General features: G+C 67.9%; 43 protein-coding genes and 1 pseudogene (2 of these 44 cut by a window edge). 21 read left to right on the plus strand and 23 right to left on the minus strand.

The window, feature by feature from the left end; translation table 11 throughout:
• The 4 genes from RPX00_RS46930 to RPX00_RS46945 form a co-directional block, all read right to left on the minus strand.
• Window positions 1-102, minus strand: partial view of an ankyrin repeat domain-containing protein gene (locus RPX00_RS46930; protein ID WP_406635837.1) — the 5' end (the start) only. Its footprint begins 243 nt before the window's first position; 102 of the gene's 345 nt are visible here — the first part of the coding sequence; its start codon is at window positions 100-102; its stop codon lies beyond the left edge, outside the window.
• 9 nt (window positions 103-111) lie between these two features.
• Window positions 112-5,943 (minus strand): deaminase domain-containing protein, encoded by a 5,832-nt coding sequence (locus tag RPX00_RS46935; protein WP_406635839.1) that lies wholly within the window; start codon window positions 5,941-5,943, stop codon window positions 112-114.
• A 98-nt stretch (window positions 5,944-6,041) separates the two neighbouring features.
• Complete coding sequence (locus RPX00_RS46940) at window positions 6,042-12,803, minus strand: LamG domain-containing protein (protein ID WP_406635841.1); 6,762 nt, start codon at window positions 12,801-12,803, stop codon at window positions 6,042-6,044.
• 558 nt (window positions 12,804-13,361) lie between these two features.
• Window positions 13,362-15,035 carry a hypothetical protein gene (locus RPX00_RS46945; RefSeq protein WP_406635843.1) on the minus strand — a complete coding sequence of 558 codons (1,674 nt, stop codon included), beginning with the start codon at window positions 15,033-15,035 and terminating at the stop codon, window positions 13,362-13,364.
• Window positions 15,036-16,605: 1,570 nt separating this feature from the next.
• Here RPX00_RS46945 and RPX00_RS46950 point away from each other — a divergent pair.
• Together RPX00_RS46950 and RPX00_RS46955 are read left to right on the plus strand one after the other, a co-directional pair.
• A complete protein-coding gene (locus RPX00_RS46950; protein WP_406635845.1) occupies window positions 16,606-17,397 on the plus strand; it encodes an SDR family oxidoreductase in 792 nt (263 codons plus the stop codon).
• 53 nt (window positions 17,398-17,450) lie between these two features.
• Entirely contained in the window at window positions 17,451-18,317 is an 867-nt protein-coding gene (locus RPX00_RS46955) for a helix-turn-helix transcriptional regulator (RefSeq protein WP_406635847.1), read from the plus strand.
• On the opposite strand, the gene RPX00_RS46960 is transcribed toward RPX00_RS46955, so the two are convergent.
• A complete protein-coding gene (locus RPX00_RS46960) occupies window positions 18,310-19,251 on the minus strand; it encodes an aldo/keto reductase (protein ID WP_406635849.1) in 942 nt (313 codons plus the stop codon). The two genes, RPX00_RS46955 and RPX00_RS46960, sit on opposite strands and share 8 nt — an antisense overlap.
• 136 nt (window positions 19,252-19,387) lie before the next feature.
• On the opposite strand from RPX00_RS46960, the gene RPX00_RS46965 reads away from it, so the two are divergent.
• Window positions 19,388-20,275, plus strand: a complete 888-nt coding sequence (locus RPX00_RS46965; RefSeq protein WP_406635851.1) for a helix-turn-helix transcriptional regulator — start codon at window positions 19,388-19,390, stop codon at window positions 20,273-20,275.
• 7 nt (window positions 20,276-20,282) lie between these two features.
• On the opposite strand, the gene RPX00_RS46970 is transcribed toward RPX00_RS46965, so the two are convergent.
• The 4 genes and pseudogenes from RPX00_RS46970 to RPX00_RS46985 form a co-directional block, all read right to left on the minus strand.
• On the minus strand, window positions 20,283-20,717 hold the full coding sequence (locus RPX00_RS46970) for a FadR/GntR family transcriptional regulator (RefSeq protein ID WP_406635852.1): 435 nt from the start codon (window positions 20,715-20,717) through the stop codon (window positions 20,283-20,285).
• 84 nt (window positions 20,718-20,801) lie between these two features.
• Window positions 20,802-20,864: pseudogene (locus RPX00_RS46975) on the minus strand (hypothetical protein); the annotation flags it as partial.
• Between the two features lie 130 nt (window positions 20,865-20,994).
• Entirely contained in the window at window positions 20,995-22,179 is a 1,185-nt protein-coding gene (locus RPX00_RS46980; protein WP_406635854.1) for an MFS transporter, read from the minus strand.
• Window positions 22,176-23,531 (minus strand): amidase, encoded by a 1,356-nt coding sequence (locus RPX00_RS46985; protein ID WP_406635856.1) that lies wholly within the window; start codon window positions 23,529-23,531, stop codon window positions 22,176-22,178. The genes RPX00_RS46980 and RPX00_RS46985 overlap by 4 nt, the downstream gene beginning before the upstream one ends.
• 213 nt (window positions 23,532-23,744) lie before the next feature.
• Here RPX00_RS46985 and RPX00_RS46990 point away from each other — a divergent pair, with 213 nt between their 5' ends.
• On the plus strand, window positions 23,745-24,527 hold the full coding sequence (locus RPX00_RS46990) for a serine hydrolase (protein ID WP_406643330.1): 783 nt from the start codon (window positions 23,745-23,747) through the stop codon (window positions 24,525-24,527).
• 6 nt (window positions 24,528-24,533) lie between these two features.
• Here the strand turns inward: RPX00_RS46990 and RPX00_RS46995 are convergent, their stop codons facing one another.
• On the minus strand, window positions 24,534-25,556 hold the full coding sequence (locus RPX00_RS46995) for a M48 family metallopeptidase (RefSeq protein WP_406635858.1): 1,023 nt from the start codon (window positions 25,554-25,556) through the stop codon (window positions 24,534-24,536).
• A 337-nt stretch (window positions 25,557-25,893) separates the two neighbouring features.
• On the opposite strand from RPX00_RS46995, the gene RPX00_RS47000 reads away from it, so the two are divergent.
• A complete protein-coding gene (locus tag RPX00_RS47000) occupies window positions 25,894-26,106 on the plus strand; it encodes a diguanylate cyclase (RefSeq protein WP_406635860.1) in 213 nt (70 codons plus the stop codon).
• A 112-nt stretch (window positions 26,107-26,218) separates the two neighbouring features.
• Complete coding sequence (locus RPX00_RS47005) at window positions 26,219-27,076, plus strand: SAM-dependent methyltransferase (protein WP_406635862.1); 858 nt, start codon at window positions 26,219-26,221, stop codon at window positions 27,074-27,076.
• A gap of 200 nt (window positions 27,077-27,276) precedes the next feature.
• Here the strand turns inward: RPX00_RS47005 and RPX00_RS47010 are convergent, their stop codons facing one another.
• A complete protein-coding gene (locus tag RPX00_RS47010) occupies window positions 27,277-28,230 on the minus strand; it encodes a hypothetical protein (RefSeq protein ID WP_406635864.1) in 954 nt (317 codons plus the stop codon).
• Window positions 28,231-28,327: 97 nt separating this feature from the next.
• Between RPX00_RS47010 and RPX00_RS47015 the strand changes: the two genes are divergently transcribed.
• The 6 genes from RPX00_RS47015 (at window position 28,328) to RPX00_RS47040 (ending at window position 35,717) form a co-directional block, all read left to right on the plus strand.
• Window positions 28,328-29,341: a HutD family protein gene (locus tag RPX00_RS47015; protein WP_406635866.1), complete on the plus strand. Its 1,014-nt coding sequence runs from the start codon at window positions 28,328-28,330 to the stop codon at window positions 29,339-29,341.
• A gap of 20 nt (window positions 29,342-29,361) precedes the next feature.
• Window positions 29,362-30,189: an SCO6745 family protein gene (locus RPX00_RS47020; RefSeq protein WP_406635868.1), complete on the plus strand. Its 828-nt coding sequence runs from the start codon at window positions 29,362-29,364 to the stop codon at window positions 30,187-30,189.
• Window positions 30,190-30,257: 68 nt separating this feature from the next.
• Complete coding sequence (locus RPX00_RS47025; protein WP_406635870.1) at window positions 30,258-30,668, plus strand: hypothetical protein; 411 nt, start codon at window positions 30,258-30,260, stop codon at window positions 30,666-30,668.
• Window positions 30,669-30,935: 267 nt separating this feature from the next.
• On the plus strand, window positions 30,936-31,901 hold the full coding sequence (locus RPX00_RS47030; RefSeq protein ID WP_406635872.1) for an AraC family transcriptional regulator: 966 nt from the start codon (window positions 30,936-30,938) through the stop codon (window positions 31,899-31,901).
• Window positions 31,902-32,067: 166 nt separating this feature from the next.
• Window positions 32,068-32,793, plus strand: a complete 726-nt coding sequence (locus RPX00_RS47035) for a GAF and ANTAR domain-containing protein (protein WP_406635874.1) — start codon at window positions 32,068-32,070, stop codon at window positions 32,791-32,793.
• 149 nt (window positions 32,794-32,942) lie between these two features.
• A complete protein-coding gene (locus tag RPX00_RS47040; RefSeq protein WP_406635876.1) occupies window positions 32,943-35,717 on the plus strand; it encodes a BTAD domain-containing putative transcriptional regulator in 2,775 nt (924 codons plus the stop codon).
• A gap of 53 nt (window positions 35,718-35,770) precedes the next feature.
• Here the strand turns inward: RPX00_RS47040 and RPX00_RS47045 are convergent, their stop codons facing one another.
• Entirely contained in the window at window positions 35,771-36,958 is a 1,188-nt protein-coding gene (locus tag RPX00_RS47045) for a DUF6236 family protein (protein WP_406635878.1), read from the minus strand.
• Between the two features lie 50 nt (window positions 36,959-37,008).
• Here RPX00_RS47045 and RPX00_RS47050 point away from each other — a divergent pair, with 50 nt between their 5' ends.
• A complete protein-coding gene (locus RPX00_RS47050; protein ID WP_406643332.1) occupies window positions 37,009-37,485 on the plus strand; it encodes a DinB family protein in 477 nt (158 codons plus the stop codon).
• A gap of 5 nt (window positions 37,486-37,490) precedes the next feature.
• Here the strand turns inward: RPX00_RS47050 and RPX00_RS47055 are convergent, their stop codons facing one another.
• Window positions 37,491-38,810 (minus strand): PQQ-binding-like beta-propeller repeat protein, encoded by a 1,320-nt coding sequence (locus RPX00_RS47055; RefSeq protein WP_406635880.1) that lies wholly within the window; start codon window positions 38,808-38,810, stop codon window positions 37,491-37,493.
• Window positions 38,811-39,001: 191 nt separating this feature from the next.
• Between RPX00_RS47055 and RPX00_RS47060 the strand changes: the two genes are divergently transcribed.
• Both RPX00_RS47060 and RPX00_RS47065 read left to right on the plus strand, forming a co-directional pair.
• A complete protein-coding gene (locus RPX00_RS47060; RefSeq protein ID WP_406635882.1) occupies window positions 39,002-40,519 on the plus strand; it encodes a molybdopterin-dependent oxidoreductase in 1,518 nt (505 codons plus the stop codon).
• Window positions 40,520-40,583: 64 nt separating this feature from the next.
• Window positions 40,584-41,243, plus strand: coding sequence for a fasciclin domain-containing protein (locus RPX00_RS47065; protein WP_406635884.1), 660 nt, complete (start codon window positions 40,584-40,586; stop codon window positions 41,241-41,243).
• A 46-nt stretch (window positions 41,244-41,289) separates the two neighbouring features.
• Here RPX00_RS47065 and RPX00_RS47070 read toward each other — a convergent pair whose 3' ends face one another.
• From RPX00_RS47070 to RPX00_RS47095, 6 genes are read right to left on the minus strand one after another with little or no spacing between them, the layout of a single operon-like run.
• Entirely contained in the window at window positions 41,290-42,630 is a 1,341-nt protein-coding gene (locus tag RPX00_RS47070; RefSeq protein WP_406635886.1) for an MFS transporter, read from the minus strand.
• Window positions 42,620-43,024, minus strand: coding sequence for a RidA family protein (locus RPX00_RS47075; RefSeq protein WP_406635888.1), 405 nt, complete (start codon window positions 43,022-43,024; stop codon window positions 42,620-42,622). Before RPX00_RS47075 ends, RPX00_RS47070 begins: the two co-directional genes overlap by 11 nt.
• On the minus strand, window positions 43,021-43,713 hold the full coding sequence (locus tag RPX00_RS47080; protein ID WP_406635890.1) for a hypothetical protein: 693 nt from the start codon (window positions 43,711-43,713) through the stop codon (window positions 43,021-43,023). The genes RPX00_RS47075 and RPX00_RS47080 overlap by 4 nt, the downstream gene beginning before the upstream one ends.
• A complete protein-coding gene (locus RPX00_RS47085; protein WP_406635892.1) occupies window positions 43,710-44,699 on the minus strand; it encodes a membrane dipeptidase in 990 nt (329 codons plus the stop codon). The genes RPX00_RS47080 and RPX00_RS47085 overlap by 4 nt, the downstream gene beginning before the upstream one ends.
• Window positions 44,700-46,352, minus strand: a complete 1,653-nt coding sequence (locus RPX00_RS47090; RefSeq protein ID WP_406635894.1) for a hypothetical protein — start codon at window positions 46,350-46,352, stop codon at window positions 44,700-44,702.
• Window positions 46,349-47,803 carry an aldehyde dehydrogenase family protein gene (locus RPX00_RS47095; RefSeq protein WP_406635896.1) on the minus strand — a complete coding sequence of 485 codons (1,455 nt, stop codon included), beginning with the start codon at window positions 47,801-47,803 and terminating at the stop codon, window positions 46,349-46,351. The genes RPX00_RS47090 and RPX00_RS47095 overlap by 4 nt, the downstream gene beginning before the upstream one ends.
• Before the next feature lie 112 nt (window positions 47,804-47,915).
• Here RPX00_RS47095 and RPX00_RS47100 point away from each other — a divergent pair, with 112 nt between their 5' ends.
• Window positions 47,916-48,794 carry a LysR substrate-binding domain-containing protein gene (locus tag RPX00_RS47100; protein WP_406635898.1) on the plus strand — a complete coding sequence of 293 codons (879 nt, stop codon included), beginning with the start codon at window positions 47,916-47,918 and terminating at the stop codon, window positions 48,792-48,794.
• Window positions 48,794-49,705, plus strand: a complete 912-nt coding sequence (locus RPX00_RS47105; protein ID WP_406643334.1) for a sigma-70 family RNA polymerase sigma factor — start codon at window positions 48,794-48,796, stop codon at window positions 49,703-49,705. The genes RPX00_RS47100 and RPX00_RS47105 overlap by 1 nt, the downstream gene beginning before the upstream one ends.
• Window positions 49,706-50,112: 407 nt before the next feature.
• On the opposite strand, the gene RPX00_RS47110 is transcribed toward RPX00_RS47105, so the two are convergent.
• Complete coding sequence (locus RPX00_RS47110; protein WP_406635900.1) at window positions 50,113-52,305, minus strand: penicillin acylase family protein; 2,193 nt, start codon at window positions 52,303-52,305, stop codon at window positions 50,113-50,115.
• 144 nt (window positions 52,306-52,449) lie between these two features.
• Here RPX00_RS47110 and RPX00_RS47115 point away from each other — a divergent pair, with 144 nt between their 5' ends.
• A complete protein-coding gene (locus tag RPX00_RS47115; protein WP_406635902.1) occupies window positions 52,450-53,016 on the plus strand; it encodes a dihydrofolate reductase family protein in 567 nt (188 codons plus the stop codon).
• A gap of 18 nt (window positions 53,017-53,034) precedes the next feature.
• Entirely contained in the window at window positions 53,035-53,652 is a 618-nt protein-coding gene (locus tag RPX00_RS47120; RefSeq protein WP_406635904.1) for a hypothetical protein, read from the plus strand.
• A gap of 15 nt (window positions 53,653-53,667) precedes the next feature.
• Here RPX00_RS47120 and RPX00_RS47125 read toward each other — a convergent pair whose 3' ends face one another.
• Genes RPX00_RS47125 through RPX00_RS47135 form a run of 3 tightly spaced genes read right to left on the minus strand, consistent with a single transcriptional unit; the run spans window position 53,668 to window position 55,942 of the window.
• Window positions 53,668-54,303 carry a response regulator gene (locus tag RPX00_RS47125; protein WP_406635906.1) on the minus strand — a complete coding sequence of 212 codons (636 nt, stop codon included), beginning with the start codon at window positions 54,301-54,303 and terminating at the stop codon, window positions 53,668-53,670.
• Window positions 54,300-55,382 carry a sensor histidine kinase gene (locus RPX00_RS47130; RefSeq protein ID WP_406635908.1) on the minus strand — a complete coding sequence of 361 codons (1,083 nt, stop codon included), beginning with the start codon at window positions 55,380-55,382 and terminating at the stop codon, window positions 54,300-54,302. Before RPX00_RS47130 ends, RPX00_RS47125 begins: the two co-directional genes overlap by 4 nt.
• Window positions 55,383-55,417: 35 nt before the next feature.
• Window positions 55,418-55,942, minus strand: a complete 525-nt coding sequence (locus tag RPX00_RS47135; RefSeq protein WP_406635910.1) for a DUF1453 domain-containing protein — start codon at window positions 55,940-55,942, stop codon at window positions 55,418-55,420.
• A gap of 212 nt (window positions 55,943-56,154) precedes the next feature.
• Here RPX00_RS47135 and RPX00_RS47140 point away from each other — a divergent pair, with 212 nt between their 5' ends.
• Window positions 56,155-57,414, plus strand: a complete 1,260-nt coding sequence (locus RPX00_RS47140) for a cation:proton antiporter (RefSeq protein ID WP_406635912.1) — start codon at window positions 56,155-56,157, stop codon at window positions 57,412-57,414.
• 25 nt (window positions 57,415-57,439) lie between these two features.
• Window positions 57,440-57,671: the 5' portion of a GNAT family N-acetyltransferase gene (locus tag RPX00_RS47145; RefSeq protein ID WP_406635914.1), read on the plus strand. Its footprint extends 134 nt past the window's final position; the window shows 232 of its 366 coding nt (coding positions 1-232); its start codon is at window positions 57,440-57,442; its stop codon lies off the right edge, out of view.

The raw sequence follows: 57,671 nt of genomic DNA on the forward strand, positions 1-57,671 counted from the left end.
GCATTCCTCGTCGACGTCGACGCCTTTGTCCAGCAGGTTCCGCAGAGCAGGAAGGTCGCTCATCTCGACCGCAATATGCGCAGGCGTCATATATTCAACCACAACAACACCCTATCCACCACTTGTGACATCTACTTTAATTCCCGGAAATTCTTCGTTGAACTGATGGATCACTATCCTACACGACGGACAGACGGGCAACTCCGTGTACAAACTCACCGTACCGCGAACCGAGGCCGAGGGCGCACCCAATCGATTCGCAACATAGGTCAAGATTTTAAGCTCTGTATCCAGTTCCCGATCATTTGAACCGGTCGGAAAAGCCATATACCTGTGCGGGTTTCCATCCACGCCAGGCTTGGGAACCATCCCACCCCGCTCAGATTTTCCACTTACTGAGGTCAAGCTCATCGAACCCTGGCCATCGATCGAAACTTCGGCTGCAGCAATATTCGCTTCAGCTCGAACCGGCCCGGTCGACGCACCGAACTCCCTGATCGCTTTGGCCACCGCCTGCGCAAGATCCCGAGCAACTTCCGCCTTCGATCCCGCACCAACCGGACTGTTCTCCACGACGATCTTGGCCACTCCTGCTTTTTCTGCGTCGTCGTCGCATTCCTGAAAATTGTCCAGGCAATAAGTGGCGGCGATAACCTTCGCACCCTCAACGTCATTTTTATTTTCATTGAGGTGTTCAAGCGCCTTGAGACACGCCGTTCTACCCCAGCAGATGCTCGCAGTCTCATTTTCACTGATGGCCTGAAACGAGTTGTTCCACCAATCCTGAATAGAAGTCAAGTGACGAACCGAAGTAAACAAGTCATGCATATAGTCTCGATCAGATGTGCGCGGAGAATGGTTTTTTATCCACGCATTCCTGATATGCCGCTTTGCGTTAGCGGGCTGGCTCTTGAGGACGCCCTTTTTGGCAAGTTCCTCGCGTGTGTAGTGGCCGTTGATGTCATTGCCGCCCGGGGCGGTCGGGTCGATGCCGCAGTCACCGAGCCTGCCGATGCACCTGCCGACGTCGTTGTACTCGTTCAGCCCGGACGGATCACTTTTGAAGATCGGGCTGTTGCTGGAGTAGCTGTACCCGTTGATCTGCTGCGGGTTCGCCGGGTCGAATACCGGGTCCAGTGACAGAAAGCGACCGGCCGAAGAATCGTATGCTCGGGCGCCGAGTTGGGTGAGGCCGGTCGAGCTGTCGTCGGTTCCGCCGACGAAGCCCCGTTCGCCGGGCAGATCGACGGACGGCCCGCGAGGAGTCCCGAACGGGTCCTGCCTCCGCTGGGTCACGGTGAGATCGGCCGAGTCGACGGCGACCTGGCTCGTCCCCTGGTGGTCGCCGGCCAGCCACGTCAGCTTGCCTCCGGTACGGACCGCGACGATCCGGCTGCCGTGGCTGTAATACCGCGTCGTGCTGGCACTTTGCCCGGTCGGGTCGGCGTGGATCTCCTGTCCCCCCAGGTAAAGCGTGGTGCCGGACGGGTCGTGCCGCAGGAGCCTGCTGCCTCCGGCGTCGTAGACGAAGCTGGTCTTCGCCGAGCCTTCGGTGACCGAATCGAGCTGCCCCTCCGGTGTCCAGTCGATATTCTGCTCGGCTGCGACACCGGGCCGGGTCTTGGTATTGCCGATCTCGTCATAGGTGTACTTGCTGTCCGGCTTGCCCGGCACGCTGGTCGAGTTCAGCTGGTGCGGCTTCACTGTCCCCGCGTCGGCGTAGTTGTACTTCCGGGTCACCGCGCCCGTGCTCGTGTGTTGAGTGTCGGTCAGCCTGTTCCCGGACTTGTCGTAAGTGAACGACTGCCAGTACGGGGCCGGGCCCGCGAGAGACGCGGCGGACGGATCGCTGTCACAGGCCGCGGCAGGCGGGGTCCACGCGTCGGTGAGGCGCTGCAGGTAGTCGTAGCGGAAGCATTGGGTGTCGGCAGGCTGGTCCGGCGGGGTGTTGGAGATCGACGTGATGTTCCCGGCCGGGTTGTATGCGTAGTGAGTGTCCGATTGCATCGGGTGCGGGACCTCAGCGTCGACGATCGTCCGGTCCAGCCGCCGCGTGTGGTCGTCGTAGTAGTACGACAACCAGGTCCGCCGACCTGCCTTGCCGAGTTGCAGGCGTTGCGTCTCGCCGTAGGAGCTGTAGCTCGACTCGGTCACGTAATCGTCAGTGCCCGATGTCGTCATCGGGTCGCCTAGGTCATCGTAGACATACAGCATGCTTTCGGCGGCCAGGTCGCCTGCCGCGGGGAAACTGGAGCCGCCGAGGCTGCCGTCCGGGTTGTAGGACAGGAAAGTCTGGTACGAACCGGCCAGCTTGGGTCCTTCGGCGGCCGGGATGGTGACGGTCTGGATCGCCGGTTGGTAGAGCGGGGAGTACGCATTGACCTTCTCGGTATAAGCGTTGCCGTTGACCCAGCGGGTCGAGCTAGCCATCTGCCCGATGCCCTTGAACGCTGTGTCATAAACCCATTCAGCCATTTTCGTGCCGGTGGTGCTGCCCTGGTAGATGCCGGTCTTGCGGCCGAGGGCGTCGTAGCTGTAGGCGAGAGTGACATTGCGAGCGTCGGTCGCGCTGACTTGCTGGCCTAGCTGGTTGTAGGTATAGGTCGTGGTGCCACGGTCAGGATCGGTGGCTTGCCGCAGCTGGCCGTGGAGGTCGTAGCTGTAGGTCCAGTGGTTGCCGCTCGAGTCCGTCACCGACGCGAGCTGGTTCGCAGCCGTATATCCGTAGGTGGTCTCGTCGTAATCACCGGTCGGTTGTGCGCCGTGGTACTGCCGCAGCGCACGCGTGCGTCCGCGGGCATCCGTGACGGTCGTGGTGGGCACCCCGCCCGCCGGCGGGGTCACGCTGGTCCAGTCCCCGCCGTAAGTGGTTGTGGTGCGCCACTTTTCGGCACCGCCTGCCTGGTAGATAGCGGCAGTAGACCGGCCCGCGCCGTCGAACTGCGTGACAGTGACGCCCGGGATCTCGGTGTCGCTCGCGACCCAGAGCTTCGTGTCGACGTTCTGGTCGTTGTAAAACGGCTGGGTCGTCTTGTACGCGCGGTTCTGCGAGTCGTAGCGCGTGTCTACCAGCAGTCGACCGCCGCCGGGTGCGGGTGATTGCACTTGCCGAGGACGGTAGAAGCTGTCGTAGATCGTGGTCCCGGTGACGAACCGGCCGTTGGCGTTCACACTCGTCGTCGAAACGGCACTCGGCCCGTCATTTCGAATGTCGTATGCATAGCGGGTGTTGCCCTGGGGGTTGTCCGGACGTGGCCTGTTCGGCAGCCATATCTCGGCATTGCGGCCCAGCGCGTCGTAGGCGATCTCCTTGACCCGTCCGTTCGGATCAATCGTGGTCTTGGCTGCACCCCAAGCAGGTTCAAAGACAGTCGTCGTCTTCTGGTTGAGCGTGTTGGCAGTCACCAGCTGCGTGACCGGTCCGCCGGTCGCCGGCGTGTAAATGCTCGTGGCCTCGTGGCCGACGGCGTCGATGACTTTCGTGGTACGGCCGTAGACATCGCGCTCGGTCTTCGCGGCCGCCCGGTAGACCGGTTTGCCGTTGTCGTACCTGTCGAGGTCCTGTACCGACGTGACGTCACCGACGGTGGGTGCCGCGCCAGCAGGTTGGTTGTCGTAGAACGAGACGGCATCAGAGACAGCATCGCGCGGGTAGACCGGTGGTGTTCCACAAGCGACAGTCGTGCTCTCGACTCGGGACGGGTACGACAGCATCCACAACGCAGTGTTCTGCGCATAAGTCGTGGTAGTGCACTTGTCGTCCGCCGGGTCGCTCACGTCCCCGAGGTCGCTGACCTGCGTCGGCAAGCCGTTGGCGTCGTACGCGGTAGTTGTCTTCGTGGTTCGCCATCCGCCGGCAGCCAGCGCGGTGAAGCTTCGAGACGTTCCGGGATGAACGATGTACGCCTTGTACGTATCGCGTGTCGCAGTCGGCCCTTGCCAACTCGGTTCGCTGATGGACTTGCCGACAACAGGCCCGTTAGCGCCGTTTTTCGTGATGGCCTCAAGCGTGTAGCCCTGCAACCAGTCTTCGTCGGGATGGCTGCCGTTCTCGTCGTCGGAGACCGAGACCACACGGGTGCCGTTGTTGGGGAGCTTGTCCCCGTTCATCCCGCGGAAATAGCGGGTTTCCGAATAGCTCTGCGGGCCGGAGGGATCGTCCGGCCTGCCGTTGCGGACGATGACCTTCCCGAAGCCGCGGAACTCGTTCCAGGTCTTCTTGTCGTCAGAGGTGAATTCGGACGTGCTGTAGTGCCAGGCAGCGCCCTCCGGGTACTCGTAGGTGCTGAGCTGCTCGGTGCTCGAGCTGATTCGATCGGACTGGACGACCGACGAGACAACGTATTTTTGGAAGTAGTCAGTCCGCTCTGCGAAGTATCGCGGTGCCCAGGTCGTCGGGAAGCAGCGTTTCGTATTGGTTTCCGGGTTTGCGGGCAGCGAGGTCGCAGTGCAGTCCGGTTCGGCGTAGTTGACGGTCGTGACGCCGCCGGACTCGGAGACGATCGCGGACAGACGGTACCGGTTGAGCGGTCCGATGCCATCAGCTTTGTCAACGCGGTTAGCGAGGTGCTTGCCCTCGAACGTCACCGGAGGAAGCGATATCGGCGTGCCCACCAGGCCGGTGCGAGTGATGCCCTTCAACCACAGCGCTGCCTTCTCGCCGTCGCCGGGGTCCGGGAATTGCTGATCGAGCGACCAGCTGTTCACATCGGCGTAGCCGGTGCCCGACCTCACCTGCGTGGTGATCTTGGCGAGACGCTTCGTCGACCAGAACGTCGGGCTGGGGTGCTCTTTGCAGCTCGCGGTGTCGCATCGATCGGAAAGCGGTACGTCCGGCCAGTTTTCGGGCTTGTCGAAGGTGCACTGGCTGCCCGGGACGCAGCGATCCGCGGTCGTGAAAACGACCTTCCCCACGGCCGGTGCGGCGACGTGGGTGTTCAGTCCGTATTGGATCTCCCGCAGGGTGCCGCCGCGGACGTAAGAAACCGGAGTGTCCTTGCCGTTCTGGCCGTAGTTGTTGGTCTCGACGTCGTAGGTATAGAGAATTTCGTTGCCGTGCGGGTCGATGACCTTGTCGAGGTTCCAGCGGTAGCCCTGGACGCAGGAGGATTCCTCGAAGTTGCCGCTCGCGGCATGACAGGGTTCGCCAGCGTCGTCGCCGTAGACCGGAACGGTCCAGGTGGAGTTCGCCGAAGCGGTCGAGCCGAAGAAGTACTGGGTGCCGTCGGTGGTGGTGATCTTCCAGGACTCGCCGTCCTTCGCACTGTTTCCCGCACCAGTCAGGTGCTCGATCCGGGCACCGGTGTCGCTCCGTTGCCGCCACACGTTCTTCGTCGTGTCGTGGATCAGCATGCCGCCGGAACCGTTGTACGCGGCGGTCGCGTTGTCGGACTTCCAGCACAGGTCGCCGACCTTCGGCGGGGTGGTCCCGCCTTCCTTGTCGTCCCGGCAGGCACCGTAGGTGCGTTCGACGAACCCCGGCGCGAGGTCCCATCCGTCGCCTACCCACGACGCCTGGTTGTTCGTGGCGCTCGTGCGTCCGTCCACTGCGGACGACGAATAGGACAGCCCGAGGTTCGGGGTCAGGTCGCCGGGCACTGGCGGGACTTCGAGCGGGTAAGACCAGCTGAAGTCGCCGGTCTGCGCGCTCACGTCCCAGGTCGCGGACGGGCTGAGGGAGGTCGCCTTGGAGTTTCCGCCGCCGTCCGGCGCGGTCGATCCGGCCGGCTGGTTTCCGCGCAGTGCGCGAGTGGATGCCTCGTCTGGTGCCCGGGGCGTCATCGTCTGCTGCGTCACGTTGGTGGAGTTGACGGTCGGCAGCGGAACGCTGGGTCCCCCGGCGGCGCTCGCGATGTTCTCGGTGCTGACGGCGGTGAGCACGAGTGAGCAGATGAGCGCCGCGGTGATGCCGCGACGAGTGCGGTGCGTCGGCGACTTGCGCATGGTTCCTCCAGGCTGGGCAGGACGAAGTCCTGGGAACGCGAGGCGGGGGGCGACGGCGGGTGGCGGGACCACCCGCCGTCGCAGCGGTTCGGGACGGATCAACCAGGCGAAACAGCGGTCTTTGCCTGGACCGAGACAGACTTCTCCGGAAGGAACAGTGCGGAGCTTGCTCGGATACCTGCTGGGAATACCGGAGCCGTGTCGGGCACCTTGTCCAGCGTGTAGCCCAGCGGCTGGTCGACGACCCAGCCCTCGCAGTCGGCTCTCGCGCTCACCAGCGACTCGCCAGCAGGGCTGGAGCACCGATAGATCGCATGCGCCTCGGCGCCTGCCGGGGCGGCCGTCCACAACCGGCCCATCGCGCCGATCACTGTCTTCCCGCCGCAAGCGGGATCGAGCGAAGCGAACTGGTCAGTGTCCCGCCGGCAGCTGATGAGCGGTTGAGTGCCGGAAGGAGAACCGAGCGACACAAAGCCCAGCGGTCCCTCGAGGAAGTATCCGGGTGCCACTCCGGCGGAAGTGCTGAAGTGGTCCTCCGTCGTGCTGTTGTTGTAGCGGAGAAGCGGCGCGTACGCGAGCGTGTAGCCCAGGACCCCTTCCACCGTGGCTCCTTCGCACGCCGCGTCCAGCGACTCGAAGTGGTCCGGTCCGGTGTTGCAGCGGTAGACCGCGACGGTGTCGATGTTTGTCGGCTGGACGGTGTACACCGATCCAATCGGGCCGCCGACCGACTGGCCCTCGCAAGCCGGGTCCGGCGAGGTGAAGGCATCTACGCCCGCGTAGCAGGAGAACAGCGTGCGAGTGTTGGGCTGACTGCTGTCGATGAGCAGGCCCAGCGGCCGGTCGAAATGATGACCAGCCGGTGCGGGATTGGCTGTGGCGGCCGTCGCCCTGCGCCCGGCGCCGTCGACGTACCGTCCGAGCTGCCCGGCCGCAGTCGCCGGCCAGTTGTCCCGCCGTTGGATGGCGTCGTCGGACAACACGTCGTAGTGCGTCGAAACTTCATCGATCTGCCCGGGGAAGAACTCTGCTGGGCTGCCGTTCACGAGTCCGCGGCCAATGGCGAAACCCTTGGCTGCGGGCCAGGGCGCGACGTTGTTCTGTACGCCGCCGAGTTGTCCGTCCACGTAGATGCGGAACTGTTTCGCAGCGGCGTCGTAGACCCCGGTAAGCGCGGTCCACCGATTCGCTTCAGGCACTTGGAACGAAGCGGTGTAGTTCAGCGGTGCAGCGTCTTTGTCCTGTGTAGCCGCGCCGAAGACCCAGCGGTTGAGTTCCGGCCGGTACTGCAGCACGAACCCGCTCATCCGCGTTCCGTCCTGGCTCACCACGGTGGCGACCCGGTCAGCGCGAGCCAGTTTCGCCCACGCGGACACCGTGAAGCTTCGGGTCATCGGCACACCCACCTCGGAGGTCGTCGCGGTGCCGTTCGTCCCGTCGAGCTGCAAAGCGTTGCCCATGACGCCGTTGGCGACGATCGACGCCCCGCCGGACAACGTCGCGTCGTTGTGCCGCCACGAGTAGTCGCGTCCGGTGCCGTTGTCGAAGTGCCACTGCCCCGCGTCCGCCTCGGAGACGTCCGCGATCACCCGTCGGATTTCGCCGTCGCTGAGCGCTTTGCCGAACACGCGCACGTCGTCGACGGCCCGGGCGTAGAAGCCCGTGTTCTGGCCGTTCCACTTGCTGCGGCCGATGGTGAACGGACCGCTCGACGCGCCGATCGTCACCCCGATCTGGATCGCGGTCAGCGCACCGTTGACGTACAGCTTCATTTCGTGCGCTGCGGCGTCGTACACGACACCGAGATGCGTCCATTCACGCGGTGAGACCTTGACGTCCGACACGATCGTCGTGACTGCCGGGTTGTCCTGGTCCGACTGCGGTACGGCCACCGTCCATTTGCCCGTGCTGCCGCTGTAGCGGAGCTGGAAGGCGCTGGTCCGGTTGCCGTCCTGGCCCAAGACCGCGTAGTCGTGGGTCCCGGCGTCGGTGAGTACCGTCCACGCCGTCGCGGAGAAGCTCTTCGTCGTGTCGAGCACCGGGCCAGAGGTTTCCGCGTAACCCGACGTGCCGTCGAACCACACGGCCGCGCCGTTGCGCCCGCCGGACCATTCGGCCCCGCCCTTCATCGTGGCGGCCTTGTTCTGTCCGCTCGAATCGCCGGCCGCGGTGCCGGTGTTCTCGTCGAACTTCCAGTACGCCTTGTCGGCAGTCGGCAGATCCGGCGGCGTTTCGTCCAGCGCCGGGTAGGAGGAATACAGCGCGAAGATCCGGTCCCGGTCCAGTGCGCCCGAGTACAGCCGCACGTCGTCGACGCGACCGGGCCAGAACTGCGCCGGCGCACCGGCGACCTTTCCTCGGCCGAGTTCCGCGCCGCCGCTCGCCTGCCAGGCGGAGTCGAGCGTTCCGTCGCCGACCCGCTTGCCGTTCACATAGAGCCAGGTCTTGCCGGTCTGCTTGTCGTACACGCCGGTCAGGAACGCCCAGGTGTTGATTTCCGCGGGCAAGGTGGACACCGCGGCCTTGGCCACCGTCGGACTGTCCACATCGGATCCAGACATCTCGAATACCCATTTGCCGCAGGCATTCGGGTCGGTCGACATCCCGTCGAAACAGAACGCCGACATGTCGTCGGCCACGTGGCCGAGCCGGAACTTGCTCGTGTGCACGCCGTCGAGGCTCACCGCGGTGAACTTCGACGTAGTGTCGCTCTTGCGATCCAGGTACACCCACGCCGACACCGTGAAGCTGTCGTCGCTGCGCACGTCGACACCGGTGGTCGAAGCCGCTCCAGTCTTGCCGTCAAACAAGACAGCATTGCCGACCCGTCCGGTAACCAGACGCGCACCACTGTTCAGCGAACCCGTCCGCGCGCCTGCCGAATCAGCCACGTTGGCACCGCTCGACTCGTCGAGCTGCCACTTGTGCACCAGGTTGAGTTCCTTGCCCGCCATAGTGCGGATCTCGTCGCTGAGCAGCGCACGGGGGTAGACCTTGACGTCGTCGACGGCCCCGGAAAGCTGGCTTCCCCAGGCTCCGTCGGCTTTCCCCCGGCCGATGTCGAACTCGCCGGTCGCGTTCCACACCGTGTTCACGATCTTCGTGCCGGTAAGCGTCCCGTTGACATACAGCTGGATTTCCTTGGTCGCGGCGTTGTAGCTCGCCACGAGGTGGGTCCATACTCCGGCCTGTACCGGCTGGTCCGACTGCACCAGCACTGCCGGCGGGGCGTCGGAGTCGGCGGCGCACATCGCGAAAGCCCACCGATCGGCAGCACTGCCGGTGTAGCCGAGGATGAACGACGAGGCGCGAGCACCGCTCTGGCTCACCACCGAGCCGACCCCGGCGGTCTTCACGCCGAGTTTGACCCAGCTCGTAACCGAGAAGCTCTTCGTGGTGTCAACTGCTGGCGGCGCGCTCACCGCACCGTCCGCGCCGGTGAGGTTCGCGGCCAGGTCCTTGGGGTCCGGGTTGTTGTTCTGCCCCGGAGTCCACTCAACCTTGCCGACGACAGTGCCGTTCAGGCCGCGGCCTGAGCCGTCCTTCACATCACCGTCCAGCGCCCACGAGGCGGCGGGGACACTGTTCTGCGCGACGATGCCCTGGATCTCCGCTACCCCGAGCGGGCGGCTGTACGCGCGGACCTCATCGACCGCCCCGGCCCAGAAGCCTGTCGGCCCGCCGTACTGTCCGCGGCCGATCACGAACGCGCCGCTCGCCATCCATGGTGCGGCAGGTGCCGACGCGGTTCCGGCTTGGACGCCGTTGACGAACAGCGTCAGCGTCTTGGCTGAACTGCTGTACACCCCCGAAAGATGCGTCCACACGCCCGGTTGAACCGTATTCGCGGCCGATCGTGCCTCAGCGGCCGCGCCGCCGGTGGCGTCGCCGCCGTTCATGCCGAAGATCCAGGTTCCGCCGTTCTGCTTGAGGTAGAAGCCGCTGGCGTTCACCCCGTCCTGAGACACTGCGGCCATGTCGCCGAGCTTGCTCGGCTGCACCCATGCGTTGACCGTGAAGCTCTGGTCCGTGCGCACCGCGGGCCCGGCAGTCGATGCGAAACCTTGCGTGCCGTCCAGTGCGAGAGCGCCGTTGACGGCTCCCAGCTGTGTGAACGCTGCGCCAGCGTGGAGTGCGGCCATTTCGCCGCCCGCCGCACTGTTGCGGGCCGTCGTGCCCTCGGCGTCGTCGAAGTTCCAGTACCCAGCTGTCACGTTGTCGAGCGTGACGATCGACTTCACTTCCGAATCGCCCAGTGCCCGGTCGTACGTGCGGACTTCGTCAATCGCGCCTGAGAAGTAGTCCGCACCAGTACCTGAAGGTGTGCTGCGACCTAAGGCGAACTCTCCGTTGGCGGCCCACGGCGAGGTCCAGTCCGCAGTCCCCGCCAAGTCGCCGTTGACGTAGAGCCGCACCTTCTTCGCCGCCGCGTCGTACACCCCGGCGAGGTGCGTCCACGTACCCGACGCTGCCCTCTCCGGCGATAGGATCGTCGTCGGAGCGGCCGACGCGGAGTCCGACGGACGCAGTTCTATCGCCCACTTGTCGGATCCGGTACCGGTGTAGCCGAGTCGCACCATGGTCGCGGCGCTGCCGTTCTGGCTGAGCAGCGTTTCCCAGTTCGACGTCTTCGTCGCGAGGTTCACCCAGCCCGCGAACGTGAATCCGGCGGCAGTGCTCGCCGAAACCGGAGCCGTCGCGTAGTCGCTCGAGCCGTTGAGCTTCAACGCGGACCCGATCGAGCCCTGCACATACGAAGGAGCGCCGTGCAGCGTCGCGTCCCGGAAGCCGAGCGTCGCGGAGTCCTTGGGGGAACCGTCGAACGACCACTGGGCGAGCGGCCCGTTCCCTGCCCGGACATAGAAGTGGTACGCCTTCACCGGGCTGCGGTGGCCTGCCCGGTCGACGCTCTGCACATACAGGTCCCGCGGCCCGTCTCCCGGAGGTGCCAGGGTGACCGATGCCTTGCCGCCCAGTGCGTCCGCGTCGATCTTGGTCGAGGGTGCGTTGTTCCAGCCGTAGAGGTAATGGTCAATGTCAGCGACGCCATTCGCGGTAAAGGTGAAGGTGTCCGACACCCCGACACCGCCGTGCCAGGTGTTGTCCTCGCGGTACACCGGCGCGGACACTGCGGGAGGCTTGTCCACTCCGACCTGGTCGACCACGAATGCGGGTCCTGATGTGGAGAGTCCGCGGTCGGCACGGTCGAACGCGGTCACCTTCCAGGTGATTGACTGGCCGTTGCGACCCGACAAGTCGACGGTCGTGCTCGCGAACGCGCCGGACGCCTGGTAGATGTCCGGCTCCCGGTGGTCGACCGCCGGGCCGCCGTAGATGTCCCAGATCGCCTTGAGCTGATCGTTGCCGTCCGGGTCGGACAGCCTGGCCAGCAGCCGGACAGAGCTGTCGCCGACGTACGGCTTGCCGCCGCACCACTTGCACGGGGCCGGCAACGGCGGATCGGTCTTCACTTCGTACGGCGAATTCGGCCGACTGTTGTACCAGACCCGGAGGAAGGTCGTCGGGACGTCGAACTTGCGCCACCAGGCACGATCGCCCTCGTTACCCGCCTGCAGGTAGTAGTTGCTCACCGTGCCGGGGCGGACATCGCCGGGATTGAGGTCGAACCCGACACCCTTGTAGCCCTCGCAGCCCGCGTAGTTGCTCGGCACCTGCGCGTCCGGACCGACCTGGCCGCCGCCGGGCATGTTGTTCCAGGTGGTGCCGAACGAAAGCCCAGCCCCGGCGAGGAACAGCTTGTGATTGTTGGTGCTGCACTGCGGCCCGTAGACCACTGTGGTGTCGAAGTGCACGTCGTTGATGATCTTGTCGGCGAGGAACGTCGTGTCGAACTGGAAGTAGGTCCGCGCCAAGCCGATGCCGTTGCAGCCGGCGAAATCGCAGTTGCCGACCTTCGCCCACGCGTCGGCGTCGTTCGTCCCGTTGACGTAGGTCTGGTTGGGCTTGCCGGAGAAGACCTTCGCCCACATCGACTGGTTCCAGCCGCGCATGTCGGGGTCGATCACTACCGGGAAGGGCGTCGACGGGTCATCCAGCATCGCGGTCGAAGGACGGAGAACCAGCATCGAATCCTTGACGGACGCTCCAACCTGGGCCCTGGCTGTCTCGGGTCCGCGAGCGTCCCACATCGACGACGAGGGCGCGGCGAAGACGATCTTCCCGGACGGATCGGTCGCCTTGATCCGTCCTGCGTCGTCGCTGCTGACCGAGAGGCCAGCTGCGGAAAGCTTGAAGGAAATCGCGCGCAGCGCCGGGTTCTTGGCCGCCTCCGCGGTCTTCACGACCAGCCGCTGGTTATAGCCGTCCGCGACCGCCTGCATGACGAGGTCGACGCCAGGGAAAACCTCACGGTACGTCGCGTTCGGACCCTCGAGAGCCGGGGCGGGGAGCTTGTGCGGCCAGGCCAAGGACAGCTTCTTGTCACCCTTGCCAAGCGTCACCAGCGGAGCATCGCCACCGGCGGAGAACGACAGGTCGTTCACCGTCGCCTGTGGCCGGACCGCCCCGTCGGCAGACTTGGCGAGAGTCGCATCCACTGGCACCCAACCGTTGCCGTGCCGCACGCGCACGGGCATGGAAGCCAGTTCCGCGGTCGACTGCCCGTCCGGCTGAGCGAAGACTCGCTTGGTCTCAGTGGTTTGGTCCGCCACTTCAACCTGCGTGCCCTGCTTCCGGGCAGCCGCGAACGCCGCGACCGCATTAGCCGCGGAATCCACTGGGGTGACATTCGGCTTTGCTGGCGTGCTCGCCGTGACGATCCCGAGCACTCCTGCCAGGAGGACCACGACCAACCCGAAAACGCGCAGCTTGAACCCGCGCGCCAGTCTTCGACGCTTCACGAAAGGTGGCCCCCTCGGCCTGGTCAGCGCGCGTCCCCCGACCCGCACGACCGGAAAGTAAAGAGAAGAATCCACGACTGTAGAGAAACGGCAAAGCCGCCGTTCGGGTGACCACTTTGGTCAGAACCTCGACAATGTCGCCAGATGTCCGTATTGCCGCAATAGAACCGCGATGTCGCGCCCGCTTGAGCCGCCGGACGGAGCAAGCGTTGTGCCGATTGGTCTAGACCGGATGATCAAGTTGTTATCAACTCACGGTAGTGGCTGGCCGCAAAGGATGGTCCGCTGAGCGGCACCGTCCGATCGACGCGTCAGAGGACCTTCTGTGCTCCAAGAGTTACCGACAACGGAAGGGTCGCTTCTCGGTCGTGGCGCCACTAGGCCGGAGGGACGCAGGCCCGCTCGTCCTCGCCGACGCAGCAGGTCTTGTGTTCGAAACTGCTGGCGTCGACGTGCCCTGCTGTTCTCTGCCCCGAACCGAGCACCCGCGGGACCTCTGCCGGGCCTCGAGGTGCTCCAGGCCGAACGCGCCAACTGTCCACACGCGAGCAGCCTCGTTCAATTCCGACTGATGGTTCGGGTGACGGCGGCAATGACCGTTGAAGCCAGGAGCCACCCTGCAAGGACAGCAATCCACACGACTATGCGCCCGATACCGACAGCGGTGTAGGACTTTTCCTGCCCGAGGTCAAGTATCGGCAGAACGACGTCGAGCGCGTAAACAGCAGAGTTGAACGGAGGAGCCGATCCGGTAACGGGGTGAGGTCTCCAGACGGTGCTGCAGACGGCCACAACTATGGTCAATCCGGCTAGCCAGGCCAAGGCACGAACTGGCCGGTATCCGTACCCGACGGTGACATCTTGAAGAAACCCCCAAAGCTTGGGGAGGAAACGTTGCCGGCGCGTCCGATCGCGGCACTTCGCAAGCAGGACCGTGCGAGCATCGTGATCACGACCGGCTTCGCGATATTGCCGCGCGAGCTGCTCGTACGGCTGCGGTGAATCCGAGCCCTCATCGCGCTTCAGCCACGCGATGCGTTCTTTCGCAGGCAACAGTGGGCGAAGCGTCTCGTACGTCATTCGATCCACATTGAGTACCTTGGGCCAAGATTTCTGATTGTCCACCAGCGAGGTGACAACCGAACCAGACAGATTGATCCGTGCCAGATCGGCGGGGAGAACCTCTAGACAGAGTATGTTGAGGCGGCTTTCTAAAAGAGACAGCCTGTGCTCATCGTCCACTCGATAGGTCAGCTTCACACCCCCGCCGACGGTCGCCGAGTCGAGATCGACCGCTCCGCCGATCCTCGCTCCATACCCGACAGTGACATCGCCGGATACAGCTATCTTCGGCGCACGAAGAGCCGGACGACCGTCGGCGGCAAGGTTAGCCCCGTCGAGTTCAAGGCCAGCGCCAATGTCAGCGCTCCACAGGTTCAAGCCGCCGCAGACCGTCAGGCCGCGGGCGTAGCAGCCGCCTGCGACCTTGATGCTGGGTGCACTGATCGCGTAACCGCCTTCTCGTTCCCCTACTTTTGTGCCGGTAAGCCAAAGGTCGCCGCCGACACGCGCGCCGAACAGATCAATACCCCCGTCGATTCGACTACTCACGATGCGTACATCCAGCCGCGCAAGGAGGTTGGATGCACGCAACGCCGGCAAGCGTCCGGAGGAGAGGGTGGCGTCGCAGAGTTCCAGAGAGGCACCGATTTCGGCTCCCCAAAGGTTGATGGCGCCCAAAGCTTCCATGCGATTTGCATAGACGCCGCCTGCTACGCGGAGGCTCGGCGCATTGATAGCGTGGGCTTCTTGCCTGGTCCCCCGCACGCACGACCCAGTGAGCCAGAGCTGCCCGTCAATTCGCGCACCGAACAGGTCGATCCATCCGATACGCGTGTCCGTCAGAGCAAGGTCGCGTGCTATCCGCAGAGATCGTCCATCGAACGCGGCCATCGTGCACGTGCGGAACTCCAGCAGCCTGACATCGCTGTCCCCGATCGCGACCGGCTCATCGAACGTACAGTTCTCGAACACGAGCGGGACTTCGACGTCCGCGTTTCGCAGTTCTAGCGCACCGCTGATGCGCGCGTCACACAGATGAAACAGCGGTGCTCGTCCGCGCTGTGGAGTCGCTCGGCCGAGCAGGACCCGCATGATGGTCGTCGCTGCCACTGATGCCAGACGTACCGGCTCACCCCTTTGGACATGACTCGCGATGCGTTGCTCGATCACGCGTTCAGGATTGCGGTTGCGCATAATCACGGACTATTCCGCAGAGGCACAGCCAGCGCGATCGTCCGAACGCTCGAATCGAAGCCCCTCGAAGTTCGCGCAGCTTCACGGCCGGAGCCTGCGCCGCCGGACGAGGGACCTTCGCCACGGCACCACGTGCAGCCCTGGACGCCACCACTTGAACCGCGTCCGAGCGGCCCGCCCTACTCCCCCGCGCCAGCGCACAAGCTCTAGCGGTGATGCGCAGCCTCCGCTGAGGCCCATGTTCATCGCAGTGCTCTGGCCCGCCTGAGCCGATGCTCCCCACCCGGTGCCACGGCCCGAACGGCCCTGCGGCGCACGGGACCGAGTCGGATGTTTTCAGCCCTTTAGACCCGTAGCTGGTCACCGCTGGCTCCGACTTCACCGAGATCACCTACGACGCGGGCGCAGTCTGGGTTTATGTGGACTATAGGCCATTGCGAACACGACCGAAGCACTCTAACTCGAAACAACGAATGTGACCATACTTCTATGATCGTCGCCATTTCGCCTAAAAAACTCCCCAGCAGCTCGATCGACAGCTTCCACAGCATCCTCCCTAGCTGAAAAATCTTCCCAATTTACGTGCCAGTTATCGTAACCTGGTCGCAATTCGCCCCGCGCATCCGTGACCCATAGATCGCCACCCAAGACCGACATTCCGCTATCCAGAAGTTCCACAAGGACAGCACTGGCTATACCAATCGGAAAAGCTAGCTCAAACACGCCGCAAGAGGCCAAGTCGATAGCCTGACTCGCCAATGAATCACCGATCGCCCGCGCAACCTCAGACTGACTCACTTATTTTCGATCTCTCTCGAATTGTCGATGGTTGATGTTACCGTCTTGAAGCCCATAGTTCCACGAAGACGCACATGCGTATAGGACCTTCCATCCCCACCAGTCTCATCCGCCCAGAAGCGAGCACCGCCAGCGACGGCGAGGGCGGTGCCTCCCACCGCGGCACCGCTGGGCACGAACCAGATCCGGACCTCGGCCATGCCCTTGATGCGCCCGATGACGTCGGGATCGCGGAACAGCCGTCCACGAATCCTTCGACTCGGAAACTCGCAAACGGTCTCCAAGCGCTTCTTGACTTTGCACCGATCCACTCCCAAAAGTCATCCCCGGTGGCACCGCCTCCGTGTCCCGTGCTTCCCGACGCACCGCGGTTCCTCGGCGCAGCCTGGTGGTGCCCGGCCGAAGACGAGCGAACCCATGATTGGCAGGAGCACGCGGAGACTTGGTGCAACCGCACACGTTTTGTTCGTACCGCCGCAGCTCCAACCGCCGTGGCGGCAGGCGTCGCCGCTTCTGTCGGGCATGCCACACGGACACGACCGGCTCAGCATCGACATCGGAGTAAGCCGGCGCACGATCACAGACCGGTACCGCGTCCTCGCCGCGCTTTGACCGCGGATGCCTAGCGCGAACGCCCTTCAAATTCTGAGTGGCACTCCCAGTACCTGTATCGCCAGGGTCTCCCAGCCGCCCAGAACTCCTGTCAACCTGAGTCGGCTCGCTTCCACAACAAAAGGAACAAAGACCAATGGTCACCACTCACTCAGACCTTTTCGACCTGAGCGGGAAGTACGCACTTGTCACCGGCGGCACCAAAGGCATTGGGATGATGATCGCGCGCGGCCTTCTCCAGGCAGGCGCCCGCGTCGTTATCAGCTCACGCACCACAGACGCATGCACCGAAGCACAAAAAATACTGTCCGAATTCGGCGACGTTCAAGCCATCCCCGCCGACCTGTCCAGGCACGATGAGTGTCAGCGTCTCGCTGATCTTGTCCAGGCCGAGTCGGAAAAGCTGGACATCCTCGTCAACAATGCGGGCGCGATGTGGCGCGAGCCGCTGGAGACGTTCCCCGACGAGGCTTGGGACTCGGTGCTCGATCTCAACCTCAAGTCGCCGTTTTGGCTGGTGCGGGCGCTGCTTCCGGCGCTTCGCCGGGCGGGCGGCGCGGAGGATCCCGCGCGGGTCATCAACGTCGGGAGTATCGCTGCCATTCACGTCGCCGAGTCGCCCAACTATTCCTACGCCAGCAGCAAAGCGGGGCTTCATCAGCTCACCAGGGTGCTGGCCAGGGAACTGGGCCCACAGCACATCACGGTGAACGCGGTCGCCCCGGGACCATTCCCGTCGCAGATGATGGCGGGCACGCTTGAGGCCGTTGGCGAGCAGATCGCGGCGAAGGCTCCGTTGCGGCGGCTCGGGCGCGACGACGACATGGCGGGTATCGCGGTGTTCCTCGCCAGCCGGGCCGGGGCTTACCTCACGGGTGCCGTTATCCCGGTCGACGGTGGCATCGCCTCGACCGCGTCGGGGACCTGAGGGGTACTGGCGGGGCCTCCCTTCGCCGGGTGAGCAGGGCTTATGGTGAGGGGGTGGCCGAGCGCACTGAGATCAAGGAATTCCTGACCTCGCGTCGCGCGCGGATCACGCCTGAGCAGGCTGGGCTGCCCGCTTACGGCGGGAACCGCCGGGTCAAAGGTCTGCGGCGCGAAGAGGTGGCCCTGCTGGCGGGGGTATCGGTCGACTACTACGTGCGGATGGAGCGCGGCAGTCTCGCCGGGGCCTCCGACGGGGTGCTCGACGCGTTGGCTTCTGCCTTGCAGCTCGACGAGGCCGAGCGCGATCATCTCTTCCACCTCGCGCGGCAGTCCAGGGCACCACGCCGCCGACGACCCGCCGCGACGGTGCGTCCGGCGCTTCAGCGGGTGCTCGACGCGATTACCGACGCGCCGGCGTGGATTTGCAACGGCCGTTATGACGTGCTGGCCACGAATCACCTTGCCCGCGCGCTGTATTCGCCGGTGCTGGCCGACCCTCGACGGCCGGCCAACACCGCGCGGTTCGTGTATCTGGAGTCTGAAGCGGCGAGAGCGTTTTTCGTTGACTACGACCGCGTCGCCCGTGATGTGGCCGCGAAACTGCGCATGGAAGCCGGTCGCAATCCGCACGACGAGGAGCTGATCGCTCTGGTCGGCGAATTGTCGACGCGCAGCGAACTGTTTCGACGGCGGTGGGCCGCTCAGGACGTCCGGCTCCACCGGTCCGGGCGCAAGCGGCTGCACCATCCGGTCGTGGGCCAGCTCGACCTGGACGTCGAGTCGATGGACGCCGAGCCCGGCCTGCTCCTCAACGTCTACACCGCGCCCGCTGGCACGCCGGCCGCGGACGGGCTGGCCCTGTTGACGTCGTGGGCGGCCAGCCAGGAGAAGCCGGCGACCGGGATTCAAGCGCTCAGCTGACCTCCATCTCGCGCTCCCAGCTGCCGCGCGTGTCGACGTCCGCGGCGTCCGCCAGTGCCTCCAGCTCCGCGATTTCCTCGTCGGCGAGCGCGATGCCGCGGGCCCGGACCACACCGTCGACGTGAGCCGCCTTCGTGACTCCGATGATCGGGGTGGTCCCCTTGGCGATGGCCCAGGCGGTCGCGACGTCGGCTGCGGACGCGCCCGCCTCCGCGCCGATCGCTGCCATCCGGTCCGTCAGCGCCTGTAGCTGGGGCAGGATGCCGTTGTACACGGCTGCCCGGTTGCTGCCCTCCGGCAGCGGGCTGGCCGGACTGTACTTGCCGGTCAGCGCGCCTTGTTCGAGGACCATGTAGGCGAAGAACCGCACGTCGTGCGCGCGGCAGTGCTCGAGAATGCCCGCGCGCTCGGAACTCCGGTACAGCAGGCTGTAGTGGTTCTGGACCGCCTCCACGCGGAAGCCGGCCTCGCCGAGGATCTGATCGGCGAGGGCGATCTCCTTCAGGTTGTGGTTCGAGACGCCGACGTGCTTGATCCGGCCGCTCCGCAGCAGCGGAATCAGCCGCGGCGTCCAGCGGGCCACGTCGGCGGGGTTGTGGATCCAGTACAGGTCCACATAGTCCGTGCCCAACCGGTCGAGGCTCTGCTCCAGCATGTCCGCGACCGGATCGTCGCCGTCGCCCGCGGCCTGCGGCGTGAACTTCGTCGACAGCTGGTACTCGCTGCGAGCGTAGCCTTTCAGCGCCTGCGCGAGGGCGGTCTCCGAGCGGCCCATGCCGTACACCACCGCGGTGTCCCACAGGGTCAACCCGTTCGAGTGCGCCTTGTCGACGACCTCTCGCAGTCCGGACTCGGTCAACTGGCTGCCGAAATAGCCGTCGCCCGGCTCGCCGCTGTCTCCCCAGGCCCACGTGCCCAGTGCCACGCTCGTCATGTTCCCTGTCTCCGTTCTTCAGCCGTGGAAGGTCGATCTCCAGGAGATCCCGAGCGCCGCGGGCGGAGAAGGTCGCGCTCATCGGGGGTACCGGCTCAACCCCCTCGCGCCGTGACCAGCGGCTACCGTGAAGGACATGGACCAGCAGCCCGGAAACCGCGACGACATCCGGCACTTCCTCGCCAGCCGGCGCGCCAAGATCACCCCGGCGCAGGCTGGGCTGCCGACCAGCACCCGCCGCCGGGTCGCCGGGCTGCGGCGCGAGGAGGTCGCCGTCCTCGCCGGGGTGAGCACGGAGTGGTACACGCGGCTGGAGAAGGGGCACATCGGCGGCGTTTCCGAAGACGTGCTGGACGCGGTCGCGCGCGCCCTGCGGCTGGACGACGACGAACGCACCTACCTGTTCGACCTGGCCCGTTCGTCGCGGCCGGCGAAGCGCGCGCCGTCGCGGCGCAAGGACGTCGAGGTCCTGCCGCAGGTCCAGTGGCTGCTCGACTCCATCACGATGTCCTCGGCGTTCGTGCGCAACGGCCGCACGGACGTCATCGCCAGCAACCCGCTGGCCCGAGCCCTGCACGCGCCGATGTTCGACAGCCCCACCACCGACCAGCGCGGCCGCCCCAACATCTCCCGCTACATCTTCCTCGACCCCGGCGCACGGCAGTTCTTCACCGACTGGGACGCGGCTGGTAATGCCACCGCTGCGCTCTTGCGCGCCGAGGCCGCACGCGAGCCCCACGACCGGGCGCTGCGCGAACTCATCGGCGAGCTGTGCACCCTCAGCCCCGAATTCCGCGGGCTGTGGGCTGTGCACGACGTCTTGATCCGCCATGACGGCGTCAAACGGCTTCAGCATCCCGACGTCGGGCAGTTGGAGCTGACTTTCCAGTCCCTTGACCTGCCGCTGTCCGGGCGGGCCGTGCACAACCTGGTCACTTACACGGCCGAACCTGGTACTGCGTCTGAGGAGCGGCTCAAGCTCCTCGCCAGCTGGGCGGCCACGCAGACCCAGGAGACCCGGTGAATCGGTGCTAACCCTGACGTAGCCGGGTCAAGGTGTGCTCGACATTGCGGCGAGTGGCCTGTGCCGCGGCCTCCGGATCGCCAGCCTCGATGGCGTCGACCAGGTCGTGGTGGGCTCGGTGGAGATCGTCCGTGCTTTCCCCGGCGGTGTCCAGCGTGGTGACGCTCGTGGCGACGGCGCGCATGGCGTCGAGGAAGGAGTCGAAGACGTCCAGCAGCACCGGGTTGTGCGCCGCCGCGACGACTGCCCGGTGGAGGGCGATGTCGGCGTCGAGCAGTTTGGGCAGCGAGCCGACGCGGTCGCGGGCGGCCAGCGCTTTGCGGAGGGCCTTGAGATCCGCGGCGGTGCGGCGGGTCGCGGCCAGGCTGCCCGCCTCGACCTCCAGTGCGACGCGGACCTCGTACACGTCGATCACCTCGGCCTTGCGCAGTTTGCGGTCCAAATCGGACAGCGGGGTCGCGGAGGCGACGTAGGTGCCCGAGCCCTGCTGGGAGTACAGCTGGCCGGCCGAGATCAGGGCGCGGACGGCCTCCCTCGCGGTGGACCGGCCGACTCCGAGCAGCTTGCTCAGTTCGACCTCGTTGGGCAGCTTCGCCCCGACCGGCCACTCCCCTCGCCGATCAACCGGCGCAGCTCCGCCGTCGCCGCGTCGACCAGCGAGGTTCGGTGGACCGGCCGGACCGTCATATCGCGTTCCTCTCGATCACCCGGGCAATGTATCAGGTCACCAGCTCCTCAGATGAGTTTTCGCATGGCTGAACGGGCAGGACGCGGTCGCGCAGCCGGGTGCCGAACAGCACGGCCACCCCGAACACCACGAGCACCGCGCCGAGCGTGAACCGCAGGCCTTCGGTGTCGGCCAGCCAGCCGAACAGCGGCGAACTCAGCCCGCCGACCGACATCGCCAGGCCGAGGGTCAGCCCGCTGGCGGTGCCGGGACGCGTGGGCAGGTAGTCCTGGGCGAGCGTCACCTGGTTCGCGAACGGCAGGAACATGGCCAGCCCGAACAGCACGGCACTGAGTTCCAGGACGAGATGGTTCGGGCTGAGCACGATCCCCGCCAGCGCCGGGATGCCCAGCAGATACCCGGTCCGGATCGGCATCAGGCGGCCCATCCGGTCGCCGAGCCAGCCGCCGAGCAGGGTGCCCGCGGCGCCAGCGAGCGTGAACGAGGTCAGCGTGACCGCGGCGGCCGCGGTCGAGGCGTGCAGCTCGCGAATCGCGTACAACGACAGCAGCGAACTCACTGTCACATAAGGGATTGACCAGCCGACAGTCGCCGCGACCAGTCTGCCGAAGGCGCGCCAGTCGTCCGGGATGTCTACTGTGGACTCTTTGGCCGCGCTGCCGCTGCTGGCCGGAGCAGGGGCGTGCCGGCGATTGAGCAGCCACAGCAACGCCATCACCACGGCCGGGACTGCCAGCAGGTACGTCCCCGAGAGTCCGAGCGAGCCGACGACCGCGGTGACTAGTGCGGGGGCGAGCGAGCTGCCCAGCGTGCCGCCGACCGAGAACAGGCTCATCGCCTGCTGCGACCTGCCGCCGGCCGCGCGGGCCTGGTTGGTGGCGGGCGGATGGTAGGCGGCCACGCCGATTCCCGCCACGGCGACGCAGATCCACGTGAGCAGGTAGCTGTTCGCGAAGCCCGCGGCGGCGATTCCGCCGGCGGCCACGAGGAAACCCAGGGGAGCCAGCCAGTTGCGGTGGGACCGGTCCACGATCATCCCGAAAACCGGCTGCACCACGCTGGACAACCCCGTGGCGGCCAAAGCGATCCCGGACACCGCCGCGTAGCTGTAGTGGCGCTCGCTCATGAGGAACGGCAGCAATGCTGGGACCGCGCCCTGGTACAGGTCGTTGACGACGTGGGTTCCGGTCAGGAAACCCAGTTGAGCCTTTCTCATCGCTGTGCTCGCTCCAGTTGTGCCGCAACGGAAATGACGGTTGCCTCAGCGCCGTAGCGGCCGGTGAGCAGCACACCGACAGGGAGCCCGTCCTGGTGTGCTGGGATGGTCATCGACGGCTGGCCGGTGATGTTGGCCAGCGGGGTGAGCGGGTGGAACTCCAGCATGTTCTCGAAGGTCCGCGCGGGATCGGCGTCGACGAGGCCGCCGACCAGCGGCGGCAGCGTGGCCGTGGTGGAGCTGAGGACGACGTCGAACCGGTCGTAGCGGTCGGCGATCCGCCTCGCGGTGGCCTGCATCGACGCCAGCGCGGACATGAACGTCAGCGCGTCGTAGCCGCGGGCTTTCTCGCGCAGCCATCGGGTCAGCGGCAGTAAGTCCTGCTCCCGCTCGTCGGGGACCGGGACCGAGCCGGCGAGCACCGACCACACGACGGTGAACTCCGCGCGATAGTCGTCGGGGCCGGACGGCGCGGCCTCCTCCACGTCGTGCCCCAGGTCCGCGAGCAGCTCGGCGGTGTCGTCGCACGCTTGCCGGCACTGCGGGTCCTCGGTCCGCGGTCCACGGAGCACGCCGATCCGCAACCGGCCGGGGTCACGGCTGGCGCTGTTCAGGAAGTGCCCGGCCGGGGTTGGCGGCAGCTGGTGGACGTCGCCGGGGCGCGCGGTGCTCATGACGTCCAGCAGCAGTGCGGCATCCGCGACCGTGCGCGCGATCGGACCGGCGGTGGCCAGCCCGGCGGAGTCCGCGCCAGGCACCGGACTCACCCGGCCCCGGGTCGGCTTGATCCCCACCAACCCGCAGCACGCGGCCGGAATCCGCACCGAGCCGCCGCCGTCGCTGCCGTGCGCCACCGGGGCCAATCCCGCCGCGACCGAGGCGGCGGCCCCGCCGCTGGACCCGCCCGCGGTGCGGGTGCGGTCGTGCGGATTGCGGGCCGGGCCGAACGCCGTCTCGGTGTAGGAGGAGCAGCCGAACTCGGCCGCGTTGGTTTTGCCGAGCACCACCATGCCCGCGCGCCGCAACTGCGTGACCACCGCCGCGTCGACCTCGGCGACCCGGTCGGCGAAGACCTTCGAGCCTGCTGTGTACCGCAGGCCCTTGACCGGCCAGGTGTCCTTCACCGAGACCGGCACCCCGCACAGCGCGGGCAAGTCTCGCGTGCCGGACATGACCAGTGCCTCCGCCTCGCGGGCTGCTTCGAGCGCGCCCTCGTGGTCGACCGTGAGGTAGGCGCCCACTTTTTCGTTGCCGCGATCGATCCGGGCCAGGTACTCGCCGGCGAGTTCGACCGGGGACACCTCGCGGGTCCGCACCGCGTCCGCCAGCTCTGCGAGCGTCAGCTCTGCCATCTCAACTCCTCATGTCCTCTGAGGACTTGGACGGTAGCTCATGGGGTGGAGTTAGGCAATCCTTACTTCGCGAGCCAGGTCGGCCGCCGCCGATGTGACCGCCGCCACAGGAGTCTGATGGCAACCTTCGGCACGCACGAACGCCCCGAGAACAGAACAACCACATTGGGGGACAAAGTGAAGAGAAGACTTTCCGTAGCACTGGCCGCGACAATGGCCGTACTCACGCTGACCTCCGCCGCGCCCGCCAGCGCGTCCGGGCGCTTCGATCGGGAACTCCAGGCGCGCATCGGGCGTGCCCAGGCTTACGCCGACAGCAGGCCGGGCGTCACTGGGATTGTGCTGCGGGACCGGTGGACTGGCGCCGTCTACCGGAGCAAGGCCGCCGGGACGCTGATCTGGGCCTGTTCCACGCCGAAGCTCGCCATGGTCGTGGATCTGTTGCTGCGCAACGACTCTGGCGCGATCCAGCTGAGCGCCGAGGATCGGGAGCTGATGCACCGGATGCTCAACTCCAGCGACGACGCCGCCGCGCACACGCTGTGGACCCGGTACGGCGGGGAAGCCGAGTTCGCCAAGCGGTTCCCGTCCTACGGCATGACCGACATGCGGTTCACCGACCAGCATCCGCACCACTGGGGCTGGATCCTGACCACCGCGAACGACCTCGACCGGCTGGTCAACTACGTGCTGACGCGGCTGCCCGAGCAGCACCGCGACTACCTCGTTCGCGAGATGCGCAACGTCGACGTCAACCAGCAGTGGGGCGTCTGGGGTGCGGGCGCCGCCGCGCGGCCGGGCAACAAGGACGGCTGGTCCGACGACAACGACGACGGGTCCTGGATCATGAACTCGGTCGGTTTCGTCGGGCCGCACCAGCGGTACACGCTCGCGCTGATGAACAACACCATGGTCGTCCAGAACGGATACGAGACCGGCAAGGAGACCACGACCAAGATCAGCGAGATCTTGTTCGAGGGGTATTTCCAGGACTGAGCGCGGTCAGCCGGCACCGCCGAACTTGGTCCAGACCTTGCTCGCGGCGCCGGCCACCGTCTCGCCGACTTCGGTGAAGACCTTCGTGAGCGGGTCGGCGGAGGCGGTCCAAGAGTCCTTGTACGACTTCGCCGCGGACTTCAGGTCGTCTTTCCAGTCCGCTGCCGGGGCGTCGTCGGCGCGGCGGAGGTAATCGCCGGCCAGAATCGCGCGGTAGTCCTCGGACGCGGCCCATTTTTGCAGCTGCGTCGCCCGGACCACGGCGAACGGGTGCGTTTCGGTCTCGACGTATTTCAGCTTCAGCAGGCTGTCCCGGATGTCTTCGACCGACTCGTATTCCGCGCCCTGCTGGAGAAACGACGGGATGTCGATACGGGACGGGTCGAGCCCGCCGGCGATCTGGATCTGCGCGCGCAGCGCCTCGGCCGGGTCCTGGCCGCACAGCAGGCCCGCGCGGTCGCACGACAGCTCGGCCTTGCGGTACCACTCGCTCAGCGCCGCGATGATCGCCCGGATGCCGAGCGCGCTGACCGGGGTCCAGGACATCGACAGCTGGAGATTGATCAGGCGCACCATGATCGTGCGGTAGACCGCGTGCCCGGACAGCACGTGCCCCATCTCGTGCCCGATGACGAACCGCAGCGATTCGTGGCTCATCTGATCGACGAGCGCGGTGCTGATCCGCAGGAACGGCTCGTCCATGCCGAGCGCGGCCGCCTGCAGGCGCGGATCCTGGTAGACGAACAGGTTCGGCACGGCGGGCAGATCCAGCGTCTCGGCGCATTCGTGGCGGAGCCGGTCGAGTTCCGGGTATTGGCGCGGCCCGACGCGAATCGAGGACGCCAGCGCCATCAGCCGTTCGCCGCGTTCGTTGTAAAAACCGGAAACCGCGCTGATCACCTGAGCGAACCCGGGCACCGAGCGCAGGGTGGCGAGCGCGCCGCGGTCTACCGGATGTTCGTAGGCTCTCGGGCTGATACCCGGAAACCGGACGGCATTGCGCCGCGCAGCTTCGATTTCGTCAGTCATCGCTCCCCCAGGAAGATTCTGAACGGCAGCTTACTCGAAACCGATCACCGGATGATGCCGAGGCACCGAGGTCCGGCGATTCTGGTGCCCATTCACGGAAACACGGAGCACCCCGCAAGCAGAAACCCTGTTGTCCAGAACACTATCCGAGTACGGTGCGTACCACGGCGGACACGGCAGGCTGTCGCATGGGCCGATCGGAGCATTCATTTGCCGCGGTTTTCGCGCGCGGCGAGTTCCGGGCATTGTTCGCCGGGTACGCGATTTCCACGGCTGAGGACCAGTTCGCGCGCGTCGCGGTGTCGGTGCTGGTGTTCGATCGGACCCGGTCGGCCGGATGGACGGCACCGTCGGCGTGCTCCTGCTTGACCTCGACCATTTCAAGGGGGTCAACGACCGGTACGGCCACCTCGCCGGCGACGCCGTTCTCCGTGCGGTCGCCGACGCCCTCAAACACACCGTTTCCGTGCTTTCCCTCGACACGACCGATCGCACCGGTGCCCGCGTCACTGTCACCGGGCTGACCGCGTCCATTGGCGCCGGGGCCTGATCGCACTGTCCGGGCGGCCGCGTTCGACTCCAGCGAGATCCGGTAGCGCGCTGCCCGTCCGGCGAGTCCGGCCGGATTGGATACCATTAGTCACGACTGCGGGGGAGGCGGCGTGACACAGGGACCCGAAGAGCCCATTCCGGGCGTGGACCTCGATCGCCCCAGTGTGGCGCGGGTTTACGACTGGTATCTCGGCGGCACGGCCAACTGGGCCATCGACCGGGAGTTCGGCAAGATGGTCCTGGCGGCGTTTCCGGCCGGGATGTACTGCGCACGGGCCAATCGCGCCTTTCTGCACCGCGCGGTACGGCATCTGGTACGGCGCGGCGTGCGCCAGTTCGTCGACATCGGGTCCGGCGTTCCGACGATGGGCAACGTGCACCAGATCGCCGACGAGGTCGCGCCGGATTCCCGTGTCGTCTATATCGATCGCGAGCCCGTCGCGGTCGCGCATTCGCGGATTTTGCTGGAGCGGCACGGCGATCCCACGCGCCACGCGGTGATCCACGGCGACCTCCGCGAGCCCGACGAACTCTGGCAGTCGGTCGCGGACACCGGCGTCGTCGACCTCGGCCAACCGCTGGCCCTGCTGGTCACGGCGGTGCTGCACATCCAGCAGCCCGGCCCGGACGGGCGCGATCTCGGGCCCGAAGCCATTGCGCGGTACCGGGAAATGCTGCCTTCGGGCTCGTATCTGGTGCTGTCGCAGATCACCCACGACGGATTGCCGGAGGATCTCGCCCGCCAGTTGCACACGGTGATCGAGCTGTACGACACGAATGTCAGCAAACACGTGCTGCGCTCGAACGCGGAGATCCGCGCGTTGTTCGGCGACTTCGAACTGCTGGACCCGGGCGTCACGTGGACGGCGGCCTGGCATCCCGAGGAAGGCGGGCCCAACACGCCAGTCGTCGACTTCGCGGATCCCAGCGAGGCGGCGATGCTGGCCGGGGTCGCGCGAAAGCGCTGAGGGAGAAGGCCGTCGGATTTGATCTCGGCGGCGTGCGCGATCGACCTATGTCCCACCGAATCGTGACGTTCGCGACCGGCGCAGCTTTGGCCGCTTCCGCCACGACCGCCAGCGCGGCGCAAATGTGCCCGATGGCCGTCCCGGCGGAACCCTGCTCGCAGCAGCAGATCCCGCCGACGGTGCGTGTGCCCGTGCGCTGATCACGACCGCAGTTCGGCCCGCAGCAGCATGGCGTTGCGGAAGATCCCGTCGGGCGGCGCGGTCGTTCCGCCGTCGGTGGTCAGGTAGAGGACTCGGCCTTCCTCGCCCGGGGCCCAGGCCGCGCTGGACGGTCCGATCAGGCGTTCGTCGAACGGCTCCCCCGCGACGTGCCGGACTTCGCTGCCGTGCCGTGGGGCGAGCGGCACCCGGTCGAGCGTGTTGGCGCGATGCCTGGTGACGTAAGCGAATCCGGCGTCCTCGTCAACGGCGAAGTCGTCCGCGTTGTCGATCGCGGCGACGAATTCCGCGCCGCCCGACGGGTCGAGCGTGACCGGGTCGACCGGCACTCGCATGAAGACTTTCTGCGCGGTCGAGGTGTAGTAGAGGTATCCGGTCCGCGCGCTGTACCGGACGCCGTTGACGCCTGGCTGCCGCGGCGGGGCGACCTCCGCGTCCGGGTCGTCGGCCATGGTGTCGTGGGCCAGCCAGACCCGAGCCTGCGCGCTGCGAGCGTCGGCGTCGAGGTCGACACGCCAGATCAGCCCGGCGAAGCAATCCGCGACCGCGAGCGTCGAGGGGCCGAGCAGGCAGCTGCCGTTGAGGGCGCGCACTCGGTCGTCGAAGGTGAAGACGACCTCTGGGGAAACCGGTTCGCCTGGGGTCCAGCCGTTGAGGTCGAGCCGCACCAGATGCGATTCGTGCGTGGTGTATCCCTCGGTCAGGCTGATCAGGAAGACGTCCGGGAGGACTTCGACGATCCCGGTCACCGGGTGGTCGAAGCGGTGCACGAGAACCGGGTGCTGCGGTTCCGGCACGAGCCACAGCTCCTGCTGCAGGAGGACGGTGACCAGCACCGAACCGTCGGCGCGGACGGCGAGGTTCTCCGGGAAGTACTTCTCCGGGAAGGACGCGACCGGGGTCAGGACGACGTCCGGGACGGGGGCCATCGGCATGGCGCTGCTCCGTTCTGAGGCATAAAAGAGGACGGACATCCGCTTTTCTTTCACGCTATGCTCCGGTCCAGCACGTGTCAAGGCGAGGGAGCGGGTCATGCCGAGGGTGAGCCAGCAGTACAAGGACGACCAGCGAGGGGAAATCCTGGCGGCCGCGCGCCGCTGTTTCCTGCGCGACGGCTTCCACCGCACGTCGATGCAGGACGTCTTCGCCGAGGCGGGCAAGTCCGCTGGCGCGGTTTACCGGTACTTCCCGAAGAAGGAGGACATGATCGTCGCGGTCGCCGCGCAGAACCTCGACGACGTCGCCGGGGTCCTGCGCGCCGTGCTCGCCCGCGGCACTGGCGGCAGCGGGGTCGGGGAGGTGATGGCGGAACTGCTGGAGGCGGTGCTCGGCCTGCACCGCGACCGGCAGCTGGCGGGCATGGCGGTGCAGGTCTGGGCGGAGGCCCAGCGCAACCCGGACCTGGCCAGCCGGCTCACCGCCGCGACGGTCGAGATGAGCGGCGAGATCGCCGCCCTGGTCGGCGAGCGGCCGGACGCGGACGCGCTCGCTCAGGTGATTTTGTCGCTCCTGCCGGGGTTTCTGTTCAATCTGGCGCTGTCCGGACCGGACGCGGTGGCCGGATTCCCGGACGCGGTCCGCACGCTTTTCCCGGCAGTGAGCAGACCGAGCGACCTGCTCGTCCCGTCCGAAGTCACCCCGGCCCCCTGGCGCAACGGAGCGGGCACTACCCGGGAACTCGCCACCGAGACCGACCCATCCGGCGAAACGTGCTGGCGGATCAGCGTCGCCGACCTTCTCGAAGACGCGCCGTTCTCCGCTTTCCCGGGGATTGACCGGCTTTTCACCGCTCTCGGGCCGCTCCGGCTGACCGTCAACGGCGTGCCGAAGGACCTCAAGCGCGGCGATCAGCTCCGGTTCGCCGGCGAGGACGAGGTGACCGTCAGCCTCGATCAGCCGACCCAAGCCCTCAACGTCATGACCCAGCGTGGGCGGTACCGGGCCGAGGTCGTGCTCCGCGCTCCGAACGCGGGCCGCACGGCCGGGTCGACGGCGACGGTCGACCTTGGCGAGCAAGTCGCCGATATCGTGCTCCACGACGCGTAACCGCTGGCATGATGCAGCCCATGACCAGCACTGCCCGGCGCATGTTCGAGCTTCTGGAACCGATTTGCCTCGTCACGTTCTTCGCTGACGAGTGCAATGCGGAGCTGTCCGCACTCGGTCACCGCACCTATTGGGACGGCTACTTCGCCAGCCGCGCCGCACCGTTGGGCCGGGTGCCGGCGGAGGTCGTGGACGCGGCCTTCTACAGCTTCGCCGACGGCGAGGTCGCGCGGCACATCCCGAGCGCGTGGGAGACGATCCCGCCGGAAGCCTCCGTCGCCGCGCGGGAGCGAGGCAGCGCGGCTTCGTTGCGGCGGATCCTCGGCGACGAACTGGCCGGCTCCCCCGGCCTGGTGCGCGCCGCCGACCTCACCACCAAGGCCGCGACGAGCGCGCCCACCGCCGGTCGGGTGATGTACGCGGGAATGCGTTCGCTGCCGGTGCCGAGCGACCCGGTCGCGCGGCTGTGGCATTCGGCGACCATGCTGCGCGAGCACCGGGGCGACGGGCACATCGCCGCTCTCGTCGGCGCGCGCATCGGCGGGACGGAGGCGCACATCCTGTCCGCGCTGGACATGGACATCCACCCGCCGGAGTCATTCGGACGCGTCCATCATTTGCCGAAGAAAAGGCTGGCCGCGGTCATGAACGGCCTGCGCGAACGCGGACTCGTCGATGCCGAGGGCCGGTTCACCGACGCGGGCCGCGAACTCAAGCAACACATCGAAACCCTCACCGACGAACTCGCCGCCGCACCGTACGACGCGCTCTCGGCCACTGAACTCGACGAACTGATCGCCGCACTGAAACCGATCACCGCACGGCTGGAGGCCACCGGATCACGGTGACCAGCAGGACGTAACGGGCACACGCCTCGCTGCGACTTCGGAGAACCCGAGTCACAGCGAGGTGTCTCATGTCCATTGCCAAAGCCTTCGCCACCACCACCCCGACGACGGAACCGACGAGCGGCAATCTCGGCGATTCGGCGCCGGCGGGCACTAAGAGCGTCAGCGACTTCGTCACCGTCCAATCGCTCACCAATTTCGCCGCCATGACCGGTGCCATCTCGGCGGCCTGGGGCGGCGCGCAACGGCTCTGGAATCCGTTGCACGGCCAGTGGTTCCCGTTCACCCTCTGCGCGCTGTTCGGACTGGTCTCGCTGCTGGCGTCACGGCCGGGCGATCCGGCGCTCGACGCTCAGGGCACTCCGCTGGCTCAGCAAACCTCGCCGTTGGTCCGGTGGCTTCAGCCGTCGTTTATCGCGGCGGTCAACGTGTTCGTGCTCTACGGGGCGGTGGTGGGAGCGACCGCGGCGGTCAAGTGACCGCGGAAAATGAACGTCCGTACGGAATAGAAATCGTTTTCTCGGCTATTTCGCGCGGTGCCGGGAAAACGTGGACTCCCGGACCTCTCCGGCGAGGAGTACCGTTGCGGAAGCGCTGGCAGAGCGGAAGGCAGGATCCGGCAGACCGGCGACAGTGAGGCGTTTTCGCATTCGACGCGCTGCCGACGGGACGGCCATTGTCCCGCGATTCCCTGCCCGGAGGGCAGCGCGCCGGTGCCCGGACGCCGGTGAACGGCGGGAATCGTGATGAAGGAACTCGATTTCGACAGCGAAGACCTGGAACTCACCGAGGAGTTCCTCAGCAGGGCCTACACCAGGATGCAGATCGGCGGCGACGTCGAGCAGCCCCGGGCGCACGTCTCCCGCAATGTCCTCGGAACCGTCAGCGTGGACGATCTCGAGTTCGGTTACGACATGAGCCACGACGCGCAGACGCTCGGCAAGATCTGCCTCGGCAACGTGCATTCCGGCTCGATCGTCCGGCAGTATTTCCCGGACGGCGAGGAAGGGTATTTCGGGCCCGGCGACGTATTCGTCTACGCCCCGCACGACCGGCCTTATGCCGGGGTCATCCGCCGTTCCGGCTACAACCTCGTCATGTTCGACCCGCAGCTGCTGACCCGGGTGGCCGCCGGGCTTCCCGGCCGCAGGCCCGATCCGGTGCGGCTGACCGGCGACCGGCCCGTTTCGCCCGCGGCCGCCCAGCACTTGCGGCGCACCATCGCCTATCTGCGCGACGGCGTCTGCGCCGATCCGGAGCTGAGCCAGCAGCCGCTGCTCGTCTCCGCCGCCACGCAGCTGCTGGCCGCGAGCGTGCTGACCGCGTTCCCGAACACCGCGACGACCGATCCCACCGGCGAGGACCGCCACGACGCGCATTCGGGCACCCTGCGCCGCGCGATCGCCTACATCGACGAGCACGCCCACGAAGACCTTTCCGTGGCCGACATCGCCGCGGCCATCCATGTCAGCGTCCGCACGGTGCAGGTCGCCTTCCGGCGGCATCTGGACACCACTCCGATGGGTTACCTGCGCCGGGTCCGGCTCTCGCACGCGCACGCCGACCTGGTGGCCGCCGACCCCGGGAGCGCCGTCACGGTCACCGCCGTTGCCGCGCGGTGGGGGTTCTTCCAGCTCGGCCGGTTCGCCGCCGCCTACCGCGCCGCCTATGGCTGTTCCCCGCACGAAACCCTCGTCCAGCGCGGGCCCTGAGCGGGCTCGCTGCGTTTTCTGCATACCCGTTGCCGAGTGCTGCGTTATCGGCATGGCCGCGCCCTGCGAATCCGGGCTTCACTGAACGTATGCGGCAGACCGCCGCGTACACGCCTCGCGAGGATTCCCTGCGCCCGCACGGTTCCCGCCTGCCCGGAGGGGAACCATGCCCGCTACCGAACGCGAAATGCTGGTCGCCGAGACGGTGCTCCGGCTGGCCGCGCACGACCAGGAAGTCCCGGACCTGGTCCACGACCTCACGACCGGCCTGGCCGCCCTGCTCGGCCTGCGCGCCGCGGGGGTCGCGGTCCTCGACGAAGCCGGGAAAGCGGACTGCCTCACCACCTCCGACCCGGCGTTCCTTCCGTTGGCACGAAGCCAATTCGAACTCGGCGAGGGTCCCGCGGTGGACTGCATCCGCAGCGGCGCCGTCCTGCCTCCGGTCACGCTTCGGGCAGCGGTGCCGCAGCGCTGGCCCTGGTTCGCCGCCCAGGCGCTCCGGGCAGGCATCGCGCGCGTCGCCGCCGTGCCGCTGCGAGCGGGCGAGCACACCGTGGGCGCGGTGACGTTGTTCAGCGGGAACCCGGTGGTGCCGGCCGCGCAGGACCTGCGGCTGACCCAAGTCCTCGCCGACGCCGCCGGGGCCAGGCTGTCGCAACGCCAGGCGCTGCGCACCACAAACGAGATCATCGAGCAGTTGCAGACCGCGCTGACCTCGCGCGTCGTGATCGAACAGGCCAAGGGGATTCTCTCCGCGCACCTGGACATCCACGTGGACGAGGCCTTCGAACGGCTGCGCTCGCACGCCCGCGCGCGGCGGGTGAAGCTCAGCGAACTGGCCGGCCGGATCGTGCAGGGAGAAATCCCGTCCGGCCTGACGGCCCTCGCCTGACCGGCTCGAAGGCGATGGGCCCGAACACCCGGGACGCTCGGCGGCGGAACTACGACGCGGGACTACCGAGCGCTCCGACTTAATTCCGATTCATGCCCGCCCGGCAATGCCTTAGCCTCTTTCGGTGGTGGACCGGGGAGGCTCAGGCAATGGCGTTGGAGTTCCGGGTGCTGGGGGAGGTCGGCGCGAGCGCGGACGGCGAGGTGCTGGCGGCCGGGCACGCGCGGCAGCGGCTCGTGCTGGCCGCGCTGCTGCTCGACGCCGGCCGTGTCGTGCCCGCCGACCAGCTGGTGACCCGGGTGTGGGGCGAGCATCCGCCGTCGCGGGTCGCGAACGCGCTGCAGACCTACATCGCCCGCCTCCGCCGGGTGCTGCAGCCGCACGGCGGGGCCATCGAACGCCGCTCCGGCGGGTACGTCATCCCGTTGCCGGATCCGGACGCGCTCGACCTGAACCAGTTCACGAACCTGGTCGCCAAGGCCCGCGCCACCGCTGACGACGGCGAGGCGGCGCGGCTGTATCAGCGTGCCCTTGAGCTGTGGCAGGGCGACGCGTTGCTCGGGCTCGAATCTGCGTGGGCCGATATCGTCCGGCATTCGCTCAGCCGTCAGCGCACCGCCGCGGAACTCGACTACGCCGATCGGCAGCTGCGCCGCGGCCGGCACGGCGACGTCCTCGGGCTCCTGTCCCGGCGCGCGGACGAATACCCGTTGGACGAACGGATCGCCGCCGCGTTGATGCGCGCCTTGCACCACAGCGGCCGCACGGACGAAGCCCTCGCCCGCTACCGGCAAACCCGCACGACACTGCGCGACGAACTCGGCGCCGACCCGTCGCCGCAGCTGCGCGCGGTGCACGAGGACATTCTCGCCGCGCAAGCCTCGCCGCCCGCGGCACCGCGGGTGATGGCCGCGCCGGTCCCCCAGCAGTTGCCGCCCTCGCCACCCCGATTCACCGGCCGCGACGACGAAATCCGCCACCTCGACACCCTCGCCGAGCGGCACGCCACGGTCCCCATCACCGTCCTGCACGGCGGCGGCGGAATGGGCAAAACCGCCCTCGCGCTGCACTGGGCGCACCGGCAGGCGACCGCGTTCCCGGACGGCCGGCTTTACGTCGACCTGCGCGGATTCAGCCCGGACGGGGACCCGACCCCGTCCGACGTCGCGCTGCGGGGCTTCCTGCACGCACTCGGTGTCACCGGTGCTTCGATCCCCGCCGATCCCGACGCCCGGACCGCGCTCTACCGCACCCTTCTCGCCGGGAAACGCGTCCTCGTCGTGCTCGACAACGCCCGCGACAGCGCCCAGGTCACGCCGCTGCTGCCGGGCGATCCGGGCTGCGCCGTCGTCGTCACCAGCCGCAACCGCATGACCAGCCTGACCACCACGCACGGCGCGACGCCGCTCGCGGTCCGGCCGCTGCCCGCGCCGCAAGCCCGCACCGTCTTGACCGCCCGGCTCGGCCCAGATGCCCTCGCCGCTGACCCCGACGCCGCCGAACAGCTTGTCACGCGCTGCGCGGGTTCGCCGCTGGCGCTCGGAATCCTCGCCGCCCGCGCCGCCGAACACCCCGACTTCCCGTTAGCCGCGCTGGCCGCCGAACTCACCGACGTGAGCGCACTCGACGACGGCGACGCCAGTGTCGCGGCGGTCCTGTCGTGGTCCCTGCGCGCTCTCCCGCCGCAGCACGCCGAGGTCTTCGAGCTGCTCGGTCTCGCGCCCGGACCGGACATCAGCGTCCGCGCGGCCGCCAACCTCACCGGGCTCGCCCCGAACGCGATCGCGGCGATTCTCCGTGCGCTGGAACGGGTTTCGCTCGTCGAACAGGACGCGCCCGGCCGCTACCGGATGCACGACCTGGTCCGGCTTTTCGCGAAGACCCACCTCAGTCTCCCCGCCGAGGAGCGCACCGCGGCGCTGCGTCGCGTCATCGGCTACTACACCGGCACCGCGCTGGCCGGAAACCGCGTCCTGCATCCGCACGGCATTCCCCCGCACGGCATCGACACCGGACACGACCATCCCTACCCCCACCAGCTCACGGATTCCGACGAAGCCCTCGCCTGGTTCGACGCGGACCACGACTGTCTCCTCGACGCCCAGCGAACCGCCGCCGCGCAAAGCTGGCACCGTCCGGTCTGGCAGATCGCCTGGGCGTTCACCGCCTACCACTACCGGCGCGGTTTCCTCCACGAAGACCTGGCCGTCTGGGCCGCCGCGGTCCACGCCGCCGACGCGCTCGGCGAGCCGGAAACCCGCGTGCTCGCCCACCGGCGCTACGGGCTCGTCAACGCACGCACCGCTCAGCACGACAACGCGCTCAAGCACCTCTCCAAGGCACTGGAGCTGGTCGACCTCCGCGACCTCCGCGTACGGGCGATCATCGAGCACGATCTGGCGCAGTCCTGGGGTTTGCACGGCGACCAGCGCTCCGCGCTCCGGCACGCCGAACGGTCGCTGGAGCTGTTCCTGCCGCTGGGCAATCCGGTGTGGGAAGCGCAGGCGCGCAACGGCGTCGGCTGGCATCTGACCTTGCTCGGACGGCACGACGAGGCCCGGCCCCATTGCGAGCGCGCGCTGGAGCTGTACCGGAAGGAGAACCATCCGGCGGTCGCCGACGTGCTCGACAGCCTCGGCCTCATCGAGCACCACACCGGCCAGCACGCCGACGCGGTGCGGCACTACCGCGAAGCGCTGGCCAGCTACCGCGAAACCGGCAACACCTACCTGGAAGCCGACACCCTCGAGCACCTCGGCCACACCCACCGCGAGATGGGCGACCACGGCAAGGCGCGCACCGTCTGGCAGCTCGCGCTCGACCTGTTCCGCGCGCAGGGCCGGTTCGCGGAGGTCGCCACCGTCGAGGCCGCGCTGGCTCGGCTCGACTCCGGGAAAACCTGGCCTGCACCGCGCATTCGCTGATCGGATGGCTCATGCGGAGCTGGCGGGAGCAGATCAACGTGACCCGCCGCGCCTTAGCGAGGTCGTTGCAGCAGCGTGCGTCCGCTCAGTTTCCGGTCCGCCGCCAGCAAATACGCCACCGGCGACTTCGCCACCTGCTCCCGCCGTGCCTTCACCTTCCCCGCCAGATAGGGCGCGAGCGTCACCGCGATCGCCGTCCCCGCCACCGCCAGTTGTCCGCCCGCCGCGGCGATGCCGCCGAGGACCGTGCCCGCCGCGGCGTTCAGATCGATCTTCTGCACCAACGTGCCCGCAGTCGCCTCCACCCCGATTCCGCGCAGCGCCTTGCGCAGGTCCTCCAACTGCGGGCGCGTCTTGGTCTCGTACTGCGCCCGCAGATGCGCCGCCGCAACCTCCAGGTTTTCTGCTTCGGCGACGGCGCGCAGTTCCGGCGCGAGGCTCGCCACGTGCGCCTGGAACGCGGCAAGCTCGGCGCGGTGCTTTTCCCGGAACCCAATGAGCTTTCCGATCGGCACGCGGTCCACATAGGACGGTTCGAGCACCGTCTCCAGCGCCAGCTGCAGATAGGCGCTCTCGACGTTTTCCACCGCCGGCACCGAAACGTAATCGTCGAACACCATCGACACCAGCCGGTCCAGCGCGCCGGTCGCGTGGTGCATGCGCGGGTCGTCGGTGACCGGCGAGAGCGCTTCGCGGTGGCCCATCGCGTCGGCCAGCACCGCGAGGTAGATCGAGGCCAGCTTGGGGTCGAGGCCGACCCACGGGCCGTCCATCGGCACCGCGAGGCCGATGTTGACGAGCGAATCCCGCAGGTCGCTGGTCATTTTCGCGCCCGGAGCGTCGACTGGGACCGCGGTCAGCAGCGCACCGGGCGGCGTCCATTTCGCCACGTGCTGGGTGATCGGCGGCTCGTACCCGCGCCATCCCGCCTGCCTCAGCTCACCGTTTCGCAACCGGCGCGCCCTCGGCTCGTTCAGTCCGTACTTGGCCAGCAGAGACTCGGGATCGGCGTCGAAAATCTCGCCGAACGACTCCGCGACCGACTCCAGCACCGCGGGGCTCGGCGCGGTCTCGACGAGGAAATCGGTCTCGGCGCGCAACTGCCGGACGAGGTCGCTGTCCCGGTCCGCCGCCGCGGGCGGGCGCATCCGGGCGAGATTGTCCCAGGTCAGCAGGGCCAGCTTGAGCCAGTCGTCGTGCTGGACGTGCGTCCACGGGTAGTACAGGGCAAGCGACGGCATCCCGGCTCCTTCACCTCGGCTCGCCGATCCGGCAAGCTGGACCGGTGCCTATGGAATCAGTGATCGGCAGCCCGGCCAAGGACCAGTTCGAATGGTTCATCGACGAGCACCGCGAGGCGTTGCGGCAGTGCCTCGACGGGCTCACCGAAGAACAGGCGCGCAGGTCGCTCGTGCCGTCCCGGACCACGCTGCTCGGGCTGGTCAAACACGCGACGGTCGTGGAGAAGGTCTGGTTCGACGAAGCCGTCACCGGTCGTTCGCGCGCCGAGATCGGGATCCCGGAGACGCCGGACGAGTCGTTCATCCTCACCGACGACGACACCGTCGAGTCCATCCAGCGAGCCCACCGCGAAGCGTGCGAGGACGCCCGCAAGGCAACCGCATCGCTCTCGCTGACCGACGTGCTGCCCGGAAACCGCCGCGGGCCGTTGCCGCTGCGCTTTGTCTACCTGCACGTTCTGCGGGAATTGGCGCAGCATTGCGGGCACGCGGACATCCTCCGGGAGCAGATCCTGGCGAGCGACTGAGACCGCTACTTCTTGACCGGATAAGCCTTCGGAGACCCCTCCTTGTCAACACCAGCCGCCGCGTACTTGCTGACCCAGTCCGGCACGAAACCGACGCTGGTGGACAGGTCCTTGCCGGTCTTGGCGTCGAGGACGATCGGCTGTTTTCCGTTGGTGTAGCCGTACAGCGCGCCGTGCCAGGCGACGGTCAGGCCGCCCGGCGGGACGCGGTTCGCGGCTTGGTCCGGCAGGCTCCACAGCTTGGTCCCGGCCTTCGCGTCGTACGCCGTCAGCACACCGGAGTCGGTGCAGGCGAGCACGGACTGCTCGTCGTACAGGCAGTCGCCGTACGAGTCGGGGCCCAGGTTGCGGGTGCCCTCCGCCGAGAACTTCTCCGCGCCGGTCGCCGGGTCGAGGAATTTCAGGAAAGCGTGGCCGGAGCTGTATTCGTTCGCTTTCAGGACCACCATCGCCGGGTCGCCCTGCAGGATCTCGACCGCGCTCGATTTGGCGGCGGCGACCCACTTCTGCTGGCCCGTGGCGACGTCGAGGGCGGTCGCCTGCACCATCGAGGAGTTCTCGGCCACGTTGGAGTCGACGCCGACCACGACGTCGCCGTTCAGGCTGCCCGCGTCGTAGTCCTTGCGCTCCCACAGCTGTTTCCCGGTCGCCGGGTCCAGTCCGACGGTGAGGTTGCCCTCCGACTGCGCGAAGCTGGCGACCACGGCCTTGTCGGTGACCGCGACGACGTGCGTGACCGAACGGGTGCCGCTGATCCCGTACTGGTCGTCGGCGATCTTGGTGTTCGTCTGCCAGACCTTGGCCCCGGTCTCGGGATTCACCGCGATGACGGCGAGGGCGAGGTAGCCGGGCGTGGTGCCCTGCTCGGGCATCCGCAGCGGGACGGCGCCGACGGCCAGTTTGTCCGTGACGAGCGGCGGACGCGGGCCGCTCTGCTCGACGAACGGGCCCTTGTGCGCGTTCGGGTCCGCGGCCGGGCCCTCGATCTTGGTGTTCCACTTCTCGCCGCCGGTGAGCACGTCGACCGCGCTCAGCGATTCGGGGGCGATGATGTAGCCGGTGCGGTCGCGCAGCGTCATGAACTTGGACGTCACGGAGCCGCCCATGTTGGCCTGCAGCGCCGTTTTGGGCAGGGTCACGCCCTTGCTGGTGTCGAAGGCCAGCGGCGGGTCGGCGGTCACGGCCTCCGGCTGGGCGGACGAGGCGGGCGGCTGCTGCCCGACCGGTCCGTCGTGGTCGGTGGGCAACTGGGGGACGGTGCTGCCGCACGCGGCCGTCGCGGCCAGCACCCCCAGGCAGGCCACTGTGATCAACGTTCGCCGCATCGGCATCCCCGTTCTCCGGAATCCACTGCTCCATTCGGAGTCAGCACGGGAACCTAGCCGAACGAACGGCCGGATGCGCACGAGATCACACAAATGCGGCGAAAAAGGTGTCCAGGACTTCGGCGCGAACGTCACCCGGACGGGTGAAAACTCCGACCCATCCGCCGCCGGAGCGGCCGCGAATGCCCGGCATGACCTCCCGTCTGAGGATCCTTCCGGCGGCGCTCTGCGGCGTGCTCGCGCTGGTCGCGGCGCTGGCTGCCGGGCACCTGGCGGCGTCGTTCGGCAACGTCAACGCCTCGCCGTACCTCGCGGTCGGCAACGGCGCGATCGATCTGACCCCGCTCCCGCTGAAGGACTTCGCGGTGCGGACGTTCGGCGCCTACGACAAAGCGGTCCTGCTCGGCGGCATGGCGGTGGTCTTGGTGCTCGTGTCCGCCGCGGCCGGGGTGCTGTCGCGGCGATCGCCTTGGCCGGGTGCGGCGATCATCGTCGCGTTTGGACTGATCGGCGGGGTCGCGGTGGCCGCCCGACCGGATCTGACCGCGGTCGCGTTGCTGGCTCCCTTGGCCAGCCTCGTCGTCGGGGTGGCGGTTTTCCTGCTGCTGCACCGGATCGCCGCGCGGCAGCAGTCGACGGACTCTTCCCGTCGGTCGTTCTTGCTCGGCAGTGTCGGGACCGTCGTCGGAGCCGGAGTCCTCGGCGGCGCCGGGCAGTTGATCAGCGGCACGCGAGACGCGACTGCTTCCCGGGCGGCGATCGGGACGCTCGTGCCCGCGGTGTCCGCCCCGCCGATCCCGGCCGACGCGGATTTCGCCAAGCTGGGCACCCCGCCGTTCCTCACGCCGAACCGGAGCTTCTACCGGGTCGACACCGCGTTGTCCGTTCCGCAGGTGCGGGCCGAGGACTGGAGCCTGCGGATCCACGGAATGGTCGAGCGGGAGGTCCGGTACCGCTATCGCGATCTGCGCGACCGGCCGCTGGTCGAGCGCACCGTCACGATGACATGTGTGTCCAATGAGGTCGGTGGCGACTATGTGTCCACTTCGAACTTCATCGGCGTCGATCTCGCCGATCTGCTGGCCGAAGCCGGAGTACGCCCGGGAGCTGAGCAGTTGTTCTGCTCCAGTGTGGACGGTTGGACGTCCGGCACCCCGGTCGCGGCCGCGCTGGACCCCTCCCGCGGCGCGATGCTGGCGCTCGGAATGAATCGCGAACCGCTGCCGCTGGAGCACGGTTTTCCCGCGCGGCTGGTCACTCCTGGCCTTTACGGCTACGTCTCGGCGGTCAAATGGGTGGTAGATATCGAGGTCACCACCTGGAAAGCGCGGCAGGCGTATTGGCTCCGGCGCGGCTGGGGCGAGCAAGCGCCGATCAAAACCGAATCGCGGATCGACACGCCTCAAGGGTTCGCGACGGTTCCGTCCGGTGCAATGCGGATCGCTGGTGTCGCCTGGGCACAGCACACCGGGATCGCCGCGGTCGAGATCAAAGTGGACGGTGGATCCTGGCAGCCGACGACGCTATCCACGGAGGTGAATCCGAATACCTGGCGGATGTGGTGGGCCCAGATTTCGGTGAAACCTGGCACGCATCAGGTGTTCGTGCGCGCGACCGACAAATCCGGATATACGCAGACCGAAGCTCGCGCTGGCACCGTGCCCGACGGCGCGACCGGCTGGCACTCGACCACATTTATCGCTTCCTGACCAATCCGGTGCCGTCCTGGCGCCGAATACCCGCTGAACAGTCCACTGTGAACGGAGAATTCCCGTGAAAACCCTTCGCCTCGCCGGTATCGGTGCCGTCGCCGCTCTCGCCCTGACCGCGTGCGGCGGCAGCAGCACGGACAACAAAGCCGCGAACAGCGCCCCGGCGCAGACGCCGTCGGCACCGATGTCCAGCAGCAGCAGCAGCAGTTCCGGCGTCACCACCAACGACCAGGTGTTCGGTCCCGCCTGTTCCCAGCTTCCGCAGGGCAGCGCGCCAGGCTCGCTCGACTCGATGGGCCCGCAGCCGGTCGCGTCCGCCGCCTCGACGAACCCGCTGCTCACGAAGCTGGTCGCGGCGGTCAAGGCCACCAACCTGGTCGACACGCTCAACAGCCAGCAGGCCATCACCGTGTTCGCGCCGGCCGACCCGGCGTTCAACGCGCTCGGCGAGGCCAAGTTCAAGGAGCTGGCGAACAACCCGGACCAGCTCGCGCCGATCCTGCAGTATCACGTGTCCGGCAAGCGTTACGACGCCAAGGGCCTCGAACAGGCCGGTACCGTCACCTCGCTGAACACCGCGGGCGGGCCGCTGAAGATCGAGGGTTCCGGCGAGAACCTGACAGTCAACGGGGCGAAGGTCTTGTGCGGGAACATCCCGACCAAGAACGCGACCGTCTTCGTCATCGACAAGGTGCTCACCCCGGGCACCAACAAGAACTGAGCCGACCGGGCCCGGCGCGCCTGCACGCACCGGGCCCGGTTTCCGTTCAGCCGAGCGAGGAAGCCACGTTCAAATCGGTGTTCCTGGTCTCCGGAGCCATGAACACGCTCACGATCGCACCCAGCGCCGCGATCCCAGCAGCGATGTACATCGTCGCCGACAGGCCGAGATTCGTGAGCGACCACGGCGTGGCGAACGTGCCGATCGCCGCGCCGATCCGGCTGATCCCGGTGCACAGGCCCACCGCCGACGCGCGGATGTCGGTCGGGAACAGTTCGTTCGGGTAGATCCATTCCAGAATGGACGGTCCGCCGTTGAACACCGCGTACACCGCGAAGGCCAGCGCGATCAGCCACAGCGCGGCCCCCGGTTGCAGGCCGAGGTAGAACAGGCCGGCGGCGGAAATCGCGAAGCCCCAGATCAGGACCGGGCGACGGCCGAGCCGGTCCACCAGCAGCAGCGCCGCGATATTGCCGACGAAGAAGAAGAAATTGATCAAGCCGTAGCCGAGGTGCGAAAGGTTGCCGTCGCCGAGGTTGAACAGTTCGAGAATCTGCGGGCCGAAGGCGTAGATCGCGAACAGCGGGACGACCGTGCACGTCCAGAACACCGAAATGAACACGACGCGCTTGAGATAGCCACTCCGCCACAACGCCGAGAACGGGGTTTTGGTCTCCGGTTCCGGCAGATCGTCCAGTGTCGCGTGCTCGCCGATCGTCGTACGCAGCACCTCGAGCGCTTCAGCGTCGCGGCCCTTGCTGTGCAGCCAGCGCGGCGATTCCGGAATGCTGGTGCGGGCAATCACGATCAGCAGCGCGGGCACCGCCGACGACAGCAGCATCCATTTCCAGCCCTCGTCCACGTTCAGCAGGAAGAACCCGACGAACGCGGCGACCGTCGCGCCGACGAACCACATCGCGTTCAGGCCGCCGACCAGCCGGGCCCGCCACGCTTTCGGCGCGAATTCGGTGACCAGCGCGGTGGCGATCGGATAGTCCGCGCCCACCGCGATGCCGATCAGCAGCCGCAGCACGAACAACTGAGCGGTGTCGGCGACGAAGAACTGCAGCACCGAGCAGACGATGATCGCGATCAGGTCGATCGTGTACATCAGTTTCCGGCCGATGCGGTCGGTGAGCGGGCCGAACACCGCTCCCCCGATGAACACGCCGACCAGCGCGGACGCGCCGATCAGGCCGGACCACAGCGCGTCCATCTGCCACTGCGGGCCGATCTGCACCAGCGCGATGCCGATGATGCTGAGGATGTAGCCGTCCAGGAACGGCCCGCCGGACGAATACAGCGCCAGTTTGCGGTGAAACCCGTTGAGCCGGGCCGAATCCAGGGTCGCCCGGACAACATTGTCCGAAGCGCGGTCAGTCTTCATGTCGGTTGGTCTCCTCGCTGCCGACCGCCGCCACGGCGTCGATCTCGATGCGTTTCGTCCCCCGGAATCCGGCGACCTGGACCGTGGTCCGCGGCGGCAGGTCGATGCCGGCGAAACGGTCGAGGTAAGCCTGGTGGTAGGCGTCGAACTCGCCGAGATCGGCGAGGAACACCGTCAGTTTGAGCAGCGTGCGCAGGCTCCCTCCCGCGGCCCGCAAGGTGTCCTCGAGGTTGTCGAGGGCCACCCGCACCTGCTCACCGATCTCCTCCGGGACGCTGCCGTCCCGCCGTGCCGGAATCTGCCCGCACGCCCAGATCACTCCGCCGAAAACAGCGGCACCGGCATACGGCCGCGGTCCGTGCGGGTGCGCAACCAGCTCGCGCGACGCGGTCATCGACCCTCCCGGTGGTCCGGAATCAGGAACCCGCGCGCGATCGAATACACGTGAGTCCACAGTGGAGTATCAACGGCCACACCATTCGCGACCGCTTCGCGATGTCGTTGTTTCCGTTCCGCCGCAGTGGAAATCACTTCGCCAACAGGAACTTCAGACAACGGCCGGATCACCAATCCCGCGACCGGCGGACGCGGCTCAGCGGCAGCGGGAAGCCTTAATAGGTCACCATCCGGGGTGACGACGGTGCGTTCGCCACCGTCCGAAAGGGACAGTACCCGCCCAGCTCGTTCGGCGATATCCAACGCCGCCCAATCCAGCACCGGACTTCCCGCGATCCCCGGCACCACCAACGTGCCCACGACCGCGGCCGTCTCGCACGCGGGCACGAACGCCTGCAGCGGACCGCGGGAAGCCGGGTCATGCGCCACGGCATACCCGTCGCAGTGCTCCAGCCGCAGACCGACGCGTCCGGCCGGAACCCGTGCCGTCTCGGTCAGCAGGGCATCGAGCCCGGCACCCGCATGGACCTCGGCGGACGTCACGACCTCGGCCAGGTATTCCGCCTCGCCGCTGCTGAGCCCCGAAGCCCGCAACGCACGCAGCGCCACCTCGTGGATCTCCCGCACGGACACCCGGGTCCGCACGGTTTCGGCGGCCGACACGCGCTCGGCCCTGGCCGCGGTCATTGCTCCGCTCCCGGGAACACCGTGTCGAACAGCCGGAGCCAGTTGCCGCCCAGCACCTGCGCCACCACGGTTTCCGGAAGTCCGGCTTCCAGCAGACCCTCGGTGAGCACCGGGAAGTCCGCCGGTCCGCCGAACCAGCTCGGCCACACCGGCCACTGCGGCTCGACCGGCACCGCGGACGCGGGCCGCCAGCGGCCGTTGCGCAGCCACGCGACGTAGTCCTGCGACCAGTTGCGCGTGCAGTCGCTGCCCAGCGCGACGTGGTCCGGTCCGATCCGGTCCACCAGCCCCGCGACCATGTCGCAGAACTGCCGCCGGGTCGTCTTCTCGCCGCCGATCACGTTGGGGTACAAGCAACAGCCGAGCACTCCGCCGCGCGCGGCGAGGGCGTCGATGACGTCGTCCGGCTTGTTGCGCGGAGAGTCCACAAACGACAGTGGGTTCGCGTGCGTGATCGCCACCGGACCGGCCGAGGCGTCGATCGCGTCGCGGCAGGTGCGGTTCCCGACATGCGAAAGATCGACCAGCATCCCGACGCGGTTCATCTCCGCGACGATGAACCGGCCGTAGGCGGTCAGCCCGGAATCGTGCTCGTCGTAGCAGGCGCCGCCGACGAGGTTCTGGATGTTGTAGGTCAACTGCGCGATGCGGACACCGAGCCGGTGGAACACCTCGACCATCCGGTAATCGTCGCCGAACGGCGAGGTGTTCTGGAAACCGAGCAGCACCGCCAGCCGACCGTCGCGTTTCGCCGCGCGGATGTCGTCGGCGTTTTCCGCGAGCACAACCAAATCAGAGTTGTCCCGCGCGAGTTCGTACCAGTCCGCCACCGCGCGCAGCGTTTCCTGCGGGCCTTCCCAGACCGCGCACGTCGCGTTGACGCCGGTGACGCCGCCCGCTTTCAGCTCCTCCAGGACTTTCCGGTCCCAGTTGTTGATCTGCAGTCCGTCGACGACAGTGAGGTCGCCGTGCTCCAGGGGGTCCACTCAGGACTCCTTTCCGGGCTTGCGGGTGAACAGCCAGTCGTCGTCCACTCCGGACTCGACGTCACCGGCACGGGGCGCGCCCGAAAACAACGTGACGCGCAACCAGTCGGTCGACTGCGGGCTGTAGTTCTCCATGCCGTAAAGGGCGAGCTGGAATCGCTGCAGGTGCAGCGGCAGGAAATCGTCGGCGAGCAGATTCGCGCGGACCTCGCCGTAGCGAAGCCCGGCGACGGACTGCACCCGCGCGACAATGCCGCGATGCCAAGGGAATTCCAGCAGAAACTCCGCCACCGACTGGCCCGCGTCGGCTCCGGCCAGGTCGTGCCGTAGGGCGTGCACGGCGCGGGCGATGTCGATCGGATGCTCCATCGATTCGCCGGGGTCCTGCCCGCGCCTGCCCCGGCGCGGTTCTTCGTTGTCCTCCGCGGAAAACCAGAACCTCGCCTGTTGGTTCGGGTCGGTGAAGTCGAAGTCCCGGGTCCAGGCGTATCGGTCGGCCAGCAGGTCGCGCAGCTCCCCGCAGGTCTGGGCGACCTCGACTCGACGGCGCTGGTCGCAGGTCAGCAGCTCCTCGACCGCCATGTCGAGCGAGTCGTCCAGTTCGACGAGGACGGTGTGCAGCACCGCCCGTGCCTCGGCGCCGAACTCCGCGACCCGGTCGTCGAGGTCCCGCCACCGGAAGCCTCCTGCCGGGAATTCGGCCAGGATCCGGGCGATTCCGTCCAGCCGGTCAGCCAGTTCGGGGCCGGTCAGGTACGGCGCGGTCGTCAGGGTGTCGCGTTCGCGGAAGTACCGGCGGGCGCGGTCGAGCAGTTCGCTCACCCGCCGCACCGAACCGGCGTCGGCCTCGGCGTCGAGGGCATGGGCCAGCGGCAGTTCCCGCGCCGAGCACCAGGCGTCGAGGATGCTCGGATGGTTCACCACGAACGGGACCATGCCGAGCCCGGTCGCGTTGCCCAGCCCGAGGTATCGCCGCCAGCCGCCGGAAAGCGTTGCCGCCGCTGGGTTTCGGCGGGCGGCGCAGTGTTCGGCCAGGTCGTAGCTGAACTCGCGCAGCAGCCACGCGGCCAGCATCTGCGCCCGGTACGGCACCCGCAGCGGCGGTATTTCGGCGAGCCGGTCGAAGTCGGCGAGGCCGAACTTTCCGTTGCTGTAGAAGGCGGTGCTGCGCAGGATGTAGCACGCGTCGCCCATCGTGGCGCAATCCGGCTGTTCCCCGGCTGCCAGCTGCGCGACCACGTAGTCGAAGAATCGCTCGCTGCGGTTGGCCCTCGTCCACACCAGCGTCGCGGCGTCGGCCCGGCCCGCTTCCTGACGAGGCACCTCACGACGCAACTCGGCCAGCCGGTCGTCCGGAACCGGGCCCTCCACCAGCGCAGCGGTGACGTCCCAGCGCTTCGCGATCACCCGGTCAGTGCGCTCGTTCTCTTGCAGCACAGTGGAAAACACCGCGAAGTGCAGTAGCGTGCCATCGGCGTCGATCCGGTAGACGGCTTCTCCGTGCCCCTTGCCGTCGAACTCCCACCGGACGGTGGAGACAGTCCAGCGCTCCCGGGCCGCCTGGCGGAGGAACGACCGCGCGAAGCTGTGCCGGGTATAGCGGGCCGCGCCCAGTTCCGCTGGCGCGAGCGCGGTGTCGGCGGGCCGGGTCACGATTGTTCCTGAGAAGTCCGCAGGTACGCGGTTTTGGTCCAGGTGAAGAACTCCGCGGCGGATTCGCCGTTCTGCTCACGGGGCGCGGGGAACGACGAGTCCTTGAGCCCGCCGAACGGAGCGTGCACCTCGGACCCGGTGTTCGGCGCGTTGACCTTCACGATGCCCGCGTCCAGATCGCGCAGGCATCGGCGGACCGCACGCTCGTCGTCGGTGAACACCGCCGCGGTGAGCCCGAACCGGGTCCCGTTGGCCAGCCGGATCGCCTCGTCCAGGTCGGCGGCCCGCAGCACGGTGGCGACCGGGCCGAACACCTCCTCCTGACTGATCGTCAGCTCGGGCGTCCCGGCCAGCAGCGTCGGCGCGACGAACGCCCCGCCCTCCGGGCAATCCGCGCGAGCCAGCACCGTCGCGCCTTCGTCGACCGCCTGCTGGATCGCGCCCTCGACCTCTTGCGCGGCGCGGGCGGACACCAGCGGTCCGATCTCGACCCCCGGCGTCGTCCCCGGCCCGACCACGAGCCCCTTGACCCGGGCGGACAGCTCGGCGACCAGCCGGTCATAGGCGTCGCCGACCGCGATGATCCGCCGGGCCGCGGTGCACTTCTGCCCGGTCCCGCTCATCGACGCGGTGACCAGCGCCGCCGCGGCCTGCGCCGGGTCGGCGTCGGGCAGGACGATCGCCGCGCTGTGCCCGCCGAGTTCCAGCTGCACCTTCGCCCCGCGCGGCACCACCGCGGCCTGGATCGCGCGGCCGACCGGAACCGAGCCGGTGAAGGTGACGCCGGACAGTTCCGGCCGCTCCACCAGCTCCGCGCCGAGCGAACCGGGCGCGAGCAGCAGGTTGAGCACGCCGCTTGGCACTCCGGCCTCGATCAGGATCTCGGCGAACGCGACCGCCAGCGCGACCGTGTCGCTGGCCGGCTTCCACACCACCGCGTTGCCCCAGAGCAGCGCGGGCGCCAGCTTCCACGCCGGGATCTGCACCGGGAAGTTCCACGGCGTGATCACGCCGACGACACCCAGCGGACGGCGCACGGTCCGGACGACCTCGTCCGGGTTGCCGGACGGGTAGAGCACGCCGTCGGCACTGCGCGCGCGGCCCGCGTGGTAGTGCAGCGTCTCGACCGAGGCGGCCACCTCGCCGCGCGACTCCGCGAGCGTCTTGCCCTGTTCGCGGGTCATCAGCGCGGCCACCGACTCGGCGCGCTGGGCCAGCAGTTCCGCGGCCCGCCGCAGCACGAGACCGCGCGCGATGGTGCCCTGACGATCCCACTCCGGCTGCGCCGCCACCGCCGCGCGCACCGCTTCGTCGAGCAGTTCCGGACCGGCCGTCCGGTACTCGGCCACGACCTGCGCGGGATCCGCCGGGTCGACACTCCGCGCGACCGGTCCGTCGCCGGGAACCCACCGTCCCGCTACGAAGTGCTGCAACGACAATGCGTGATCCACGGGTGCTCCTCGACGTTCGCGACGGTGCTTGTCGTCCATGACGCTAAGTCGCGCGGAACACAGAGTGAAGTATCTATTGCCTACGCACTGATAAGGAACCATTATCACCGGCGTGGAACTCCGCCAGCTTCGCTACTTCGTCGCGGTCGCCGAGGAACGCAGCTTCCGGCGCGCGGCCGAACGGCTGCACCTCGCCCAGCCCGCGCTCAGCCAGCAGATCGCGAAGCTGGAGAAGGAGCTGTCCGTCCGGCTGCTGCTGCGGACCACCCGCAGCGTCGAACTGACCGAGCCGGGCCGGGTGCTGCTCGCCGAGGGCCGCCGGGTGCTCGCGGACAGCCAGCACGCGCTCACCGCGGTCGCGCACGCCGCGCGGGGCGAACTCGGGCTGCTGCGGGTCGGGTTCGTCAGCTCGGCCGCGCTGGAAATCGTGCCCGCCACGGTGCTGGAGATGCGCCGGCAATGGCCGAATGTCCGGTTCGAACTGAACGAATCGACCACCGACGCGCAGATCGCCGCGCTCGGCGACGGTCAGCTCGACGTCGGCATCGCCCGCGAGGTCGGCGAAGCCGCCGGACTGACCGTGCACCCGCTCGGCCGCGAACGGCTGATCGTGGCCGTGTCCGAGACGCATCCGTTGGCGGACAACGAAACCGTCGAGATGGCGGAGCTGGCGGACGAGCCGTTTCTCGCCTTCCCGCGCACGCGCGTCTCGCGGCTGCACGACCACATCGAGACGCTGTGCCTGCGCGCCGGCTTCCGGATGCGCGTGGTCCAGGAGGCCGTCCAGTTCCCGACCATGCTCGGCCTCGTCGCGGCGGACACCGGCATCGCGATCGTGCCGAACGCCTTGCGCGCGCTGCGGTTGCCCGGGCTGCGCTACCTGTCCCTCGCCGACCCCGGCGCGTTCTCGACCGTCTCGGCGATCTCGCGCACCGATCACCAGAACAATCCGGTGGTCGACCGTTTCCTCAGCGTCGCGCGCGTCGGATGATGACTTCCGTGGACTTCGAACCGCACCGCGGCGAACTGACCGCCTACTGCTACCGGATGGCCGGCTCGTTTCACGAGGCCGAGGACCTGGTGCAGGAAACGCTGCTGCGCGCGTGGAAAGCCCGCGACCGGTACGACCCGGCGCGCGCCTCGGTCCGGACCTGGCTGTACCGGATCGCGACCAACGTCTGCCTGACCGCGTTGGAGGGCCGGGCCCGGCGGCCGTTGCCCACCGGCCTCGGCGGCCCCAGCGACGACCCGGGCGCGCCGCTGCAACCGTCGATGGACGTCCCGTGGTTGCAGCCGTTTCCAGACGCCCGCTGCGAAGCGGACACCCGCGCCGGACTGCGGCTAGCGTGGATCGCCGCCACGCAGATTCTCCCGGCGCGGCAACGAGCGGTCGTCGTGCTCCGGTCGGTGCTCGAGTTCAGCGCGGCCGAGGTCGCCGAGCAACTGGAGACGACCGTCGCCGCGGTCAACAGCGCACTGCAACGAGCCCGCGCCACGCTCGCCGACGCGGGCGGCATGGACGAGATCGCCGAACCGGACGACGCGGAGACCCAGGCGGTGATCGACCGGTACGCGCGAGCCTTCGAGGCCGCCGACGTCGAGGCGCTCGTCCGCCTGCTCGCCGACGACGCGATCCTGGAAATGCCGCCGGTCCCGCTCTGGTTCCGCGGCAGCGCCGACTACGGCCGGTTCATGCACCGGGTGTTCGAGATGCGCGGAACCGGCTGGACCGTCCGGCGCCTCACCGCCAACGGCCAGCCCGCGCTCGCCGCCTACACCTCCGACGGGCGGCTGCACACGCTGCAGGTCTTCACCGTTGTTGACGGGCGGGTTTCGCACAATGTCGTGTTCGCCGATCCGCGCGTGTTCGAGGCGTTCGAGTTGCCGGGCAGGATTTCTTAGCGGAGAGGGAGCACCCGCCCTTGCGCGCCTGATCGCCGATGCCGGGGGCTCAAGGGCTTGAGCTAGGCGGAACCGTCCTGGCGACCGTCCACAAAGGACGCCAATTACGGCGAAATGCCCGATTGATACCCGGGTTACCGTTTCTGCGAGTCCGTGGGGGGACCCTTGAGGGAATCAGATTCCCTCAAGGGTCCCCCCACAGACGACAAACCCCGCTACCGCCGCCCACACTGAACCCGGCAAGAGCCGTGCGGACCCCATCGGCCGAGCAAACGCACCTCAACCGCACCTATAACGCCGCCTTAAGTCCCTGGCATGGGAATCAGATTCCCTCCGGCCCCTCACAGACCAAAATCCCGCTACCGCCGCTCGCGCCGGTCCTGACGGGAGCCGCGCCGAATCCCCCATCACTCGCCGGGCCGGTAACTCCGCTCAACATGTCCTTCGAGATCCTCCGGATAGAAGTAGACCGGCCGCAGATCACCTTTCGCATACCGTTCGGCCTGGTCCGTGAAGTGCGGCGAGTCGGGATGCCCGCTCGCGCCGCCCTCGCGCACCGCCATGGCGCGCAGCCTCGGCCCGAACTCCACCACCGCCACGAAAGTGTTGCCGCTAGTGCCGTAGTAACGCTTCGTCGTGCCACCGGACGGGGTCAGCTGCGGTTTTGCCCCGAACGACGCGAGCGAACCCGACGCCCCGGGAGCGAACGGCACCGGGATGCTCGGCTTCGTGTCGTCAAACCTCTGGTCGATCGCGTCGTCGAGGCGCTGGAACCGGTTGATCTCGCCCCACGGCACTCGCCAGCTGCCGAAATCGCGCGTGAGCTGGTCCATCGCCGTCTCCAGCGAGGCGAGCCGCTGCTCGTCGGTGGCGCGGGGCAGGACAGCCCAGAACATGCCCAGTGACGTCGCGGTCGAGTCCGCGCTCCAGCGGCAGTCCCAGTCGCGAAGCAGGCCGACCGGGTCGGCGAGTTTCGCTTTTCGCGCGCTGTCCCCGGGCAGTTTGTTCCATGCCTCGACCAGTTGCGACACAAGGCCGCTGATCGGTTCCCCGTCGCCCGCGTCCGGGGCGAAGGCGGGGAGATGGGAATCGAAGGCGACGTCGCGCAGCGTCTGCGGAGTGAAGACGGGGTGCGACTTCAGCAACCGGGCGGCGTGCGGTCCGCGTTCGGTCTCGCCGGCTTGGTCGAAATACCGCGGATAGTCGGCGGCTCGGGGGCTGTCCGGGCCGGCGCAGGTCCACGGCCAGTTGTTCGTATTGAACACCCAGCCGTTCTTCGGATTCACCGCCTGAGGCAGGTTTTCGAGGCGGTAGAGCCCTTTCCAGTCGGTCGCCGGGTTGCTGCCGTCGACGGGCTTCGCATAGTCGAAACGATCGTCGCGGATCGGCATGAACTGCGGCATGAGGAAGGCGATCTCGCCCTTTGAATCCGCGAAGATCGTGTTGTTCGAGCTGTTGGCCTTGAATTCCGCCACCCGGAGGTATTCCCGGTAATTCCGCGCCTTGGTGCGCAAATAGCTTTGCTGCAACGCCTCGACCGGCTTGTTCATCAGCGCGAACGCGATCCACTTGCCGTCCGCCTCGCCCACGATCGGGCCGTGGTGCGTGGCGAAAACGGTGAAGGTGCGCCGCGCCGGTCCGCTGTCCGCGGTGCGATAGGACAGGGTGATCGTTTTCTTCGTCACCGGCCGCGATTCGGTGCCGTACTGGTAGAAAAGCCCGCCGTCCGCCGCCCGCACGATCGTTTCGGCGAACTCGTCGACATTGTCAGTGCCGGTCGAGGTGTGCATCCAGCCGGCGTTCTCGTTGAAGCCCTGATAGAGGAAGAACTGCCCCCAGGTGGCCGCGCCGTAGGCGTTGAGTCCTTCGCCGCTCGTCACGTGCTGTTCCGAGCGGAAATAGAAAGTGGTGTGCGGGTTGATCAGCAACAGCGCGTGGCCGTCGCGCGTGCGGTGCGGTGCGATCGCGATGCCGTTCGAACCCGTGGGCTCGCGCGGCGGCTCGGGCTCCTCGGCAGCGTGCGCCGCTTTGTTGTCGTAGAAGGCCTGGAGCCGGGGAAGCGATGCCCGCGTGATGTCGCCGCCGATGCTGCCTTCGGTGAAGCTCAGCGCCATCCACGGCTCGAACCGGGTGAGCACGAGCGGCCGCACCTCGGGATGTGTCGCGAGGTAGTAGTTCAGCCCGTCCGCCCACGCCTGCATCAGCTTGCGCAGCCAAGCCGGGCAACGCGGATAGAGATCGCGCTTCAACACCTCGGGATCGACGAACAGCCGCTGGCGCAGGTCCTGCCAGATCGCGCTCTCCCCGTTGGCCTCGGCAAGCCGGCCGAGATTGGTCAGGTAGTTGGTTTCGATGCGGTTGAAGTCGTCCTCGGCCTGGGCGTACATCATCCCGAACACCGCGTCGGCGTCGGTCCGGCCCTTGACGTGCGGGATCCCCCAGTCGTCGCGGGTGATCGTCACGCACTCCGCCCGCCCGCGCCAGCGAGCAAGGTCGGACTCGGCGGACGCGCGGCCGGGCACCAGGCCCGCCGCGGCAACCGCCGCCGCTCCGCCAAGGAACACCCGACGGCTCAGCAGTTCGCGGTGCGCTTCGTTCATGAGATAGTCCGCCTTCCCCCGGGGCCAGGTCTCGTCGCGATAACGACACTCCCCTAGCCGTGACCATGTCAACCGCTGGAGACCGATGAGTTCGCCCGGTGCCGCCGGTAAGTACTGGCGACACCGACCGAAGGGACCTCCGCCATGAGCGTCATCGTCATCTCGTTCGTCACCCTCGACGGCATCGCGTCCGACCCGGGCAGCGCCCCCAGCGGCGGCTGGGCGTTCCGGCACGGCCCGGAGACCGTCGCGGGCGACAAATTCCGGCTCGGGAGCACGCTGGACGACGGCGTCCTCCTGCTCGGCCGCAAGACCTGGCAGCTGTTCGCCGGTCTGTGGCCGCACCGCGACGACGAGTTCTCCCAGCGGATGAACGCCGTGCCCAAGCTGGTCGCCAGCAGCACCCTCGCCGACACCAGCGCGTGGCCGAACTCCGCAGTCCTCGACGGCGGCCTGATCGACGCGGTGAAACGGGAACAGCGCGACGTCGTCGCCACCGGCAGCCTGAGCGTCGTGCACACGCTGATGGCCGCGGACCTCATCGACGAGTACCGGCTGCTGACCTTCCCCACCATCCTGGGCACCGGCACCCGCCTTTTCCCGGGCAGCACCGGTCCGACGCACCTGGAATGCGTCTCGGCCGAACGCGTCGGAGCGGCCACGCTGACCCGGTACGTACGCGAGAATTCAGTGGAGCGTTCCGGGCAGTAAGCCGTAACGTCGCTGGCCATGTTGCTGCTCGTGTCAGGCGCGTCCGGCGTCGGCAAGACCACCGCGCGCCTGCACGCCCGGCATCTGCTCGGCGAAACGTACGAGACCGCCGAACTGTGCACGCTCGGGCCGATCCCGGCCGTGCCGACCGTCGCGTGGCGGCAGGAGCAGGTGGAAGCCGCGGTCCAGCGCGCGATCGCGCTCGAAGCCGAGGGCAGGCACCTGCTGTTCGCGGGCGATCCGGTGCCGGTCGGGGAGGCGCTGGCGGCGCCGAGCGCGGACCGGATCGACATCGCCGCCTGCCTGCTCGACGTCCACGACGAGGCCCATCTGGCTCGGCTCGCCCGCCGCGGCGAGCCGAGCCAGACCATCCCCCTGCACCAAGGGTTCGCCGCGTGGCTGCGTGCGCACGCTCACGACCCCGGACACGTCCCGGAAGCCGTCACGACCGATGCCTGGCCGGAAATGCGCTGGGACCGCTGGATCGGCCGCGTGCCGGGTCCGGAGTGGGCGATGACGGTGCTGGACACGTCGTCGCTCAGCCCAGCGGAGATCGGCGAGGCGGTCGCGGAGTGGTGCCGACGAGCGGTGGCCGGGGAGGCTCCGGTCTTTTCGGCGGGGTGGTTCGCGCGCTGAGCAGACCCGGCCCGGTCAGTCCGCGTAACCGTGCTCATGCGCGTAACGCACCGCCTGCGCCCGGGTCCCGCACCCCGTCTTCGCGAAAATCCGGTTCACGTGCGTCTTCACCGTCGTCTCGCTGACCCGCAGCTCCCGCGCGATCTCCCGGTTCCCCCGTCCGGCCGCGATCAGCTTCAGCACGTCCACCTCCCGCGCGGTCAGCCCGTGGTCCGGCGGCGCGGCCGGACGCCGGGCCGCCGCCAGCAGCGTCCGCTGCACCGCCAGGTCCATCACGGTCTGCCCGGCAGCCGCGGCGTGGATCGCGCGGCCGATTTCGTCGCCGTTCGCCGCCTTCGTCACGTAGCCGACCGCACCCGCGTCCAGGGCGCGCACGATCGACGCGCTGTCCGCGTAGGTGGTGAGCACGACGACCCGGGTGCCCGGCAGGTCCGTGACGATCCGCCGGGTCGCCGCCGCGCCGTCGCAGCGCGGCAGGTCCAGGTCCATCAGCACGACGTCCGGCTGCAGCCGCGCGGTTTCCTCGATCGCCGCGAGACCGTCGCCCGCCTGTCCGACGACCTCGATGTCCGGCAGCAGCCCGACCAGCAGCACCAGGCCCTCCCGCACAGCGGGCTGGTCCTCGGCCACGAGCACGCGCACGATCGTCATGCCGGGATCCTCACCGACAACCGCCAGCCCGCGCCATCCGGACCCGCGGTCACCTCGCCGCCGACCAGTTCCGCGCGCTCGCGCAAGCCGGTCAGGCCGTACCCGGCACCGGACAGGCCGGAGCTGGATCCAGACCGGTTGACGACCGTCATCGTCACCGAAGAGTCCAGATAGGACAGTTCGACCGACACCGGGGCGCCCGCCGCGTGCTTGCGGGCATTGGAAAGTCCTTCTTGGACAGTGCGGTACAGCAGCAGCGTGACGTCCGCGGCGAGTTCGCGGGGTTCGCCGGTGACCTGGATCGACGCGTTGTCCGGCAGCGAACCGAACAGCTCCGGCAACGCCATCGGATCGCCGCGCAACGCATGCACCGCGCGCCGCGTTTCGATCAACCCTTCCTGCGCCAATTCGCCAGCCTTCCGCACGCACGCGGCGAGCTTCTCCTCCGGCGACGGCAACTCTGCGACCAACCGGGCCGCGGCCTGCAAATGCAGCGACAGCGCCGACAGCGAATGCGCCTGGATGTCGTGGACCTCCCTGGCCAGCCGGGCGCGTTCCTCCAGCGTCGCCCCGCGCGCCACGGCTTCCTGGGTGAGCCGCGTCTGGTCCAGCAGGTCCCTGGCCTGTCGCGCCTGCACCCGGTACTGCCGCCGGTTCAGCCCGAGCAGCACCACGACGGCCACCGCGAGCGCGTTCCCCGCCACCAGACCGCCCGGCTGACCGGCGAAGTACCCGCCGACGGTCACCGCGACCCCCAGTACCGCGGCGACCGTCACGATCTCCGCCGGGCGAATCGCGGCCAGCGAGGACAACACGAGCAAGGACAAGCAGACCAGCGACGGCCCGGTCAGACTCTCGTCCGCCACCGTCACGATCGCGCCGAAGAGCGCGGCCAGCGAGAGCAGCACCCCGGCCGCACGCGGCCAGCGCAGGTCCAGCGCGCCGAAGGCCAGCCCGCTCGCGGCGGAGGCGGCCAGCGGCACCCACTCCCACTCCGCCGCGGGCCGCGCGGTGAGCAGGATCGCGACGAAGGCGACCGGCGTGAGCAGCCGCAGCAAGACCAGCGGCAACCGAGTCATCGCGATCTCCTCCCCCTGTCCGCTGCTCAGCGTAGTCAGGCCCGCACCGGCTGCCCGTCGGCGGATTCCAGCCGCCGCGACCGCCACAGCACCCCGCCGGCCCGCACCGCGACCATGGCCAGCGCCATCAGCACGAAGAACAGCCCCACCCCGTCCTTGTCCACCTGCGTGCTGACCAGGAACTCGCCGACCCGCGCGGCGAACGGGCGCACGTTCTCGACCGCCCACACGAACACCAGCCGCCCGACCAGCACGGCGAGCCAGATCAGCAGGTACGGCCAGCCCGCCCAGGTCTGCACGCGCCCGGTGACCGGACTGCGCTCCACCCGGGTGGTGGCGATCAGCCCCGCTCCGGCGACCGCCCCGAGGACCGCGCCGACCAGCCCGGCCAGCACGTTCGGCGCGGTGATCGCGATCCCGCCGGTGAAGTACAGCACCCCGATGACGGTGCACGAAACGAACGGCATGATGCCCATGACCAGGTTGTGCCTGCGGCGGCCCACCTGGGTGAAAAGAACGAGGGCGAGCAGGATCCCGCCCATGATGAGAGCGTCGGTCATCGCGGCCTTCCGTCGGTTCAGGCGGGCCGGAACACCCGCGTTTCCGACGCTAAGGCGCGCAGCCGGCCGAATCGTCCACCCATCGCCCGATTCCGGGTGGACGTGACGTACACCCGGATCACCGGATCGGGCGGGCCCAGATCGGTACACTGTGGAGCGTCAGCGGCCGGAATCGGCTGGGCGCAACCCAAATCCGTGGAGCCGGACGTACGATGTTGATTCCCGCACTGATCGTCCTGTCCGCCGCGGTCCTGATGCGCGCGCTCGCGGCCAAGCAGCTCGACCGGTGGAACATCGCCGCACCCGTGCTGATGGTGGTCTGCGGGGTCGCGACCGCGTTGTTCGCGAATCCGGAAAAACTGCTCGAGGTGTTCAACACCGAAATCGCGCAGCACGTCGCCGAACTCATTCTCGCGATGCTGCTTTTCGTCGACGCCACCGAGGTCCGCGGCGGACGCCTGTGGGGCCACGCGCCGAGCCTCGTCGCGCGGGTGCTGTTCCTCGCGCTGCCGCTGAGCCTCGCACTGGCCATGCTGGCGGGCTGGGCGTTCTTCCCGGATCTGTCGTGGCCGCTGCTGCTGATCGTCGCGTGCATCGTCATCCCGAGCGATTTCGCCGCCGCCGAACGCGTTGTCCGCGACAAAACCCTGACCCCGCAAGTGCGCAGCGTGCTGAATGTCGAAAGCGGCTACAACGACGGGCTTGTCTCGCCGCTGTTCCTGTTCGCACTCATTCTCGCGCGCAGCGACAATACCGCGGACACCGCCGGAAAAGCGCTCGCGACCGCATTGCCGTTCGCGATCAAAGCAATCGTCGCCGGCGCGATCATCGGGACGGTGATCGGTTTCCTGCTGTTCCTCGCCGTGCGCTCCGGCTGGACGTCCGGACAGGGGCGGCGCATCGCGGTGCTGACGACGCCCCTGCTGGCCTACGCGGCCACGGTCGCCATCGACGGCAACGGCTTCGTCGCCTCGTTCGTGTGCGGGATCGCCTTCCGCTACGTCTACCGCGCCTTCGCCGCGCGGCACCTCCGCACGCCGGCCAGCCCCGCCCGGGAGCACTTCACCCGGCCGTCCGAGGATCTGCAACTGCTCGAAGAGGTCACCGGAATCCTGACCATGGCAATGTGGTTCGTCGTCGGCGCGGCCGCGGTGGTCGTGGTGTCGTTCGGCATCCCGTGGCAGCCGATCGTGTTCTGCCTCCTCGCGCTGACTGTGCTGCGGATCGTCCCGGTGATGCTGTCGCTGACGCGCACCCGGATGCCGCACCGGGACCGGTTCCTGGTCGGCGCACTCGGCCCGCGCGGAACGACGTCGATCGTGTTCGGACTGCTGGCGATCAACGGCCTGTCCGGCGAGGCGAGCGACACGGTGCTGACGCTGACCGTGGTGTGCGTCCTCGGCAGTGTGGCTTTGCACGGGTTGGGGTCAACGCCGCTCATCACGCGGTTGATGACTTCACGCCGCCCCTAGCAGGCAACTGACCGCGCTACTCTGAATGCTTCCGATCGGCGGAGGCGCGCATGCCCAGCGCGCCGACCACGATCGTGCCTTCACCCCGGGCCGGTGGCAGGTGATCACCGTCGACGGCACGGACGCGGGCCTGCTCGTGGTCGATTACCGGCAGGCGCAGGTCTACCTCGGCCGGATCGAACTAGACCCCCGCTACCAAGGCCAGGGAATCGGCGGACGGCTGCTCCGGTGGCTGATCGGCGTCGCGGCCGAGCGAA

This window comes from Amycolatopsis sp. WGS_07 (genome assembly GCF_045278895.1).
In the GTDB taxonomy this organism is placed as follows: Bacteria; Actinomycetota; Actinomycetes; order Mycobacteriales; family Pseudonocardiaceae; genus Amycolatopsis.

Bases quoted from the DNA above. Each gene is read 5' to 3' on its own strand.
- RPX00_RS47080 (WP_406635890.1), bottom strand. From the start codon at position 43,713: ATGACCGCGGCCAGGGCCGAGCGCGTGTCGGCCGCCGAAACCGTGCGG.
- RPX00_RS46990 (WP_406643330.1), top strand. From the start codon at position 23,745: ATGGCCGTACTCACGCTGACCTCCGCCGCGCCCGCCAGCGCGTCCGGG.
- RPX00_RS46965 (WP_406635851.1), top strand. From the start codon at position 19,388: ATGGACCAGCAGCCCGGAAACCGCGACGACATCCGGCACTTCCTCGCC.
- RPX00_RS47115 (WP_406635902.1), top strand. From the start codon at position 52,450: ATGAGCGTCATCGTCATCTCGTTCGTCACCCTCGACGGCATCGCGTCC.
- RPX00_RS47055 (WP_406635880.1), bottom strand. From the start codon at position 38,810: ATGCGGCGAACGTTGATCACAGTGGCCTGCCTGGGGGTGCTGGCCGCG.
- RPX00_RS47030 (WP_406635872.1), top strand. From the start codon at position 30,936: ATGAAGGAACTCGATTTCGACAGCGAAGACCTGGAACTCACCGAGGAG.
- RPX00_RS47140 (WP_406635912.1), top strand. From the start codon at position 56,155: ATGTTGATTCCCGCACTGATCGTCCTGTCCGCCGCGGTCCTGATGCGC.
- RPX00_RS47010 (WP_406635864.1), bottom strand. From the start codon at position 28,230: ATGCCGATGGCCCCCGTCCCGGACGTCGTCCTGACCCCGGTCGCGTCC.
- RPX00_RS47110 (WP_406635900.1), bottom strand. From the start codon at position 52,305: ATGAACGAAGCGCACCGCGAACTGCTGAGCCGTCGGGTGTTCCTTGGC.
- RPX00_RS47025 (WP_406635870.1), top strand. From the start codon at position 30,258: ATGTCCATTGCCAAAGCCTTCGCCACCACCACCCCGACGACGGAACCG.
- RPX00_RS47105 (WP_406643334.1), top strand. From the start codon at position 48,794: ATGACTTCCGTGGACTTCGAACCGCACCGCGGCGAACTGACCGCCTAC.
- RPX00_RS46985 (WP_406635856.1), bottom strand. From the start codon at position 23,531: ATGGCAGAGCTGACGCTCGCAGAGCTGGCGGACGCGGTGCGGACCCGC.
- RPX00_RS47075 (WP_406635888.1), bottom strand. From the start codon at position 43,024: ATGACCGCGTCGCGCGAGCTGGTTGCGCACCCGCACGGACCGCGGCCG.
- RPX00_RS47120 (WP_406635904.1), top strand. From the start codon at position 53,035: ATGTTGCTGCTCGTGTCAGGCGCGTCCGGCGTCGGCAAGACCACCGCG.
- RPX00_RS47070 (WP_406635886.1), bottom strand. From the start codon at position 42,630: ATGAAGACTGACCGCGCTTCGGACAATGTTGTCCGGGCGACCCTGGAT.
- RPX00_RS47135 (WP_406635910.1), bottom strand. From the start codon at position 55,942: ATGACCGACGCTCTCATCATGGGCGGGATCCTGCTCGCCCTCGTTCTT.
- RPX00_RS47020 (WP_406635868.1), top strand. From the start codon at position 29,362: ATGACCAGCACTGCCCGGCGCATGTTCGAGCTTCTGGAACCGATTTGC.
- RPX00_RS47000 (WP_406635860.1), top strand. From the start codon at position 25,894: ATGGACGGCACCGTCGGCGTGCTCCTGCTTGACCTCGACCATTTCAAG.
- RPX00_RS47125 (WP_406635906.1), bottom strand. From the start codon at position 54,303: ATGACGATCGTGCGCGTGCTCGTGGCCGAGGACCAGCCCGCTGTGCGG.
- RPX00_RS47045 (WP_406635878.1), bottom strand. From the start codon at position 36,958: ATGCCGTCGCTTGCCCTGTACTACCCGTGGACGCACGTCCAGCACGAC.
- RPX00_RS47050 (WP_406643332.1), top strand. From the start codon at position 37,009: ATGGAATCAGTGATCGGCAGCCCGGCCAAGGACCAGTTCGAATGGTTC.
- RPX00_RS46935 (WP_406635839.1), bottom strand. From the start codon at position 5,943: ATGCGCAAGTCGCCGACGCACCGCACTCGTCGCGGCATCACCGCGGCG.
- RPX00_RS46960 (WP_406635849.1), bottom strand. From the start codon at position 19,251: ATGACGAGCGTGGCACTGGGCACGTGGGCCTGGGGAGACAGCGGCGAG.
- RPX00_RS47040 (WP_406635876.1), top strand. From the start codon at position 32,943: ATGGCGTTGGAGTTCCGGGTGCTGGGGGAGGTCGGCGCGAGCGCGGAC.
- RPX00_RS46950 (WP_406635845.1), top strand. From the start codon at position 16,606: ATGGTCACCACTCACTCAGACCTTTTCGACCTGAGCGGGAAGTACGCA.
- RPX00_RS46980 (WP_406635854.1), bottom strand. From the start codon at position 22,179: ATGAGAAAGGCTCAACTGGGTTTCCTGACCGGAACCCACGTCGTCAAC.
- RPX00_RS47060 (WP_406635882.1), top strand. From the start codon at position 39,002: ATGACCTCCCGTCTGAGGATCCTTCCGGCGGCGCTCTGCGGCGTGCTC.
- RPX00_RS47130 (WP_406635908.1), bottom strand. From the start codon at position 55,382: ATGACTCGGTTGCCGCTGGTCTTGCTGCGGCTGCTCACGCCGGTCGCC.
- RPX00_RS47035 (WP_406635874.1), top strand. From the start codon at position 32,068: ATGCCCGCTACCGAACGCGAAATGCTGGTCGCCGAGACGGTGCTCCGG.
- RPX00_RS46995 (WP_406635858.1), bottom strand. From the start codon at position 25,556: ATGACTGACGAAATCGAAGCTGCGCGGCGCAATGCCGTCCGGTTTCCG.
- RPX00_RS47015 (WP_406635866.1), top strand. From the start codon at position 28,328: ATGCCGAGGGTGAGCCAGCAGTACAAGGACGACCAGCGAGGGGAAATC.